Genomic DNA, 44,826 nt, shown 5'->3' on the forward strand with positions numbered 1-44,826 from the left:
AATGGGCCATGATCATCGTCATGACCCGCCGCCTCGCCCGTCACCAACACACCTGAAACCCTTATTTACCAGGCTCTAAGACGCGCGAGCTGTAGGACCGACCACCGACAAACCGAGCCGATCCGGCCCCAGGAGGCCTGGCGGCTCCGGCCAGCGCCAAGGGCGGGCGCGTGAAGGCGGAGCGATACAACGGCACCTCGTCTACACCTAGGGTCACCGACGGCAGTTGGATCGATACGGCTGACATCATGCCGGACCTCCACGACAAGAGGCAGCCCCGAGATGGATCACAGCCTCTAGATCAATATCAGTCGCGTCACCCGAGCGAGCTGGGAGCCGCATGACCCAGCATCACCGTTCGTCATCGCGCTGTAGGGCTCTGACCAGGCGATATCCATAAACTTTGTTGCTTACGGCCCCCGGCGATTGCTATCACCTTGATGTGCACTTTCTGTAACGGAAGCCCCCATCGGTTCGTACGAGCCAGCTGGAAGAGAAGATCTGTCGGGGTTCCGACAGGGCCGCGCAGGGAAAGCGGATCCGGCTGCGCCAGCTGCCAGGGGCACCGCTAAGAGTCGCTACGGGTGAAGGATCCGGTATCGGTCAGACTCTGGTAAGGAGTCGAAGTTCGTAACCAGCAGTTCGTCCTTGACGGTACGTTTCTCTGACCCTGCGGCTGTATACCGATGGGAAACATGTAGCGTGGCCTGCCCCGGCCGTGCTCTGTATAGGTCGCGGATCGTTTGGTTGTCGTCGTATGACAGCAGCCAACGGTAGGGAACGTCAGAGCAAAGGCTGTTCGCCAGGTCGGTGTGCTCGGAGTTGTCGAAGGACCACTCGTACAGCCACTGGGCCTTGTCGACATACGGTGGGTCGAGGTACACGACAACCTCGCTGGGTTCTAGCATCCCGAACTGGGTGGGGATACGGGCAACCGCTGTCCGCCAGTCGGTTTCCCAGACGTCGAGTAGACGACCCGAGGCGGCCAGCTCTGCGACTCCCTTGATTCGGCGAGCTAGCCCCTCCAATCCGAATCGGCAGTCGATCTTGTAGGCGGAAGTCTGGGCGCGGCCGCCGATCGGACCGGCACGCCCGTGCAAGATGCCCGAGAACGTGGTGCGGTTGAGGAAGAGACACTTGAGCGCCCGCTCACGACGCCCCCGGGGAGTGCTAGCACGCCACCAATCCCATCGGGCGACAGTGACCGGCTCTGCGCGCATCGCGTCAATGAGCCAGTGTGCGTCGAAGGCAGCCGTCTTCCAGAAGGCAGCGACCAAAGGATCGATGTCGGCAAGCACGCCATGCTCGACGACACCTGCCCCGAGGAGTCGAAGCGTTGTTGTGGCACCGCCGCAGAAGGGTTCCACCATTAGCCGCGGTGGGGGGACGTTCGCTCGTATCAGTGACTCGATGACAGGGACAAGCTGGCGCTTCGCGCCCGGGTACCGCAGCGGGCTGATGACGGAGTGCCGAAAGAGGGCCTCATCCACCAGTGGTGATGGCTTGTCCAGGACTGCCTCAGGCGGCCACGGCGTGCGACGCGTCGCGGCCTGCTGCTGGCTGCCCATGGACTGTCCCTCCTGCGCCCCGGCTGGGTCGCGGTCGGTGCGCCTGATCATAGCTGGCTCACCAACAGTCCGTAGAGATCAGTACCCGACCAAGAGCACGCCCTGGAAGGGCAGCCGCAGTCGCTGGCTTGCGTAGATGGCGTCGAACTGGTCGCGAGCGTCTCGGAACGCAGCCACGGTGACCTCCCGTCCACTGCTCTGATGGCGGTACGCGATGGGCAGCAGAAGCGCCAAGTAGCGCGCGTCGAGGATGAGGCTCGTTCGCACGATGTCGCGGTACACCGCATTGCCCCTTGCGCCCCGTCCAGCCTCGACCTCGACAACGATGCCCTCCGTGTCGTGAAAGGCATCGATGTCGTACGACACCGCGGGTCGGCCGTTGTCACCGAACAGTACTGGACGCGGCTCTTCGAGACGGCAAGCGGGTTTCGAGAGTGGACACCAGTGCGAGCGTGGAGTGCGGTGCGGGCAACAAGTCGGCCCAGATGGCCGACCCCGGATGTCACCCGGGGCCGTTACCGTGATCATCCCGCTGTCAACTATTGAGTACATGCAGGGAGCTTCGGCGTGGAGGCATCCGAGAACGAGCTGGCCATACCGGTCGACTACGTGCCCGGCGCGCGGGGCCACGGAGTTCTGGCCGTTGGTCCCGATAGCGACGGCGGCGAGGCCTTGGCCGTATGGCGCCTCAGCCCGACCGGTCGCGCAGGTGGAGCCTGGGTGGTCCGCTTCGACGAAATCGAACGGGACCCCGAGCAGCTGCGCCGGATCATGTGGATGTTGCAGGATCGATGCCTGATCGACTGGGACAGAGACGGTCCTTCCGCGGTCCTGGCTAGGATTGCGGATGTCCTGCCAGCCGAGCTGCTCACCGCCCTGCGGGGCAACATACTCACCATCCCCGAGCTGCTGACGGAGATCAGCGAACATCGGTCTACCTACATAGCCGCAGTTGAGCAGCACAGGGCGAAGACCAACTCGAAGATTGCTCCGCTCGGGTGGCCCACCCAGATGCCAGACCAACAGGACCTCGCCGCGTGGGCTGCCCAGGCCCCGTCCGCGTCTGCGTCACCGGTCGCGGCGACGGCTCTGGCGCTGACCGCCACCGTCGCCAATACCGCCGGGCTGTGGCAGGACACCGAGCAGACGCGCTACCGCCGCACCTACTTGCGCTCGATGGGTGACCCGCAGCCGCTGCCGCCGCGGTGGTTGGCGCGACTGCGCGCAGCCGTTGGCAGCACCTCCTTGGTGTTGGCGTAGGGGAGCGGCGCATGTACGCAGTCATCGACCTCGAAACCACCGGCCTTCGTACGAGCTGGCACGACCGGATCGTCGAGGTGGCCGTCGTTCACGTCGACGAGAACGGTCGGGTTACGGACGAGTGGTGCAGCCTCGTGAACCCGGACCGCGACCTCGGGCCACAGCTCATCCACGGCATTTCTGCCGCGGAGGCACGGCGGGCGCCTGCCTTCGACCAGGTTGCTAACCACCTCGCCAGCATGCTGCGCGGCCGGGTCCTGGTGGCTCACAACCTGAACTTCGACGGCCCGTTCCTGCACGCCGAGTACCAGCGCGTGGGGATTCACGCGCCGATCGACCAGGTCGCTGGCCTGTGCACGATGCGGCTGGCTTCGCACTTCCTACCCTCGGCCGGTCGCAGTCTGCACGACTGCTGTCGCGCGGCTGGGCTGCCGCCGTACCAGGCGCACTCAGCGCTGCATGACGCCCGCGCCGCCGCCCAACTCCTGAGCTACTACCTCACAGCGGCCGGCAGCCCACCCCCGTGGGCAGCCGCACTAACGGCGGCCGCCGGGCTCTCATGGCCAACGCTTGGCACCAACCCAGCGGTGGCCGTTCAACGGCGTGCACCAGGCCAGCGGGAACAGCACTTCCTAGCCCGGCTGGTCGACCGATTGCCCCGGCTGCACGAGCCGAAGGGCGACGCCTACCTGGACCTGCTCGACCAGGCGCTCCTTGACCGGCACATCTCGGCCACGGAAGCCGACGCACTCGTCGCCACAGCGGAAGCGTTCGGGCTTGCGCGCGTCGACGTGGAGCACCTGCACCGGACCTACGTGGCGAGCCTGGCTGGGATCGCGCTCGAAGACGGAGTCCTGACTTCAGATGAGCGCCACGACCTGGACCAGGTGGCCGGGCTGCTCGGCCTCCAACGATCCGACGTCGACCAGGCTTTGACCGCGGCGGCTACAGACATCCCACGGCAGCGTCGGCCCGACGCGTGGCGGCTACAGCCCGGTGACCTAGTCGTCTTCACCGGTGCTATGGAGCCGCCGCAGTGGGAGTGGGAGGAGGACGCAAGGGCTGCAGGTCTCAACGTGGGCGACAACGTTACGAAGAAGACGCGGCTTCTGGTTGCCGCCGACCCGGACACCATGTCAGGCAAGGCCAAGAAGGCTCACCAGTACGGCATCCCGATCGTCCATCCCACCGCGTACCAGAGCCTGCTGGCCGGACTCACTGCTGCTGCTTTTTAGTCGCCCCGGAGTCCCGTGAGCGGAGGAGGCTTCCATCGTCGGGAGCGAGAAAGCTGGCAGCACAAGCGCTACGTTGTCGTCATACCAAGCCCAGGTTCAGCTCGGCACCTTGCGAGACTGCAACGCGGCCATCCGCGCCGCCAGCGGAGCGGTTGCCGCAACGACATGATCCAAGGTGAAGCGGCAGGCAGAACCGATCGGACGCGACAGGACTGCCAGTGACCTGTACGAAAGGCGCACCCGACGGCGACAAACGGCAACGGCTGCCAGGGCGTCACGGCGTTCGGGACGAAGCGAGCTATGAGCTTCGGGCACCCCTCTGAAACCAGCGCGCTTGCGCCCGCGGCCGGGTACGGATAGCAAGATCATGGGGCGCAAGCCACGATCGAGGCGTCGCCAGAGGGTTCAGGGTTCCAGTCCCTGGCAGCCCTCGCACGCGCCGGGTCGTCCGCCCGGCGACAAAGGTCGCCTAGTTGATCGAGTCAGGCCGTAGCCAGATGGACCGAGACGGACGGGCCGGGACGTAGGGCACGCTCGTCGTACGAGCACCATTCGAGCACCAACACGCCCCATCAGGACGAACAACAAAAGGCACCTGACCCCTATTCTGGCGGGTCAGGTGCCTTTTGATCTTGTGCGCCCGAAGGGACTCGAACCCCTAACCTTCTGATCCGTAGTCCGATGCTCCGTATCCGCAGGTAGCAGGGGGAGCGGGCAACGACGTGTTGCTGAACCAGCGCACCGGTTGCCGGTGTGTCAGATGATCTCTGCTTTGCTCGGAATGCGCTCGGTGAGTCGTGGGTACCGATGGGCGGCCGCGGTCACGGCCGGGCGGCGGTTGGTGCGGGTCGGTCCGGTGGGCATCGGCGTGCTCCATGTGTGCTCCGCTGGTCGGAGCAGCGGGCGGTTGGCATCCGTGAGCACGCGCGGGTACTCCTGGGTACTGCTGGGCAGCCGCTGGCAGGTAGGCTGGGCCCTCGCGCCCTCGTAGCTCAGGGGATAGAGCATCGGTTTCCTAAGCCGTGTGTCGCAGGGGCAAGTCAGCCGAGACCGAGCCGGTGCAATGCGAGGGCCACGAACCCGCGCCCCGACCGGTCCCAGCCGGGTACTTCGGCATCGAAGTCCGAGCTGCGGGCGTCGGTGAGGACGTCGAGCGCCAGGTCGGGTAGCTGGTCGCCGAGCCGGTAGGCCAGCCCGACCGCCGCCGTGACCCGGACGACCGCAGCGTTCGCGGACAGCAGCTCGCGGAGGCAGGCGTCGATCCGCTCCGAGTCGACCGGACAGTGGCCGAGGGTCAGGTTGGCGCTGGCTCGGGTGGCGGCGCGCGCCTCGTCATCCGGGACCGCGATGAGGCCGGCCAACGCGGCCTCGTCGGGTGCGAACCAGGCGAGTAGTTCGGCGGCGTACCCGGCCAGCTGAGGGTCTGGATCGGTGAGCCAGCGGACGTACAGGCCGGTGTGACGGGCTCCAGCATGGAAGGCGTCGGCCTCCCAGCGGATCGCCACGTTGTCAGCCAGTTCCGCGGCCTCCTCGTGCTCGAACAGGTCTTCGGCCTCCAGATGCCGCTCCACCAGCGCCGCCTGCTCGTCGGTGATCCCCTCGGCGGCGGCGAAGGTCCGCCGCGGATCGAACGGCAGCTCGTCGTCGCGCCGGTCGCCGAGCACCACCGAACGGAGCAGGTCGGCCACCGCTGCCCGGTCCGGGGTATCCGGGTCGTCGGCGAGCGCTACCAGGAACGGCACCACGTGACAGCTCGCCCCCCATCGCGTGCCCTGGTGGTAGACGTTGCCGAACAGCTTGGACAACGCACGGCGCCGGACCGGCACCTCCGCCGAGCGCAACGCCCGCAACTGGTCCGGTACGTCGACGGCTGGGCCGTAGGCGTGGTGCAGCAACTCCCACGGGACTTCGTCGAGCCCGGCCAGCGGGTCGGTCAGTTGATCCATGCGGCGGTTCTACCAGCAGCGGGCAGGGAGCCGACAGCGGCGGATGACATCACTCGTTGACATCAACGATGGCGGTCGAGCCGGATGAGTGCGAACGGGTGTCGCCTCCGGCCCGAACCCGGCGGACGTCAGCGGACGCTACGACTCTTGACGAAAGCGCCTTGTAGGCGAGACGTCGCGGCTCGATCTCGGCTGGCTCAACTGGCGGCCAGTGGCGCGAGCAGCGGGCGACGCGGCCAGCCAGGCGCAAGATGAGGCCGGCCAGCTGCCAACGTGTCTAGTCGAGGAGCCAGCTGAACAACGCCTTGACCGGTGGAGTCAACGAGGAGGCGGCAACGAGGGCCGCGAGAACCGTGCTAACGATCAGGCTTTGCCGGCGCACGGAGGCCCGCATCCCGGCCGTCAGGAGCCGGGTGACGGCGACGAGCGCTGTCACTGCAGCGACGTACGGTACTACGCCGATCACGACGATCATCGCCAGCGCCGCCGGCGCCCAGAGGCCCGGCCAGAGATTAGCGCTGCTGGTGTACTCGTCGCCCTGATGAGGCAGGTAGAGGTACCCGGAGAAGGACGCGGCCCGGCCGAGGGCGACGCCGATGGCGCCGACGTAGACAGCGGCCAAGGCGAATTGCGCACGTGCCAAGGTCCGGCCGGACGAACCCGATGCAGGGGTCGGATCGACATCGGCGGTCGTCATGAAGCGCATGCTAGACCCGAACAGCCGGGCCAGTGTGCCCGACGACCTCTGCCGGTGCCGAGCAGCCAAGCGAGCAGCCAAACCGGCGAGCAACAGCGGACGAGCGCGGACGCCGACACCACGTCGAACAGGGCGACCAAACGGCGGACCAGCGCCCCGGGACTGACTCGTAATGCGTAGGTCACTGGCGAGGTATCGAGGGCCCAGCCTTCTGCGGACGGCTTCTGCTGGTGGTCGGGTCTGTCGGGGCGGCTGGGACCGGAAGATCCGCATCACTCATCCAGTAGCAGACCTCCAAAGTCTTGGCTGCCGCCCAGCTTCGGAGCCCTTGCCCGCGTTGCTTACCAACTACACCCAAGGTGGCCAGCAGGACGGCTGTTACCGCCGCGAAGGTGGGATTGCCGCCCAGCAGCGTTTCGCTCGCCGCGACTGGTGAGGCTACGAACATTGCCGCAGCGCAGCTCCGCAGCATGAGGCCCATCGCGCGAAGCCGGTTGATCTCGGCCACAGCCTCAGGGTGGCGGATCTCCGCAGCGGCTTGGATCAGGAACAGGTCCGTGCGGGAGAGGGCTTCCGCCCGCTCGCTTGGCGCGCGCTCGACAAAGGCCCGCCGTACCGCAGCCATGGCCGCGTCACCACGGCCCCGGGGGAGGTGATCGAGCGTGCTGGCCAGGGGATACGTCAAGTGCCCGAGAACGTAGCTAAGGACCAGGCCAGCCGCTATCAGTAGCGGCATCGGAAGATTGACCAACCCCTCGGCGTTGAGCCAGCTCTGCTGGTCGGATACGTAGATCAGCAGGGCTAGATAGAGCGAGCCCGGGATCGCGTACGCGAAAAGGTCATAGATCCCAACGCTGAAGTTCATTTCTGGAGTCCTCTGGGCGGCACCCCTCGATAGGCGCAGGCAGTGCACAGCATCCCCGAGCGCTGTGCCTACGTGGGTCGTCAAGGCGACAGTGGCGATGTGCCGCTATCCAGATTCGATAGCGAGGCAGCAAGAAGGCAGCGGGAGCCTCGATATGGGTTGGTCCGGAACGGCAACCGACGAGGCATCGCACCTGCTCGTCGCCGCAGGCCGCTACCAGCTGGCAGCAGCCGACAGCTTGAAACCGCATCCCCCCGACGGGGGTCGGGCTTAGCTGGACGTGCCAGCAGCGGCGCTGTCGACAACAACGCTGACAGCAACCGCCCCGGACGCCGACGCACGAACGAGCCCAGGGACGGACGCTGCTCCGAGCTGACGGCCGCTCCCAGACGGGGACGGACGCCCTGCACACCAGCTTGCAAGCGAGGCGTCACGCGGGCGCGCAGGGCGTGCCGCGCAGGCAGGATCATCAAGACTCGGCCGCCGCGCTCATCCACATCGGAAGCCGACTTGCGCTGAGCACGCCCTACTCCTCGGGCGCCGGAAGCTCGGGCGCCGGAATCTCGTGGACCGTCTCCCCTTCCACCCATCCCCGCTCGTCGCGCGTGAGCCAATCAGGGTCCTGCTGATGCGCTTCGGCGGCAGCCAGACGCAGCGCCGCCGTGACAACGAACTCGAGGCAGAACGAGAATTCATCGTCAGTCGGCGCGTAGCCCTTCGGCGCCGTGTAGGTCCGCGTCCCGTCGGAGTACGTGTTCACCTCAGGCACCAGCAGGTCGAACCTTAGGTACGTCGGAAAGTCCAGACCGAGCGTCACCATCCGCAGCGCCGGGCGCATCAACCTGGCAGACTCGACCGCGGACGCCACTTGCCGAGCCACTGCGCGAGCCTTCGGGCTGGAGCGGGCCGGGCCGCCCAGCACCCTCTCGATCACCTCGTTGATGGTAGGCGCGGACGCCCCGCCGTACCACTCCTGCCCGAAGGCGAACGGGGAGCCGCGCCGGGTGACCCACGAGATGTCGGGCTGGCCCAGGTGAGGCTCGAACAACTCGTTAAAGGCGTCCCGCAGCTTGACCATCGCCAGGCGGGTGTTCCCACCCGCATGCTCAAGCTCGGCGGCGCGCAACACGGCACGCACCGTGGCCTGGCTCACGACGTCCACCATCGACACGTCCGTGTAGTCCACGCCGAAGACCGCCTGCACGGTCGCCGCCATGAACGTCGCCGCATCGGTGCCAGCAAGCGCGATGGTCGCCGACGACGGAACGACGCCGTTGTGCTTGAAGTCGTTCCGAGAGCGGTGAAGCCGCTGCATGCCCCGGAACCCAGTCAGACCACCTGGCACCCGGGGGCCAAGTACCTTCCAGTAGTCCTCGAACTTCGGCGACGCAAGGCCGTAGTGATCGGCGACCAAGAGAAGCAAGCTCTCGACCGCGTCGTGCAGCATCAGCAGCGAGACCGCGGACTGCGGATCAGGGAGATGTGCCTGGGTGTCGCCAAGCCGGTGTAAGTACCGGATGAACGCAAGGCGGCGCACCGTCGTCGGATCAAGAGTCACCCTGCGACTTTGCCACCCTGCGGATACTCCGCTCAACGCCGTTTGGTCTGGAGCGTGGGCGCAGGGATGACGAGCAGGTCGCTGTAATGGCGGCCTGCCCGCACCTCACCGAGACGGTTGCGCCCGCCACCTAACCTGATCCGGTGCCCCTACCGCCTGCCCTGCACGGCGTGGACGGTCTACGCGGGTGCCGAGCCAGCCGACCCGTACGACGACGATGAGTGACACATGGCCCTAATCGTCCTCCGCGCGGTTGTGGTGCGGGGCGATCCGTGGCAGGTGTGCACCCTAAAACTGCCCACGAAAGCCCTCCGCCGGCACCGCATCACCGCCGACCAGTATCGGCAGATCCGCAACAGCCAACACGGGTGTGCGGCATCTGCCAGAAGGCGAACCTGCGCGGCGCCGAGGCCATCCCTCTATATATCGACCACGACCATCTCTGCTGCCCCGACCATCACAACACCTGCGGCCGTTGCATCCGGGGCATGCTGTGCTCCGGGTGCAACGGCTGGCTCGGCGAGTTGGAGCTGTGGGGCAAAGATCCCCGACTCAACGACGACGGGGTGTGGCTGCGGGCTGCCGTCGCCTACCTGGACCGGGCCGGTTGCGCATTCACCGAGGAGCGGAAGACGGCCACGGTGGCATTGCATCACCGAAAGGTGGCGGGGTGGGGCGTACCGTGCCGGTGCCGGGTATGTGATCCGGATTGGGAGCAACGGCGGATTGCCGGCCGAGTGCGCCGACCTGGCCCCCACCCGCGTGCCGGCTAAGGCCAAATCTTGTGCTTCGGGTCCCAGCGGAGCCAGGCGACAGTGCCGCCGACGACGACCATGCCAGATTCGTGCCAGATCAAACGGTCAGAGCCGGGGAATGAGGGGGAACCAGAGTTGCCTTCGCGAACCCTGCGTCGTTCAAGCCCCCACCGGCCAGGCCACATCCGCGAGAGCCCTCTGGCAGTGTGGGAGTTACTGGCAGAGGCCTCGACAGCAACGGCGACAGCAACGGGCCGAGACGGGGACGACCAGGGCGAGCGGCCTACGGACGATGATTCCAGGTCAGCGACGCGGACGGACGCCGCCGGACGGAGCGCGCAGAGCTTGTAAGCGAGTCGTCAGGGTTCGGTGCTGTGCTAGTGTTCTGTCTCAGTTTTGACTAGCCGCTTGCTGGAGGGCGACTCGTCCACGTCGGACTTTGGCCAGGATCGATTCAGCTGTGGCGGTCCACACGAACGGTTTCGGGTCGTCGTTGTGTACGCGCAGGTACTCCTCGATCGCGGCGACGAGGTCGTTGACGCTGCGGAACACGCCACGGCGGATCATCTTGTCGGTCAGCTCGGCGAACCAGCGCTCGACCAGGTTGAGCCAGGATGAGCTGGTCGGGGTGAAATGCCGGTGGAAACGCGGATGCTTGGCCAGCCACGCCTTGACGTTGGGGTGGGTGTGGGTGCCGTAGTTGTCGACGATCATGTGGATCTGCAGCTTGCGGGGCACCGATGTGTCGATGGTGCGCAGGAACCGCAGGAACTCGTCATGGCGGTGCCGGTCGAAGCACTTGCCGATCACCTTGCCGGTCAGCACATCCAACGCGGCGAACAGTGTCGTGGTGCCATGCCGCTTGTAGTCGTGGGTCATCGTGCCGGCCCGGCCGGGCTTGAGCGGCAGGCTCGGCTGTGTACGATCCAGGGCCTGGATTTGCGACTTCTCGTCCATGCACAACACGACGGCCTGGTCCGGCGGGTTCAGGTACAGGCCCACCACGTCGACAAGCTTCTCCTCGAACCGCTTGTCATTGGACAGCTTGAACGTCTCCACCAGATGCGGCTTGAGACCGCGGGCGTCCCACACCCGCTGCACCGTCGCCGGGCTCACACCGACCTTGTCCGCCATCGATCGGCACGACCAGTGCGTGGCCCCCTCCGGCCTGGCATGCAGCGTCAACTCCACAATCTGGTCGATCGTGGCCTGCGGGATCGACGCCTTACGGCCGCGGCCCGGCGCGACCTTGCCCAGATCGACCAACCCACGCTCGGCGAACTCGGACCGCCATGCCCGCACCGTCATCCGGGTCACCCCCGCCAGCACCGCGTTGTCGGCGTTGGACATCCCGTCCGCGGCGCGCAGCAGCACCTGCGCCCGCTGCACCAACCGATGCCCGGCCGCACGCGACTTGGCAAGAGACTCCAGCAGTTCCCGCTGGCCGGGTTCGAGCACCAGTGGTGCGGCAGCGCGTGTCACGTCCAGAGTCTACTAAAACGGCTAGCTAATTGCGAGACAGAACACTAGTGCTCTGACCAGAAGCGTTCACGGTGTTGGATGACACGCCGCTCGACCTGCCGGTCGGGTGGCGTGGCTGGGCTCAGGCTGGGCGGGTGGCAGAACCCGTGCGTGTGCGGCGGCTGTCTAACCAGGAGCGTCGGCAGTGTCCGCTGCGTGCTGGTGTCAACAGCTGGAGCGCTGCGCCTACTTTCGCACGCGGAAGCGGAGCATTGTGACGGCGCCCGACTGGGTGTTGCTGAAAGGTTCCAGGTCGATCCTGTCGAGGCTTGGGGGCGAGAAGCGGACACCGTCGCCGAGCAGCACCGGTAGGACATACACCAGGATCTCGTCGACGAGCCCGCGTTGCAGGCACTGGGCGGCCACGTCAGCACCTAGGATCTCCAGGTTCTTGCCGCCCGCGGCGCTGCGTGCCGTGGCAACGGCTTCCTCAATGTCACAGGTGAGGAACGTGACGGTAGGGTCCGGCTCGTCGGGAGGCTCGTGGGTGAGGACGAACTGTCCTCCCCCGTCGTAGGGGGTGTCCTGGTCGGCCATACGCTTGGCGACCTCGTACGTGCCCCGGCCGATGAGCATGGCACCCGTGGCCGCCATAACCTCCGGGAACGTATCCGCAGTCAGGTACTCGAAGATCCAGTCCATCGCGTGGCCAGGACCGGCGATGAACCCGTCCAGCGACATCGCCCTGTTCACGACCACTTTGCCGGTGCCGATGCTCACATCGCTCATGCGTCTTCTCCAAGGATTTTGGGGGCCCGGGGCCGAATCATCGTTCGGCCGGCGGGGAGGGCGACGGCGGAAGTTGCACGCGTATCTGCGGTGGCCCAGCGCGAACAACCGGCATCCGGATGTGCTGGTCGCGCAGCGTCGGGAACGTGCCCGGATACGGAGTGAACGACACGTGGGTCGTCCCCAGTCCCGGGCTGCGTGACCAACCCGGTGATCGTTTGTGGTCACCGCACTAGCGAGAGTTCTCCAGCCTGCGGCGAGCCTTACTGCTTGGCCCAGTGGCGAAAGACCTCCTGCACCTCGGTGTGCCAGGGGACCCCGCCGTCCTCGTAACCCTTGCCCGGGGCCCCGGTGGTCGAGTTGACAACGAGGGCTGCGAGCGACGGTTCGCCGGCCTCGATACACAGGTCCGAAAGCTTGTCCAGCACTCGACCCATGTGGGAGCTGAGGGCCGGGCCAGCCATGCCGATCGCTAGACCCAGCTCCTTGTACGTCACCAGCGAGCGGCGGCGAGCTGCCAAGATTAGAGCCGCTCGCGCTTGAAGGGCCTGCTGTTCTCTCTCTGTCGATGCCACACGGACATACTGCCGCCGTGACCTTTGCATCGGAAGGGGTGGTCAGGGGATCCATGGCCAAGATCCGGACTATGCGCGGAATGATCTAGGGTGCCAGGGAATGGATGGTTGGCCTTTGTGCTGTTCAGGGCAACTTTGCTCAACGCAGCGCAAGTGGCTTCCTAAACCGTCTGTCCCGCCGCGCGCTGGGACGGGGCGCTGCTATTGCTGCAATGCCCGTCAGCGGTGCGCCAGCACGACACCGGCGGCGAGCGCGGCCCAGAGGACGTGCCAGGCCGCGGGTGGGCACAGGCGCAAACCGTACAGTTTGCCTGCGCTACTCCTCGTCGGGCTCGCCCAAGTGCGGACGATGCTCCGCGATCCACGCCTCCACCTCGCGTTTCAGCCACACCGCGCCCATCCCGAGCCGGTCATACGGCTCAGGGAAGTCCGGGCGGTCGATGATCTGCCGCGCCCGCTGTCGGCTGACGCCGAGGCGCGTAGCGATCTCCCCCGCTCCGTACAGGTGCCGTGGCATGGCCGCAGGGTAGCCACGCAGTAACTGGTCAAACCGCAGCTCGCCTGATAGCAACTGGTCATGTTGCAGGATGCGCCTTGACAAGGGATAGCCATCGACGAACGATGAGCAAATGCCGGTGACTAGGACACCCCGCTCCGTACCCGCAGGCCCGCGACACCGCCGGGATTGGCGAACGGGATGGCGGCGATGCACCTGCGGGCTGCCCTGGCCATGCCCCGATCGCGGCCCCGTACCTCCGGCGGAGCCGTCGCCGACGTACCGGGGTGCCGCCGCGGTACCGCCGCCACGATGGGGACGGGAGGTGACGGCGCTGCACCCGCTGATTGGGCGGGCGGGGCACCTGACGCCCGCGCAGTCGCGCCGGGCAGGCATCCGGTGGTGAGCGGGGCAGCGCGCCCCCACACGCCGATGCGCCCTCTCTGGCGGTGCCGCCGCTGTGGCTGCCCCTGGCCCTGCTCCCCCGCCCGACTGGCGCTGCTGGCGGAGTACCGGGACGCCCGGACGTCGCTGGCCGTCTACCTCGCCGTCGCTCTCGCTGACGCCCTAGATGATCTACACTGCCTCGGCCTCGACAACCGTGGAGTGCACGCCCGGTTCCTCGGCTGGCTGCGCACGGAGCCTCCGGGCGAAGGTGGCGACCTACCCTCGCGCGGTGTTCGCCGCTGAACTTCCCCAGTCACCGACTGGATGCAGGCGTGGGAAGACCTCAGGGACGTCCTCGTCGCAGCCCTCGCCGTCGTCATCAGAGGGCTGATGCCGCCCCGCACCTGCAAGCCCACCGCCAGCTCACGAAGGTTGGCCAGGTCGACGTCAACGAGACTCCGCGCCAGGCACAAGCCTGAGGCCGTCGTCGACCCTGGCGACAGCGACGATCTACAAGCGACCCCGGCAAGTGGATGTTGAAGAATGTACGAGTGCACTCGGCTGGCGGCCCACCAGCACCAGTCCGTGGTGCTGGCCCGAGTGAAGGGCGGTCAGCTTGTCACCCCGTCAACGGGTTCTCCGCGCTGTTCGCTTGCGTGGCAGGTTCAGCAGCTCCGCGATCGTCGCAATCGCCTCGGCACCAGCCGGTAATACGCCCAGACACCGCGCTCTTCCCGCTCCAGCAAGCCGGCCTCGGTGAGGATGCGCAGGTGGTGGCCGACCGTCGGCTGCGAGAGCCCGAGCGGCGCAGTCAGGTCAGAGGCGGACACCTCGCCGTCGGGGGCCGACTGGATCAGGCTGAGCAGCCGCAGCCGGGCGGGGACGGCCCGTCCGGTGAGGACGGATCCTCCGGACACTGGCAAGGCGATGAGCGCCGCACCCAAATGAGCCTGGGGCGCAGGACTTTGGCTGCTCACGCTCGCGGGATCGGTGGGCGCCAACACAATTAGATCGATCACAGTGAGCCGAAACAGCTTCCCAATGATGGGTGTGAGAGACCACCTAGCCTTCGGCACGCTGCCCACTCGCCGGGTTCGTCCGAGTTCCGAGCTGCTCCGGCGGCGGGTTGTTGCGCTGGCGCCCGGCTGCGGCCGCTACGCACCGCAGGAGACAGCGGACGGTCCCGACGCCCCTGCTCCCAAATTGCTCCCAATTAAGGGGCAACAGCCAGAAAGCCCGTTACCGGCGAGTCCGGCGGCGGGCTTCCTACCTGCATATATCGATGGTGGGCGATACTGGGATCGAACCAGTGACCTCTTCGGTGTGAACGAAGCGCTCTCCCGCTGAGCTAATCGCCCTCAGCGCGCATGACTCTACCTGATCGCGTGACCGGACCGTAAATCCGGGGTCCGCGTGCCGCAAGTCAGTCGCCGACACCGCCGCAAGCCGGCCGCCGAAGACGCTGAGGAAGCGCCGTGAGCAGGCCGATCAGTGCGTCGCGAGGTAGTGCAGCAGTCGCGCCACGAGGTCGATCCCCAGGCTGTATTTGAGCGACAGCCAGACCCCCACGGCGAGGAAGACCAGCCCGACGGCCCCCAGGACGAACCGCACCGGCAGCGACCGGGAGGTGACCCACCTGGTCCAGGCCTGGACGTGGCGGCGGGTGAAGGCGAGCAGCCGGCGGGCCCAGTGGAACTCGACGGCCCAGATGGCGAGGCCGCCGATCACGATCAGCCAGCCGGGGCCGGGCAGCGGGATGAGCGCGATGCCGACAGTTACGACGAGGGCCCCGGCGATGGCGATGAAGATCTTGAGGGTGACCCGGCCGGTGGGGTTGGACCGGATCAGGTCGAGGGTGGCCCGGATCCGCTCCCGCCATCCGGACCGCGGCCGCTCGGCGATGGCCACCCTGGCCCGGCCGCCGGCGCCCGTGGCCCGCGAGCCGCCCTCGCCGACACCGTCCGCGACGGAACCAGCGGGGGCGCGACTCTCCGTGACGGGACCACCTGAGGGAAGGCCACCCGCGACGGGACCGTGGGAGGCGCGGCCACCGGAGGCGCGACCGCCCGGGGCGGGACCACCGGAATCACGACCGCGGGAACGGTCGGCGGCCCCCCGGGAGCCGCCATGGCGACCCTCGGCGGACGTCGACCGTCCGTCCCGGTCGGGCTGATCCATCGGCACGCCGTACCCCCGCCTTTCGGCTGCTCGGGCCCCTACTTTCGGTGAGTCGGCCGCGGGCGCCGCATCCATTGAGGATCGGTTCGTGGCCATTTCACCTCCCAGTGTCGCTCCGGCCCGTCACTTGCGCAGACCACTGGACGTTACCGGAGTAAGTCGACGACCGAGCCATCCGACTTCGGGCGGAACCAAGCACTGGGCAAGACCGGAAATCCTACAAGAATCTTCACATTCTCGAGGCATTTCCGACCCCCTTCCCACCACTGGGTGAAGTCGGCGTATGGCGGAGCGTAGCCAGGGGTAGCACCTGAGTATGGGAAAAGCGGGACACGCGCGTTCCGCAGCGGTGCCGGGGGGAGAACGTCCATGAGTGTCATCCGACCGACGACCGTAGAGGTCGAGACGTCGCTAAGGCTCGTCGCGCCTGACGCCACCGCCTTGCCGGTGCGTGCCAGCCTGCGTTACGACCCTGCTGACCCGTATGCGGTCCATGTCCTGTTCCACGCCGAATCCGCCGGTGGCGAGGCGGTGAGCTGGTCCTTCGCCCGCGAGCTGCTGGTCACCGGCCTGGACGAGCCAGCCGGCATCGGGGACGTCCGGGTCTGGCCCTGGGCCACCCCGCGGGGCGACTTCGTCGCGCTGGCCCTGTCGTCACCCGACGGCAACGCCCTGTTCGAGGTGCCGCGCAGCGTACTGGTGCGCTTCCTGCGGCGGACCTACGTCGTCGTCCCACGCGGCCGCGAGGCCGAGCACCTCGACGTCGACACGGCGGTGACCCGGCTGCTCGCCGGTCGCTGAGACCCACACCCGAAGCCGCGCGGATCTGCCGAGTCCGCGCGGCTCCGGCTACCCGGCCGGGGTACGCCCTCAGCCGTGCGTGGTCATGCCGCCGTCGACCGGGATCACCGCGCCGGTGAGGTACGCCCCCGCCCGGGACGACAGGTAGATCGCCGTGCCGGCCATGTCCTCCGGCCGGCCGATCCGGCCCAGCGGCACCTGCTGCTCGATCGCCGACCGGGACGCCGGGTCGTCCAGCGCGAACGCCATCATCTTGCTCTCGAACGGGCCCGGCGCGATCGCGTTGACCGTGATCTGCTCGCCGGCCAGCTGGTGGGCCAGGCTGCGGGTCAACATGTGCACGGCCGCCTTGGTGGCGGAGTACGCGTACACCTCCATGAACGGCACCCGGATGCCGTCGACCGAGCCGATGTTGACCACCCGGGCCGGGTCGTCGGCGCTGGCCGCGGCGCGCAGCGCCGGCAGCAGCGCGGTGGTGAGCCGGAAGACCGCCTTGACGTTGACCGCCCAGAGCTTGTCGAACGCGCTCTCCGGGTACGACTCCAGCGGCGCACCCCAGGTCGCGCCGGCGTTGTTGACCAGCACGTCGAGCCGGTCGGTGCGCTCCCGCACGGCCGCGGCGAGCCCCTCGGCGCCGGCGTCGTCGCCCAGGTCCGCCGGGATCGCCTCGCAGCGCCCCTCGGCCGACAGCTCCTTGGCCACCGACTCGCAGACGTCGGCCTTCCGGGACGAGATGATCACGTTGGCGCCGGCCCGGACGAAGCCCCGGGCGATCATCAGCCCGATGCCCCGGGAACCTCCGGTGACCAGGACCGTCTTGCCGTCGACCGAGAACAGATCCGTCATGCCCATCCCATCACCCGCCGCAGGCCCTACCGCTCGGTAACGTAGCCCGGCCCCCGGACCCGGACAACCCCACCGGCGAGACTCCGGGTCCCGTAGCCGGGATGCGACCAACCGGACGGCCAGTTACCGTCGCAGGTGATGGTCCCTTCCGGTCAGCTCTCCCCGGCAACCCGTCCCCACCTGCCCGCAGCCGAGATCGACATCCTGGAACTCGGCGACCTGGCCCCCGAGGCCGGGTGGCGCCGACCCGTCCTGCTCGACGCGGACCTGCTCGTGCTGGTCACCGGCGGTCACGGCACCGCGGAACTGGACTTCCGCCCGCTGCCCTGCCGGCCCGGCACGCTGCTACGCGTCGGCCCCGGGCAGGTGCTGCGCTGCACCGCGCAGCTCGACGCGACGGTGGTGCGCTGGCACGGCGAGACGCTGCGCGGCCTGGACGTCGACCCGGACGCCGTCCCGACCCACCACCAGCTCGCCGGCGAGGACGAGGACGCGGTGATCAACGAGGTCAGCCAGCTGGTGGTGGACATCCGTCGGCACCGGGGCGACCCGGCCGCCCGCAGCCTGCTCCGCCACCAGCTCGCCGTGCTGCTGCTCCGGCTGGCCCTGCTGCCGTCCGGCCCGACGGAGGGCACCGGCGACGCGTCGGCGGACGGCGCCGCGCAACGGGCCGAGGTCGACACCTTCCGCCGGCTCTGCCGGGAGATCGAGCACGACTACCAGCACACCCGCCGGGTGGAGGACTACGCGGACCGGTTGGGCTGCTCGGTGCGTACCCTGACCCGGGCCTGCCTGGCGGTCACCGGGCGCAGCGCCAAGCAGGTGGTCGACGAGCGGGTCGCGCTGCAGGCCAGCCGGCTGCTGGCGGCCACCGACGAGCCGGTGGCCCGGATCGGTCGCCGGCTCGGCTTCCCGGAGCCGACCAACTTCGGCCGGTTCTTCGCCCGGGAGGTCGGGGTGAGCCCCGGGGCCTTCCGGGCCGCCCGCGAGCAACCACCACCGAGAGTGGTCAGGCCACGCCGGCCCGCCGACCCGCTGACCGACCCCGGCCGGGCATGATGACGGAGTGCAGATCTCCGCGCGCGGTGACTACGCGGTCCGGGCGGCACTGAGCCTCGCCGCCGCGTACCCCTCGCTGCTCTCCACCCAGGCGATCGCCACCGAGCAGGACATGCCCCGCAAGTTCCTCGAGGCCGTCCTGGCCGACCTGCGCCGGGCCGGCGTGATCCGGGCCCAACGCGGCGCCGAGGGCGGCTACGCCCTGACCCGGCCGCCGCGCGAGGTCACCGTCGGCGCCATCCTGCGCGCCGTCGAGGGCCCGCTGGCCGGGGTACGCGGGCTGCGCCCGGAGGAGACCCGGTACGAGGGCACGGCGGAGAACCTGCCCCGGCTCTGGGTCGCCGTCCGGGCGGCCGTGCGGCAGGTGCTCGACGAGGTCAGCCTCGCCGAGATACTCAGTGGCCGGATGCCCGCCCACGTCCGTAGGTTGACGGCTCTGCCCGACGCCTGGGAGCCGCGCTGATGCAAGGAACGCGCTCGCGTGCCGGACCAGGTCGGCGTGGACGCGAGCGGTGAGGAGAAGCTCGCCCGCTGCGACATGAGCCCATGCTGCCGGCCGGGCACGAGGCCGATCAACGCCCTTCCAGAACATGAAATGTGTATCGCTGGCTTGGTTGCATCCCTTGCTGAGCTGGGTTTTTCGCTCGGCAACGCCTACCGGCTCGATGGGGATTGCCGGCACCGTCCAGAGCGGAGGGGAAGCAGGTTTCGCAATTCCTCGATCCGGGCATGTTCGATCGCGACAGAGCAGGGCAGTACAGGGAAGGCGAAGGGAGCCCCACGATGGGTCTGATGTTCCGCAAGCGCAAGAAGTACGGGCCGATCATCCTGAACTTCACCGAGAACGGCTTCTCCTCCTGGAGCATCAAGATCGGTCGCTGGTCCTGGAACTCCAAGGCCAGGGCGCACCGTGTCGACCTGCCGGGGCCGCTTTCCTGGAAGCAGGACAAGTGAAGCAGGACAAGACCCGGGCGTGACGTCCCGAGGTCGAGCGGGGTGCCGGTGAATCACCGGCACCCCGCTCGACGTTTCGGCGCCGGCGGGCCGGCTTCGGCGTTCCGACCGGGCGGGGCGGTCGCCCCACGCAGAATCGCGGTATGACCGACGACGGGCCGTACCGGCGGGAGCGGCTGCGGGCACTGGGCGCCTGCGTGCTGCTGGTGCTCGCCTACTTCCTGGTGCCGGTGGAGCCCGACCCCAACGGAGCCCGGCTGGTGCTGCGGTCCGTGGCCACCCTGGTCCTCGTCGTCGCCGTCGTCCTGCTGGTCACCGGCCAGGTACGCCGGCAGCTCACGGCCAGCGCGGCCGCCGGCACCGCGGAGATCCGCTCGCTGATCCGCCTCGTGGTCGCCCTCGTCGCCGGGCTGCTCACCTTCGCGCTCGCCGACCACGTGGTGGCGAACACCCGGCCCGGCCAGTTCACGGACATGGAGACCAGGGTGGACGCGCTCTACTTCTCCCTGGCCACCCTCACCACCATCGGCTACGGCGACGTGCACGCGCAGGGGCAGATCGCCCGGGTGGTGGTCAGCGTGCAGATGGTCTTCAGCATCGGGGTGATCGCCACCGGGGCGTCCATCGTGGTCAGGCAGTTGACGGATCGGCAGCGGGGGCCGCGCTGATCACCACGTCGCCGCCGAGCCGGCCCCCCTCCGGATCCCGGGTCACCGCGCCGGAGTGCAGCAGGGTGCTCAGCGTACGGACGGTGTCGGCGGCCCGGTAGACGGTCGCGGTCATGGTGTGCCGGCGCAGCTCGGTGACCGTACGCGGGCCGGAGCGGGCCAGCTCGGCCAGCAGCTCGCGGCGCAGCGGCCCGGGGTCCGGGTGCAGGGCGATGTCGAGCAGTCCGCCGGCCGGGTCGGCCGGGTCGCGGTAGCGCACCCCGGCGAACTCGTCGGCGTCCCAGAGCGCGTCCTTGAACGCCTCCAGGCTCCGGTCCAGGCCGGTGCCGAAGGCGACCACCCGGGTCGCCGAGCCGTCGGCGGGGACCAGTTCGACCTCGGTGACCAGCGGGAAACCGGCCGCGGTCAGCGCCGGACGCGGCGCCGCCGGCGCCGGGGCGACGACCAGCACCTCGGCCGGGCGGCCGGCCGCCGCGGCGGCCAGCACCGCCGGGTCGGGGTCGGCGCCGTCCACCACGGTCAGCAGCGGCGCCCCGGCCGCTCCGGCGGCCTTCAGCGCGACCGGCAGCCGGGCCGGGTCGCCGGGCATCAGGTGCACCGCGACGTCGGCGGGGAGGGTCGCCTCGACCGCGCCGAGCCGGGCCGGCAGGTCGGCACCGGCGCCGGCCAGCACCAGCACGGTCAGCCGCCGCCCGCGCAGCCGATCGGCGAACTCGGCCACCACCCGCAGGGCCGCCTCGGCGGTGCCGGGCTCCCCGGCGTACGACAGGGCGAGGGTGGCCCGCCGGGAGCGGTGCAACGCCCCCGGCAACCAGTGGTCGAGCTGCCGGACGAGCAGCTCACGCAGGACGGCGTCGGTCGACATCCTGCCGTTGTACCGTACGGACGCTCAGGCCGGAACGGAGATCCCCACCCCGCCGCGGGTCTGGCCGCCGTAGCGCTGCCGCTCCCGGTCGAGGTCGAGCCGGCCGATCCGCTTGCGCGCGGCGATCGCGGTCTCGTCGAGCAGGTCGGCCGGGATCAGCCAGACCACCTCGAACTCCAGCCCGTCCGGGTCCTGCCCGTAGAGGCTCTTGGTGGTGCCGTGGTCGGAGCTGCCGACCAGGGCGCCGGCGGCGGCCAGCCGCTCGGCGGTGGCGGCCAGCTCGTCGAGGGTGTCGACCTCCCAGGCCAGGTGGTAGAGGCCGACGGTGCTGCGGCCCGCGGACGAGCGGCCGGCGGCGGCGCCGATCTCGAAGAGGCCGAGGTCGTGATCGTTGGTCGAGTCGGGCGCGTGGAGGAAGGCGGCGCCGCGGAATCCGTCCGGGGTCATCGCCACCGGGCGGAAGCCCAGCACGTCACGGTAGAAGGCGACGCTGCGCTCGAGGTTGCTGACGTAGAGGACGGCGTGGTTCAGGCGGTGAATTCCCATGGCCACACGGTAGCGCGGTTTAGTTGAGCACTCAACTACTGATCGGTATGATGGGCATCATGACCCGCTGGCTGGACCCCGACGAGCAGCAGACCTGGCGGTCCTTCCTGGCCGCCTCCCGGGCGCTGATGGAGACCCTCGACCGCGAGCTGCAACGCGACGCGGGCATGCCGCACGCCTACTACGAGATCCTGGTCCGGCTCTCCGAGGCCCCCGAGCGGCGGCTGCGGATGAGCGACCTGGCCGAGAGCACCGGCTCCTCCCGCAGCCGGCTCTCGCACGCCGCCACCCGGCTCGAGGCCGCCGGCTGGATCCGCCGCGAGGACTGCCCCACCGACCGGCGGGGCCAGGTCGCCGTCCTCACCGACACCGGCTTCGAGGTGCTCGGCGCCGCCGCGACCGGCCACGTCGAGGGGGTACGCCAGCACCTGTTCGACGCGCTCAGCCCGACCCAGGTCGATCAGCTGCGCCGGATCAGCCAAACGCTGGTGAAGCACCTGACCGGTTCTTGACCAACTTGCTCCCAGGCGTGGGTTGTACATACCGTCGCCGGACGAGCACGATGGGGCGTGCCCTCCGGCTTCGGTGAACTGACTGTCCAGGCGCACCACCTGGTGTCCGCCGGTGACCTGGCCGGCGCGCAGCGGCTGCTCTCCGACGCGCTGACCGACGCCGATCCCCGCCCTGACCACGCCTCCCCCGAGCTGGCCGACGCCGCCGGGCTCCAGGCGCGGGTGCTGGTCGCACTCGGCGAACCGCACTCCGCGCGGGGCTGGGCGGCCTTCGCGTACGCGGCGGCCAGCCGGTTGTACGGCCGCTCCGACGAGCGGACCATCTCGGCGGCGGCCACCCTGGCGGCGGTGCTGCACCGGGTCGGCAGCGACGCCCGGGCGGCCCGGCTCTATTCCGAGGTGATCCTGGAGCTGACCGCCCGGGACGGGCCCGAGTCGCTGCGGGTGCTCGCCGCGCACGCCGACCTGGCCACCGTGGAATACGCCCGGGGCCAGTGCGCGCAGGCCCGGGAACGCCTCCAGGACGCCTGGGAGCTGCACCGGGAGGTCTACGGCGACGGGCACGCCAGCGGCATCAAGATGCTGGCCCGGCTCGGCGCGATGCAGCGCGACTGCGGCCGGTTCACCGAGGCGCACGACAACCTCGCCCTTGCCCGCGAGCTGGCCAGGGAGCACCTGGCCGCCGACGACCCGCTGGCCCGGCAGGTCGCCACGCTGGCCCGGGCCGCCGCCGACCCCGACCACGTCTGCGACGACGAGCCGGTCGAGGAGCGGGACGTGCCGGTGGTCCCGGCCGCGCGGACCCCGCCGCCGGCTGAGGGCCCGCCCGTGCCGCCGACCTGGCCGATCGGGGCGCCGGCCGCCGAGGAGACGTACCCGCCGACGGTGCCCGGGCAGCGGCTCCCGCCCGACGACGCGGCGTACCCCGAGGACGCCGACTGGTGGCCGCCGGAGCCCGCCCCCGAGCCGGAACCCACCCCGCACGACCCGGTGCCGCCGCCCGTGGTCGGCCTGGCTGGCGGGTACGTCGACGAGGCCGAGGGGGTCCGCCGGGTCGGCCAATCGGACCCGTCGCGGGTGCAGCCCGTCGTGGTGCCGCTGCACCACGCGCCGCCGTCGCGCCGGATCAGGGCGGCACCGGCCGCGGTCGCCGGGGTGGTCGTGGTGCTGCTCGGCGCGGTCGCGGTGATCGCCGGGGTGTCGCAGGTGGACGGCACCGGCGACCGGCCGGCCGCGCCCGCGTCCCCGACGTCGTCCGCCGCGCCGACCGGCTCCCCCGCCGGTCCCGGGGCGAGCGCCACCTCACCCGCGGCGGCACCCGCGTCGCCCGGGACGCCACCCGGGGCGGTGAGCCTGCGCGACCGGCGGGACAACATCGCCCTGGACTGGACGTACCCGTCCGGCGCCGAGGGGCCGGTGGTCATCTCGGGCGGCCGGGCCGACCAGGACCCGCGCGCCTTCCAGGAACTGCCGGCCGGGACGACCGGCTTCGTCGTCTACGGCCTGGACCGCACCACCGACTACTGCTTCACCGTCGCGGTGGTCTGGTCCACCGACACCGTCGCCCGAGCCGGCCGGGTCTGCACCGACCGCCGCTGAGCCGGCCGGTCGGCAGAGGAGCCAGCCGACGTCAGTCCGGGTCGGACAGCGCCGGCAGTCGCAGCCGGACGGTCAGGCCGGGCCCGGCGTCGGCCAGCTCGACCGTTCCGCCGGCCCGGCGGACCAGCTCCCGGACGATGGCCAGCCCCAGACCGGCGCCGCCCGCGTCCCGGGCCCGCCCCTCGTCCAGCCGGGTGAACCGGTCGAACACCCGCTCCCGGTCCGCGGCCGGGATGCCCGGCCCGTCGTCGGTCACCGTCACCAGGTGGTACGCCGGCGTCGCTGTCCCGTCCCCCGGCCGGTCGGCGGTACCCGCCGCCGCCCGCGGCGTCCCGGCGTCCACCGCGCCCGGGCGCGGCCACGGTGTCCCGTCGTCCGGGTGGACCGCCAGGACGACCCGGGACCGGGCGTGCCGGACGGCGTTGTCGACCAGGTTGGCCAGCACCCGACGCAGCTCGTCCGGGTCACCGACCGTCCACACCGGGCCGGGCGGCGGCGTCAGCTGCACCGGCGGCGACGGGTACCAGCCGGCGACCTCGGCCAGCAGCCCGCCCAGCTCCACCGGCTCCCCCGCCCGGCCGGCCCGCGCGACGGGCTGCTCGTCGAGGCGGGCCAGCAGCAGCAGGTCGTTGACGAGCCGGCCCAGCCGCTCGGTGTCGGTGAGCAGGTCCGTCGCCACCGCCGGCCAGTCGGTCCGGTCCGCCAGGCGCTGGGCCACCTCCAACTCGGTACGCATGTTGGCCAGCGGGCTGCGCAGCTCGTGCGCGGCGTCGGCGAGGAACGCCCGCTGCCGGGCACGGGCGGCGTCCAGCCGGTCCAGCATGTCGTTGAGGGTGACCGCCAGCCGGTGGATCTCGTCCCGGGAGGCCGGCACCGGCAGCCGGGCGTCCGCGCCCCGGCCGGTGATCTCCGCCGCGCCGCTGCGCAGCGACTCCACCGGGCGCAGGGTGGCCCCGACCACCCGCCAGGCGACCGCCGCGAGCACCGCCACCAGCAGCGGGAAGGCGATCAGCAGCACGGTCCGGGCGGCACCTACGGCGTGCCGGACGTCCTCCGTCGATCGGCCCACCAGGACGGTCAGCGGCTCCGCCGCCGTACCCGCCGGCACGGCCACCACCCGCACCGGGCCGGGCAGGCCGAGCCGCTGCCCTGGTACGACGGTGCGCTGCCGGCCCGAGCCGTCGAGCTGGTCGGGGCCGACCATCGGCACCAGCCGGTCGGCGTCGATCGAGGCGGCCCGGATCCGCCCGTCGGCGTCGACCACCTGGACCCGCAACTGCCCACCGGCCACCGGCAGCGGATCCGGCAGGGCGTCCTCGGCGGCCAGCCGGGCAACCGCGTCGGCGGTGCGGAACGCCTCCGCGTCGACCGTGCGCTGCAGGGTCCAGCCGAGCGCCACCAGCAGCACCACCCCGCCCAGCACCAGCCCCACGGAGAGCCCGGCCACGCCGATCACCATCAGCCGGGCGCGCAGCGACAGCGACGGCCAGCCCCACCGGCTCATGTCGCCAGCCGGTAGCCGGCGCCCCGGACGGTCTCCAACCGCTCCCGGCCGATCTTGCGACGCAGGTAGCCGACGTACACCTCGACCGCGTTCGGGGCGGTCTCCACGCCGGCGTCCCAGACGTGGTCCAGCAGCTCGATCTTGGAGACCACCTGGCCGGGGCGGCGGATCAGGTAGGCGAGCAGGGCGTACTCGCGGGCGGTCAGGGTGACCTCGACGTCGGCCCGGGTCACCCGCCGGCGGGCCGGGTCCAGGCGCAGGTCGCCGGCGCTGAGCACGGTCGGCCGTTCCGGAGCGCCCCGGCGCAGCAGCGCCCGCAGCCGGGCCAGCAGCACCACGTACGAGAAGGGCTTGGTGAGGTAGTCGTCCGCCCCGCAGTCCAGCCCGTCGGCCTGGTCGTACTCGCCGTCCTTGGCGGACAGCATCAGCACCGGCAGCCAGTGCTCCTCGGCGCGCAGCCGGCGGACCACCTCGTACCCGGAGAGGCCGGGCAGCATCACGTCGAGGATCATCGCGTCGTACCCGCCGTGCCGGGCGGCGTCCAGCCCCGACGGACCGGTGGCCGCGGTGTCCACCACGAAGCCCTCCGCCGCCAGGCCACGCTGCAGGGCCGCCGCCAACCGGGCCTCGTCCTCCACCACCAGCACTCGCACGCCCTCCAGCGTGCCACCCCGGCGCCGCCGTCCGGTTCCGGCGTCCTCAGCACCCTCACAGCACCGGCGGGGCAGGATGGGCGCAGGAGGTGCGCCATGTCCGTACTGAACAGCCGTCCCGCCCTGCGCTGGCTGGTGCCGCTGGCCGCGGCGGTGACCGTCGTCGGCGGAGGCGCCGCGGTCGGCACGTTCGCCGCCAACGCCGATCCCGCGCTGCCGCCGCGCAGCGCCGCCCAGCTCCTGGTCGACCTGCAGACCGCCCGCCTGGACGGGCTCTCCGGCACCGTGGTGCAGCGCGCCGACCTGGGGCTGCCGCCGCTGGCCGGCCTGGTCGGGGGCGACGACCTGACCGGGGTGCTCACCGGCACGCACACCCTGCGGGTCTGGTACTCCGGGCCGGACAAGCAGCGGGTCGCGATGCTCGACACGCTCGGCGAGCGGGACGTCATCCGCTCTGGCCGGGACGTCTGGACCTGGGACAGCCGGGCCAACACGGCGGTGCACCGCACCCTGCCCGAGTCGGCGGACCGGGCCCCCGACGCGTCGCTGCCGGCCACCCCCAAGGAGGCCGCCGACCGGGCGCTCGCCGCGGTCGACCCGAGCACCGCGGTCACCATCGGCCGCTCCGCCACGGTCGCCGGGCGGGACGCGTACGAGCTGGTGCTCTCCCCGCGCGACGAGGCGTCCCTGGTGCACCAGGTGCGGATCGCCATCGACGCGAAGGAACACGTCCCGCTGCGCTTCGAGGTCTTCGCCGACGGCACCGACCAGCCCGCCTTCGAGCTGGCCTTCACCCAGGTCGACTACCGCCGCCCGGACGCCGACCAGTTCGCCTTCAACCCGCCGCCCGGGGTCAAGATCACCGAGGCGCCGGCCGGCCCGCCGGCGGACGCCGAGCGCCGGGCCGCGCCGCGCCGGCCGGACGGCACGGACGTGCGTACCGTCGGCACGGGCTGGACCACCGTGGTGGTGGCGCGGACGGACGCGGCCGGCCTGGGCGACCCGAAGCGGACGGCGGCCGACCCGCCGCGGCCCGGGGCCGCCGCGGGCCCGGCGATCGACCTGCTGAACGGGCTGCCGAAGGTCAGCGGGGACTGGGGCAGCGGTCGGCTGCTGACCGGGAAGCTGTTCAGCGTGCTGCTCACCGACGACGGGCGGCTGCTGGCCGGCGCGGTGACGCCGGAGCGGCTCTACCAGGCCGCGCGGGGCTGACCACGGAATCGACGCTCGGGGGTCCGGGCCGGCGGGAGCCGGTGCGGGCCCCCGTTCGCGCGTGCGTCGGCGCGGCGGTGTGACGTGATCGTGGGAGGACCGGCACGCTTGGTACCGCGGCTCGCCGCGCGGTATCTTCAACAGTTCCCAGACGCAAAAAAGGAATGGCCTCGACGCCATTCCTCGCGGAATTCTAACTGACGAGGAGACGGCTTGTCAACGCACTCCGGCGGTTCCGGCGAGCTGCAGCAGCACGACGACGAGATCGGCCGCGAGCAGGAGTACGTCTCGGTGCTCTACGGCCAGCTGGACGGCATGCGTGAGCAGGCCGCCCGACGGCTCACCGAGGAACTGCGGACCACCGGCGGCACCCTGCAGGCGCGGTCCCAGCGCGACAGCGCCGTCCGGATGTACGCCGACCAGGTCGAGCAGTTCTCCGCCGTGGAGAACGGCCTCTGCTTCGGCCGCCTCGACGGCTCCGACGGCGCCCAGCACTACATCGGCCGGATCGGCATCTTCGACACCAGCGGCGACTACGACCCGCTGCTGATGGACTGGCGCGCCCCGGCCGCCCGCCCGTTCTACCTCGCCACCGCCGCCAGCCCCCAGGGTGTCCGTCGCCGACGGCACCTGCGGACCCGGCAGCGCAAGGTCACCGGCCTCAACGACGAGGTGCTGGACATCGCCACCGCCTCCCCCACCGCCCACGAGGAGCTGACCGGCGAGGCATCCCTGCTCGCCGCGCTCAACGCCGGGCGGACCGGCCGGATGCGCGACATCGTGGAGACCATCCAGGCCGAGCAGGACCGGATCATCCGCGCCGACCTGCCGGGCGTGCTGGTGGTCCAGGGTGGCCCGGGCACCGGCAAGACCGCGGTGGCGCTGCACCGGGCGGCGTACCTGCTCTACACGCACCGCCAGCAGCTCTCCACCCGCGGCGTGCTGCTGGTCGGGCCGAACGCCACCTTCCTGCGCTACATCTCGCAGGTGCTGCCGGCGCTGGCCGAGACGGGCGTGCTGCTGCGTACCCCCGGCGACCTCTTCCCCGGCGTCAGCGCCGGGCGGGACGAGCCGGCGGAGACCGCCGCGCTCAAGGGGCGGGCGGTGATGGCCGAGGTGCTCGCCGCCGCGGTGCGCGACCGGCAGTGGGTGCCGGCGGAGCCGGTGGAGATCGAACTGCCCCAGGGGGAGATGCTGCGGCTGAACCCGGAGACCGTCCGGGAGGCCCGCGACCGGGTCCGCCGCGCCGACCGGCCACACAACCTGGCCCGCGCGCTCTTCGACATCGAGATCGTGCACGCCCTCGCCGCGCAGGTCGCCGAGCGGATCGGCGCCGACCCGCTGGGCGGGGAGAACCTACTGGAGGAGGCGGACCGCGCCGAGATCCGCCGGGAGCTGCGCGAGGAGCCCGAGATCCACGCCGTGCTCGACCGGCTCTGGCCGGTGCTCACCCCGCAACGGCTGCTCGCCGACCTGTACGCCTCGCCGGACCGGATCGCCACCGCCGCGCCGATGCTCACCGGCGCCGAGCGGGCGCTGCTGCACCGCGAACCGGACGGTGGCTGGAGCCCGGCCGACGTGCCGCTGCTCGACGAGGCCGCCGAGCTGCTCGGCGAGGACGAGCGGGCCGCCGCCGCCCGCCGGGAACGGGTCCGCTCCTTCCAGCGCGAGTACGCCGAGGGCGTGCTGGAGATCGCCCGCGGTTCCCGCTCGATCGACGTCGAGGACGAGGCCGACGGCGGCGAGATCCTCGGCGTCACCGACCTGCTCGACGCCGACCGGCTGCTGGAGCGGCAGGAGGAGGCCGACCACCTGACCACCGCCCAGCGGGCCGCGGCCGACCGGAGCTGGGCGTTCGGCCACGTCATCGTCGACGAGGCGCAGGAGCTGACCCCGATGGCCTGGCGGCTGCTGATGCGCCGCTGCCCGAGCCGGTCGATGACCATCGTCGGGGACGTCGCGCAGACCGGTGCCCTGGCCGGCACCCCGTCCTGGGCCGAGGCGCTGGAGCCGTACGTGTCGCAGCGGTGGCGGCTGGAGGAGCTGACCGTCAGCTACCGCACCCCCGCCGAGATCATGGCGGTCGCCGCCGAGGTGCTCGCCGAGATCGACCCGGCGCTGCGCCCGCCCCGCTCGGTACGCGAGAGCGGGATGCCGCCGTGGGACCGGACGGTCGCGAGCGACCGGCTCGCCGCCGAAGTGGTCGAGGCGACCACCCGGGAGGCCGCCGGGCTGGAGGACGGCCGGCTCGGGGTGATCGTGCCGGCGGGTCGGGCCGACGAGCTGGCCGCCGCCGTGGTCGCCGCGCTGCCCGAGGTTGCCGTCGGTGAGCAGCCCGAGCTGGAGAGCCGGGTGGTGGTGCTCACCGTCGGCCAGGCCAAGGGCCTCGAGTTCGACTCGGTGCTGGTGGTCGACCCCGACCGCATGGTGGCGGAGTCCCCCCGCGGCCGCAGCGACCTCTACGTCGCCCTCACCCGCGCCACCCAACGCCTCGGCATCCTCCGACCCACCCCCGCCTGACCCACGTCCGGCCCGGCGGGGCGTCCCGGCCGGGGCGTCGCGCCGGTCGGCGTCTCTTCAAGATCGTGCCGGATCCGGGAAGTAGTGGCCTCCCACACAGGCGAGGCCACTACTTCCATGCTCGAGCGCGATCATCGCGGGAGCGGGTCAGCCGGGATTCGCCCGATCGTTGGTGAAGTTGCCCACCTGGCTGCCGCTGGCGGACTTGTCGCTGGTGGGGCCGCCGGCCGGGGTGCTCAGGCCACCGGTGGTGGCGTCGCCCGTGGTGGTCGGAGCCACCACGCCCCGGTGGCGTTCCGGCTGGCGGGCCAGCCGGCGGGCGCTCGCCGGGCCGGCGGTGCCGCCGGTCGTGGTGATCGCGCCCTGGCCCCGGGTCGGGCCGCCGTCGCGCAGCACGTTTGCATCGATCGGCACGTCGGCCGGGTCGTCCGGGTCCTCCTCCTGGATGACCCGGGTCTCGTCGGTGCGCGGCACGGTCACCTCGTCGAGCGCCCCCTCGCCGTACACGCCGGCGGTGAGCCGCTCCTCGGCCTTGCGGGCGGACTGTCGCTTCGGGTTCTCACGCACGCTCATCACCTCGCAGAACTAGCGGTAATCCACTGCCTGCCCGTGCAGGCCCCCAGCAAACCCGCAGGCCGTGGCCGATCAGGACGTCCACACCGGTTCACCGCGGCGCCTCCCCGGTGCCCGCCTGCCCGCCGCCGAGGCTGCCGAGGCTGACCGTTGGGTTGGCGGGCGACTCCGGCGCGACCACGGTCTCCGCCAATTGGCAGTTCCTCGGCGTGGACGGGATCATCACCGGCGACCCGGACCCGCTGATCGGCGTGGCCATCCGCAAACGGCCTGCGCTGACGTACCCCGCCGGTGGCACTCCCCCCGCCGGGTGCCACCAGCGGCGGCTCATCCGGCGGCGGGTCGGTGTTACCTCCCCCGGGCCCTCGGGTAGGCGCAGGGTCCCCCGCCGCACCAGGCGAACCGTGCCGCGGCCGACCCGCGGTAGCGGGGCGAGGGAATGGCAGTACTCATCAAATCCTGAGGAGGACCAGATGAGCACGCAGGCTGCATCCACCAGGTCGATGAACCGACCTCAGGAGGCGCCGAACCGGGCGACGATGGAGGAGACCACCCGTCCGATGGCGGTCATGCCCGACGGGCGCCGGCAGGACATCCAGGCACCGGGCACGGAGACCAAGCCGTCGTTCGCGACGACCGAATTCTGGGTCTACGTCGCCGGTGTGATCGGCGTGCTGGTCGCGTCGTATCTGGTCGGCAAGAACGCGGTCGGGGTGGACATCTTCCGCGCCCCGCAGGCCTGGTTCTTCATCACCGTGCTGACCATCGGATACCTGGGTAGCCGGGGTCTGGCCAAGGCCGGCAGCAACTTCCGCAGCGGTGCCGAGCGCACGGCCCGGCACTGACCCGACGAGATCAACTCCTGAGAACGGTGGCCCCCGGGACGCCTCCCGGGGGCCACCGCCGTCGCTGGGTCAGCGGCTCACTCGAAGTCGCCGCCGAAGTCGCCGCCACCGAAGTCGCCCTCGAAGGCGTCCCCGATCATCTCGCCGGCCACCAGGCCACCGGCCACACCGAGCGCCGCCCCGGCGACCGCCCCGCCCATGCCGTGACCGCGGCGCCCGTGGCCGTACCCGTGCGGGGCGCCGAAGCCGGAGGCGCGCAGGCCGCCGTAGCGGGAGGTGGTCTCGCGCAGCCAGCCGTCGACGACCTGGGCCCAGTCGACCCGGTCGGCGTCGGCGTGCGAGACGGCGTAGCGGCCGAACGCGTCGTGGCCGGGGCTGAGGAAGCCGCCGCGCTTGTCGCATTCGAGGATCACCTCGACGCCGTGCGGGCTGGTCACGAAGGTCAGCTCGACCTCCCGCACGGTCTGCGCGTACTGCGGCGCGGCGAAGAACTCGATCTCCTGGTAGAACGGCAGCGTCTGCTGGGTGCCACGGATGTGGCCGCGCTCCAGGTCGGCGTGCTTGAACCGGAAGCCGAGCCGCTGGAAGGCCTCCAGGATCCGCTCGTGCACCGGCAGCGGGTGCACGTTGACCTGGTCCAGGTCGCTCTTGTCCACCGCCCGGGCGATCGCCAGCTCGGTCCGCAGACCCATCGTCATGCCGCGCAGGCGCTGCCCGTAGACGTCGGTGATCGGGGTCTCCCACGGCACCGGCAGCTGGAACGGGATGGCGAGCTGCTGCTTCGGCGCCAGCTGGAGCGGGCCGCTGACCGCCATCCGCTGGAACTCCATGATGCCGGCGTACTCGGTGTCGCCGCCCTCGATCTCGACCCGGGTGACCAGGGCGACGGTGATCTGCTCGATGTTGGCCAGGGCGTCCCCGCCGACGATGTTGACCTGGCCGTCGAGGGCCAGGCCGGGCCGGGTGTTCGGGTTGGCCAGGACGGTGTCGACGCTGGGCCCGCCCACGCCGAACGCGCTCAGCATCTTCTTGAAGACCATCGGCACTCCCGTTTCACCATCGGCGTGCTACACCCTGAAGCACACACGGCACGCAGAGCACCCTAACCGGTACGGCTGTGAAGTGCCTGGGACACCAGCAGGCCCCACCGGGTGTCAGTCGACCTCGACCACGACCAGTTCGCCGACCTGCTCGCCGATCTGGCGGCGCCCCTCCGCCGGCAGCTTCCCGTCGGTGATCAGCACGTCGGCCTCGTTCAGCGGCGCGATGGTGGCGATCCCGATGGTCTCCCACTTGGTGTGGTCGGCCAGCACGACGAGCCGCCGGGCGGCGCCGATCAGCCGCCGGTTGACCGCCGCCTCCAGCAGGTTCGGCGTGGTGAAGCCGATCCGCGGACTTATCCCGTGCACGCCGAGAAAGAGCAGGTCGACGTTGAGGGCGGCGATCGCCGCCTCGGCCACCGGCCCGGTCAGCGCGTCCGACGGGGTACGGATGCCGCCGGTCAGCACCACCGTCTGGTCGGCCCGGGGGTTCTGATAGAGCGCGTCGGCGACCGGGATCGAGTTGGTCACCACGGTCAGCCCACAGACGTCGGCCAGGAGGGTGGCCAGCGCGGCGGTGGTGGTGCCTGCGGACAGCGCGATCGCCATGCCCGGTTCGACCAGGCTCGCCGCGCGCTCGGCGATGGCCCGCTTCTCGTCCTGCTGGCGGATCGACTTTGCCGCGAAGCCAGGCTCCTCGGCGGAGCCGGAACCGGCGAGGGTCGCGCCGCCGTGCACCTTGTCGACCAGGCCCCGCTCGGCGAGCACCTCGAGGTCCCGCCGGATCGTCATGTCGGAGACGCCGAACCGGCTGACCAGGTGACTGACCCGGACACCACCACGCTGCCGGATCAGCTCCAGGATGGCGCTCTGCCGTTGCTGGGCCAGCATCGGACCTCCTTCTCCGCGCGACGGACGGCGAAACGGTACGCGGCTCAGGCCGCCGCCGGGGCCCATGGCCCGGCGTCCGGGACCGGCCGGACGGCGGCACGCTCCTCCCGGACCACCGCCACCTCACCGGCCGGGACGACCAGGTCGCCCGCGCAGCGCGCCCCGTCGAGCAGTTCGGTGCCGGTGACGTCGAGGCGTACCTCGGTGTCGGTGTGGTTGACCACGAAGAGCCAGGACCGGTCGTCGCGGCGGCGCCGGACCACCTCCACCCCGGCCGGGGCGTCCACCGGCGGTCGGGCGCCGGATCCGGCCAGCAACCGGGCCACCAGGCGGTCGGTGGCCGCCTCGTCGAGCCGGGTGCCGACGTACCAGGCGGTGCCCGCGCCGACCCGGTGCCGGGTCACGGCGGGGACGCCGGGCAGCGGCCCGTCGGCGTACGAGGCGAGCACCTCGGCGCCCTCCGGGTGCAGCCACTCGGTCCACACGTCGGCGGTGGCGCCGTCGTCGAGGTGGACCCGCTCGCCGGCGCGCAGCGGGAAGAACTCCTCGGTACGGATGCCGAGCAGGTCCCGGAAGGCGCCCGGGTAGCCGCCGAGCCGGATGTGGTCGTGCTCGTCGACGATGCCGCTGAAATAGGTCACCAGCGCCGTGCCGCCGCCCTCGACGTACCGGCGCAGGGCCTCGGCGTCGGCGTCCCGGACCAGGTAGAGGGTGGGCACCAGGACGAGCCGGTAGCCGGTGAGGTCGGTCGAGGGGTGCACCACGTCGGTGGTGACGCCGGCTCGCCAGAGCGCGTCGTAGAGCGCCTTCACCCGGTCGGCGTACGTGACGCCGGCGCTGGGGTGGGAGTCCAGCTCGACTCCCCACCAGGCCTCGAAGTCGAAGAGGATCGACACCTCCGCCTCGACCCGGCTGCCGCGTACCTCGGCGATGGCCTTCAGGTCGGCGCCGAGCCGGCAGACCTCGCGGAACACCTTGGTGTCGGTGCCGGCGTGCGGGACCAGCGCGGAGTGGAACTTCTCCGCGCCGGCCCGGGAGGCCCGCCACTGGAAGAAGAGCACCCCGTCGGCGCCCCGGGCCACGTGGGCCAGGCTGTTGCGGCGCAGCTGGCCGGGGGTCTTGGCGACGTTGCGCGGCTGCCAGTTGACCGCGCTGGTGGAGTGCTCCATCAGCAGCCACGGGTCGCCGCCGGCGACGCCCCGGGTGTGGTCGGCGGCGAGCGCCAGCCCGAGGTACGACCGCGGGTCGGCGGCGATCAGGTAGTGGTCGTTGGCGACCACGTCCACGTCGGGCGCCCAGGAGTGGTAGTCCAGGTACTTGGTCCCGGTGCCGATCATGAAGTTCGTGGTGACCGGCTGGTGGACCCGCCGCTTCAGCACCTCGCGCTCGGCGCGCAGCTGGGCGCGCTGCTCGTCCGAGGAGAAGCGCAGGAAGTCCAGCTGCTGGGTGGGGTTGGCGAAGGTCGGCGCGGAGCGCGGCGGGTTGATCTCGGCCCAGTCGCCGTAGCGCTGGCTCCAGAAGGTGGTGCCCCAGGCGTCGTTGAGCGTGGCCAGGTCGCCGTAGCGGTCGCGCAGCCAGCGGCGGAACGCCTCGGCGCTGACGTCGCAGTAGCAATGCACGTTGTGGCAGCCGAGCTCGTTGGAGACGTGCCACAGCACCACGGCCGGGTGGTCGGCGTACCGGTCGGCGACGGCCTCGACCAGGGCGAGCGACCGTTCGCGGAAGATCGGCGAACTGGGGCAGTACGCCTGCCGGCCGCCGGGCCAGAGCATCGTGCCGTCGGCCCGGCGGGGCAGCGTCTCCGGGTGCCGGTGGGCCAGCCACGGCGGTGGGCTGGCGGTGGCGGTGGCCAGGTCGACGGCGATGCCGCCCTGGTGCAGCACGTCAAGGGCCCGGTCCAGCCAGCCGAAGTCGTACCGGTCGGGAGCCGGTTCGAGCAGGGCCCAGGAGAAGATCCCGACGGAGACTAGGTCGACCCCGGCCTGGTCCATCAGAGCCACGTCCTCGGCCCAGACCTCCTCGGGCCACTGCTCCGGGTTGTAGTCGGCGCCGTAGAAGATCCCGTCGCCCTGCCAGGTGCCGTCCTGTCGCATGACAGCAGAGCGTGCTCCTCCGGATGGACCACGTCAACACTTTCCAACATCGACAAGGTTGCTAATGTTGGTTCTCGGTGGATCTAGGTGGCATTCGCGGACGCCGACGCCCACCATCCCTGACGGCCCTTGGGCGCAGCGCAGGCGCTGCTGCTGGAGGTCACCGCGGTCGGCTGAGATTTCTCGGAATTTCTTCCCAACGGATGTCGAGAACCGGGGCGGCGGCTTCTACCGGAGGGTGAAAGCATCGAGAATCGGTGCGACACCGTGAGGAGCGAGCCGTGAAGTACATGCTGCTGATGCAGTTCAGCGCCGCCGGGACCGACTTCCCGTCGATCGAGACGTGGAGCCCCGAGGAGATCCAGGCGCACATCGGGTTCATGATCGAGACCAACGGCAAGCTCGCCGCCGACGGCGAACTGGTCCAGGCGGAGGGCCTGGCCGGGCCGCAGCAGGCGCGGATCGTCCGGGCCGGCGAGGGCGGCGCCCCGGTGGTCACCGAGGGGCCGTTCGCCGAGACCAAGGAGTTCCTCGCCGGCTGGTGGATCGTCGACTGCGAAACCCCCGAGCGGGCCGTCGAGATCGCCGCGCACGTCTCCGCCGCGCCCGGCCCCGGCGGCCGGCCGCTCAACATGCCGATCGAGGTGCACCCGATCATGTCGGCGCCGCCGCAGGAGCTGTAACGCCTGGACACCCCGGACCGCACCGTCGAGGACCTGCTGCGCGAGCTGGCGCCGCAGGTCCTCGGCGTGCTCGCCCGGCGGTTCGGTGACTTCGCCACCGCCGAGGAGGCGGTGCAGGAGGCGCTGCTGGCGGCGGCGACGCAGTGGCCGGTCGAAGGGCTGCCCGACAACCCGCGCGGCTGGCTGATCCAGGTCGGCCACCGGCGGATGATCGAACTGGTCCGCGCGGAGGTGGCCCGGCGCAACCGGGAGGACCTCGCCGCCCGCCGGGATCCGGCCGGCCGCGCCACCGCTCCGGGTGCGGACGAGCAGCTCGACGCGGACCGGGACGACACGCTGGTCCTGCTCTTCCTCTGCTGCCACCCCACGCTGTCGACCGGGTCCGCGATCGCGTTGACGCTGCGGGCGGTGGGTGGCCTCAGCACGGCCGAGATCGCCTGCGCCTTCCTGGTGCCCGAGGCCACCATGGCCCAGCGGATCAGCCGCGCCAAGCAGCGGATCCGCGATTCCGACGTGCCGTTCCGGATGCCCGACGTGCGGGAACGGCAGGCCCGGCTGGCCGCGGTGCTGCACGTGCTCTACCTGACCTTCACCGAGGGGCACACCGCCAGCCTCGGCACCGACCTGCGCCGGGTGGACCTCTCCGAGGAGGCGATCCGGCTGACCCGGGCCATCCACGCACTGCTGCCCGACGACAGCGAGGTGGCCGGGCTGCTCGCGCTGATGCTGCTCACCGACGCCCGCGCCGGGGCACGCACCGGCCCGTCCGGCGAGCTGATCTCGCTCGCCGACCAGGACCGGAGCCGGTGGGGCGCCACCTTCATCGCCGAGGGGACCGCGCTGGTCACCCGGGCGATGGCCCGCGGGCCGGTCGGGTCGTACCAGCTCCAGGCCGCGATCGCCGCGCTGCACGACGAGGCGCCCACCGCCGAGGCCACCGACTGGCCGCAGATCCTCGCCCTCTACGAGGTGCTGGAACGGCTCGCCGCCAGCCCGGTGGTCTCGCTCAACCGGGCGGTGGCCACGGCGATGGTGCACGGCCCCACCGCCGGGCTCGACGCGCTCGCCGCGCTGGCGGCCGACCCGCGCCTGGCCGGCCACCACCGGCTGCACGCGGCCCGCGCGCACCTGCTCGAGATGACCGGCGACCGGCAGGGCGCCATCGCGCACTACCGGGTGGCGGCCGGCGGGACGACCAGCCTGCCCGAGCAGCGCTACCTGATGATGCGGGCCGCCCGGCTGGCGAACGGGACGGTCGACACCGCGCCCTGACCGGCGCACGTGGACCGCGGCGGCCGGACGGTGGTCGTACCGGAAGGAGGTGGCCGGGTCCGCACGGACCCGGCCACCCGTGCCGTTCCAGCTGGCGATGAAGCCGAAGGTGGTGCTGGCACCAGCGCCGAGCCGGCCGTTGTGGTCGAGCCGGACACCGGAGGTTGACCGGCGCGGGCCCGGGTATCGGGGGACGATAGGTCGGACGGAAGGAGAAACCAGGATGGTCACCGTCGGCTACACCCTGATGTGCGAGCAGGCCGGCCCGAAGCAGCTGGTCGACTATGCGGTGCGGGCGGAGGCGGCGGGCTTCGACCAGCTGGTGATGTCCGACCACTACTACCCGTGGCTGGACTCCCAGGGCCACTCCCCGTACGCCTGGTCCGTGCTCGGCGCGGTCGCCCACGCCACCACCCGGGCCGAGCTGATGTCCTTCGTGACCTGCCCGATCCGCCGGTACCACCCGGCCGTGGTCGCGCAGAAGGCCAGCACCGTCGGGGCGCTCTCGGACGGCCGGTTCACCCTCGGCCTCGGCGCCGGGGAGAACCTCAACGAACACGTGGTCGGCGGCTGGCCCCACGTGCAGCAGCGGCACGAGATGTTCGAGGAGGCGCTGCAGATCATCCGGCCGCTGCTCAACGGCGAGACGCTGACCTTCTCCGGCAACCACTACGACGTCCCCGAGGCGTACGTCTGGGACCGGCCGGACCTGCCCGTCCCGATGGCCGTCGCGGCCTCCGGGCCGTCGTCGGCCGCGCTCGCCGCCGAGTACGCCGACGGCCTGGTCTCCACCGAGCCGGACCCCCGGATCATCCAGCTGTACGACGACGCGGGCGGCGCCGGCCAGCCCCGCTACGGACAGGTGGCGATCTGCTACGGCCCCGACGAGGCCGAGTGTCGCAAGCTCGTGCACGACCAGTTCCGCTGGTTCGGCATGGGCTGGAAGGTCAACGCCGACCTGCCCGGCCCGGAGGCGTTCGCCGCGGCCACCCAGTACGTCCGCGAGGACGACGTCGCCGAGGGCATCTCCTGCGGTCCGGACGTCGACCGGCACGTCGAGGCGTTCCGGAAGTTCGTCGACGCGGGCTTCACCCACGTGGCGATCGTGCAGGTCGGCGGCGAGACCCAGCCGATGTTCCTGGACTGGGCACAGGAGGAGCTGCTGCCCCGGCTCCGAGAACTGTGAGGTGAACCGGTGCGCATCGGCAACATGGAGATCCGCCCTGCCGGCGGCGGCCTCGGCTGCCTCCTGATGATCCTCTTCTCGATCCTCGCCTCGGTGGTGCTGACCGTGCTGCTCAACCTCGTCCTCTGACCGCCGGCCCGACCGGGTCCCGACGAACCGCCCGCCACGCCCGGGCCGGCTGCGCACCGCACGCAGCCGGCCCGGGCGCCGGCGTCAGAGCGGACGCCAGCCGCCCGGCGTGTCCGGCTCCGGGACCAGGCGGATCGAGGCGGCGAAGGCCAGGGCGGCGTCGCGGCCGCCGAGCAGGGCCAGGCCGCCCGCCGAGATGACCCGGACCTCGGCGAAGCAGGGCGAACAGGAGTCCGCCAGCCGCGCCACCTGGTAGACGCCCATGCTGTGCGGGGACTCGTCCACCACCCAGGCGGGGCGTCCCGCGACGGTGACGCGGGTGCCCCGAACTCCCGGCTCCTCCCGGCTCACCTCGACGGTGACACCGTCCGGATCCTCTCTCTCCGCGGGGCCGGGGTGATAACTGAGCTGCGCCCACTGCCAGCGGCCGTCCCTGACGCTGACCGCCACGCTGTACAGCCCGACCCCGGCGGGGATCCTGATCGGCGCCACCGGCACGGTGACCCGTTCCGGTTCCCAGACCAGCCCCTCCGCCACCCGCCGGAGCACCTCGGCGGGCCGCTCCAGGTTCTGCGCCCAGAGGACGGCCCAGGCATCGGGGGCGTACTCCCAGGAGAGCGTGACGTCCCGGCCGTCCCGGCTGGTGTACAACCAGGCCTTCCGCCCCCGCACCGGGTCCACCGGAGTCCCCGGCGCGCCCTGCTCCGGCACCGGCACGGACGTCCGCCCGTCCCAGACGACGAGGAACCTGCTCCTGTCCTGCCCGCGCACCCCCACCTTCACGTTGAGCATCCGGTGGGCCGACGGGTCGGTGAGCTGGATCCCCTGGCTCGTCGCGCCTCCGCCGAACGTCTCCTCGGGCAGGCCCTCCGGCTGCCAACCGAGGCGGAACAGCCGCTGCGCGGGATCCAACGTCCGCGGCGCCTCGGTCGGCGGACCCGCCGTCGGGCTCGCCGTGGGCGGGCCGCCTCGGTCGGCCGGGGGCGCGGCCGGTCGTACCCCGAGCAGCGCTGTCGCCCCCAGCAACGCCACGGCCGTCACCGCGGCGGCGGCCCCCACCGCGAGGCGTCGGCGCCGCCGCACCGCCCGCTCCCCCGCGGCCAGCAGGTGATCCGGGGTCAACGCCCCCGGGGACAGGTCGTCCGCGGCCCGCACCAGCAACTCCCGGACCTGCGCCTCCTCGCTCATCGGTTCACCTCCGTCGCGTCCCCCAGCGGCAACCGGCGGCGCAGCGCCGCCAGCCCCCGCGCGGTCTGGCTCTTCACGTTGCCGGTCGAGCAGCCCAGCACCTCGGCGGTCTGCTCCACGCTCAGGTCGGCGTAGAACCGCAGCACCAGCACCACCCGCTGACCCGCCGGTACCTGCGCCAACGCCGCCCGCACCGCCACCGAGTCCACCACCGACTCCGCCGGACCCGGCGGCCCGCCGCGAACCTCCGGCTCCGGCGCCCGGTCGAACAACTGGACCCCGAACCAGCGGGAACGACGCTCCTGCCGGAACGCGTTGACCAGCATCCGGTGCACGTACGCCCCGATGTCGTCCGCCGCCCGCACCCGGCTCCACTTCACGTACAGCTTGGTCAGCGTCTGCTGCACCACGTCGTCGGCGCGGTGGGCGTCACCGCCGGTCAGCAGGTACGCCGTCCGCCGCAACTTCGGCGTCATCGCCGTGACGAACTCGACGTAGTCCTGCCGTTGCCCGACCTGCATCGACCACTCCCCGTCCCGGACTCCGGCGGCCCTCACCGTACGGATGGCGCCGGCACCGGCAACGGTTGCACCGCGACTCATCGCGGACCTCGGACCGGCCGCCCACCGGTCGTCTCCCCCAGCTGTCCGACCCGCATCGACCACTCCCCGTCCCGGGGCGGGCGCCCCTCACCGTACGGATGGGGGCGGGGCGGGGCGGGGCGGGGCGGGGCGGGGCGGGAAACGGTTGCACGGTCCCGTCCGGTCCGATCTGGTCAGGCCGGGTCGAGGTCCAGCTCGGCGACGACCGGATAGTGGTCGGAGGCGGTGTCGGCGTCCCCACCGCGGACCACCCGGACCTGCCTGGTCAGCGCGGCCACCGGCGCCGTGCCGAACAGGTAGTCCAGCCGCATTCCGGCGAACTCCGCCCCGCCGAACCGGGTCGGCACGGTGAGCCCGTCCTGCTCCGGCGCGCCGGCGCCGCACGACGGGTAGAGGTCGACCAGGCCGGCCGCCAGCAACCGGGACACCGCGCGGGTGTCGACGGTGCGGCCGTCCCGCCGCAGGTGCCGTCGCCGGTAGAGGGCCGGTAGGCCGGCCAGGCGGTCGGCGTGGTCGACCGCCGGGTCGAGCGTGTTGAGGTCACCGGCGAGCAGCGCCAACGCTCCCCGGCTGGGCCGCACGGCGGCCACCAGCCAGTCGGCCTCCATCCGCCGTCGGCCACCGGAGTACGGGTCGAGGTGGGTGCTGACCATGGTCAGCGGACCCGCCCCGGTGGCCAGCACCACCCGCGCGGCGGCGTGGTGGAACGGCCGACGCACCGGCCCCGCGGCCAGCACCCGCAGCGGCGGGCGGACCAGCACGGCCACCGGCTGCCCGAACCAGGAGCGGGCCAGGTGGGGCGACATGCCCACCCGGCCCGCGACGTCGGCCAGCAGCCCACCCCGGTCGAAGTCCCGCAACTCCTGCAGGGCCAGCACGTCCGGGCGCTGGTCGGTGACGACCCGGACCACCCGGTCCAGCCGGTCGGGTCCGGTGCGGTCCCGACCGCCGGTCCTGATGTTCCAGGTCATCACCCGCAGCATGGGCGGCGCTCAGTCCACCCGGGCGGCCTTCGCCAGCTCATCGTCGAGTTCGCCGACCTGCTCCGACCCGATGGCCGGCTGGTTGCCCTCGTGCACGTCGGCGTTGGGGCGGATCGCCCAGTAGAGCAGCCCGACCCAGGGCGCGCTGAGCAGGATCGCGCCCATGAAGTCGGTCGGGTGGTGCATGCCGCGGTACATCCGGGACACGGCGACCCCGACCGGCATGATCACTGCGATCGCCACCAAGAGCCAGCGCCACCAGCGGTCGGTGCGGACGAACACGATGATGGCGATGGCCGACCAGAGGCAGATGGTCGCCGCGATGTGCCCGGACGGGAAGGACGACGTGGGCATCTGCCCGTCCAGGTTCTCCACCTGCGGACGGGGTCGGTCGACGGCCCGGGCGGAGGCCAGGAAGAGGGTCAGCTCGCCGAACATCGCCAGCGCCACGAAGAGCACCGGCCGCCAGCGCCGCCAGACCGCCAGCACCAGCGGGCAGAAGACCAGCGAGATCAGCAGGATCGCGTGGGTGTCGCCGAACTTGCTCCACCACCAGCTCAGGTCGGTGAGGGTGTCGCTGTGCCGCTCGGCGAACCAGCGCGGCACCTCGGTGTCGAGGGTGTCGAAGAAGGTGCCCTTGGCGTGGTAGCTGACGAACATGCCGAAGCCGTACAGCGCGCCGAAGACGATCACCCAGCCGACCAGCAGCTCCGCCACGGTGGAGCGGGGGTGCTCCAGCAGGTGTTCCTCGGCCGGGGCCGGGGAGATCTCCTCACCGGCCTCCGGCTCCAGGCCCTCGGAGAGCGGCGGCACCGACCGGCCGCGCTCGCGCCGCCAGAGCCGGAAGGCGTACGCGGTGACGCCGAGCCAGGCCGCGCCGAGCAGCCAGCCGGCGAGCACGTCGGAGACGAAGTGCACGCCCAGCGCGATCCGGGTCAGCCCGATCAGCGTCACCAGCACGGCGACGATCGCGATCGCCGGCTTGCGCCACTTCGGCGACATGGCCGGCAGGAAGACCAGCAGCAGCGCCCCGTACGCGACGAAGGAGCCGAGCGCGTGCCCGCTGGGGAAGCTGTTGCCCGGCGCGCTGGCGACCGGCACGTCGACCACCGGGCGCAGCCGCCCGACCAGGGTCTTCAGCGACGGGTCGAGGATGAGACCGCCCACCCCGGTGATGATCAGGTACACGGCCAGCCGGGACTGGCGGCGGATCAGCAGGCCGACCACGGCGATCGTGACCAGCCAGATCAGCACCGGCCGGCCGCCCAGGTCGGTGATCGCCTGGAGCACGGTGACCAGCGCGTGGTGCGGCGCGACGAGCCCGTTGAACCACTCGGCGGCCTCGTGATCGGCGTGCTGCAGCGGACTCCACCTGAACCGCACCAGCATGAGCAGCAGGCCGAACCCGACGCCCCCGCCGGCCACGGCCAGCAGCCCGGCGATGCTCCGTTCGGCGAAATGGCCGAGCGGCCGTCGGGCCGTCTTCTCCTTGACCGCGGTCACTCCGCACCTCCCTTGTCCTCTGGCGAGGCGCTGTACCCGATCGGCGTTCCCGGTACACCGGGTGCCCGCGCGTCGGGTCAGAGGGCGGTCATCTCACCGGTGTCGAGCATCTCCGCCCGCTCGGCCTCGGGCTCCCACAGGTCGGGCTTGGCCGGCTCCTGCACCCCGATCCGCATCGCCTCCAGCTGGGCGGCGAAGGCCAGCCCGCCGAAGAGCGCCATGCCGGTCAGGTTGGCCCAGAGCAGCAGGGCCATCATCCCGGTCAGCGCGCCGTAGGTCTGCCCGAACCCGTCGCTGAGCTTCACGTACCCGGCGAGCAGCAGGCTGGCCAGCCACCACAGCGCGGTGGCGATGCCGGCGCCGAAGAAGAGCCAGGACAGGCCGGGCTGGTTGCGCCGCGGCGCGTGCCGGAAGAGCACCGCCACGGCGACCACGGTCAGCCCGAGGCTCAGCGGCCACCGGACGACGTCCCAGGCGCCGTTGGCGAACTCGCCCCACTCGTAGTGCCGTTGCACCGAGTCGCCCATCGCCCCGCCGCCGACCAGGATCAGGAACCCGGTCAGCGCGGGGACGCCGGCGGTCACCGCGAGGACGGCGGCCCGGACGTACTTCGCCAGGGCCGGGCGGTCCCGTTCGACCCCGTAGATCCGGTTTGCGCCCCGTTCGATCTGGGCCATGGTGGTGGTGAGCGCGACCAGGCCGGTGAGCAGACCGAGGGTCAGCGCCACCTCGCCGGCGCGTTCGGTGCGTTCGCCCCCGCCGAGCAGCTCCCGGACCACCGATTCGCTCTGCCCGGGGGTGAGGGCCAGCACGGTGTCGGCGACCACCTGGCCGCCCTCCGCCACGCCCAGCTCGGTGATCAGACCGGTCAGCGCGATCATGAACGGCACCACGGCGAGGCAGAGCTGGAGGGCGAACGCCCGGGAGTGGCTGAACCCGTCGCCGTAGCGGAACCGGATGAAGGCGTCCCGCAGCAGGCACCAGCCGCCCTGCCGGCGCAGGGTACGCCAGGCGTCGTCGGCGGAGAGTTCGTCCTCCGACATCAGCCGGGTCTCGGGGACGAGCTTGGTGCTACTCACGGCGCGCCTCCTCGACCAGTTTCTCGCCCCGCTTCGCCGCCGCGTCGGCGTTCACCGACAGGTCGGGGTGACGCTCCGGCCGCGGCACGCAGAGCCAGAGCGACTCCGGCCTGATCTCGGCCTTGAGCGAGCGGCCCGGGTCGATCAGGTCGCCGTCGAGCTGGCGGGGCTGCGCCCGGTTGCTGGTGATCTCGACCTTGCGGGCCCGGAACACCTCCATCCGGGGCACGCTGCCGCGCCGGCGTACCAGAGCCCAGCCCATGGCCACCCAGTGCCCGAGCGTGCGCGGGGTGAGCACGGCGACGTCCAGCCAGCCGTCGTCGGGCTCGGCGTCGGTGAGCAGCCGTACGCCGCCCTGCAGCCGGCCGACGTTGGCGATCAGCACCGAGCGGGCCCGGCGGCGCATCGGCGGCCGGTCGTCGATCCTGATCGAGACCCGCATCGGCCGGTCCCGCAGGTGCTTGGCGGCACCCATGATGTACGCCGGCCAGCCGATCCGGGCCTTGGTGGTCTCGGAGGTGGAGTCGAGCATCTGGGCGTCGAAGCCCATTCCGGCCATCACCGCGAAGTACTGGTCGTCGACCGCGCCGACGTCCAGCCGGCGCAGGCCGCGCTCGACCGCGACCTCCAGGCCGGCGGCGAGCTCGTTGGAGAGCCCGAGGTTGGCGGCGAGCAGGTTGCCGGTGCCCTGGGGCAGCACGGCCAGGGCGGCGTCGGTGCCGACCAGCCCGCTGACGCAGGCCATCACGGTGCCGTCGCCACCGCAGGCGAAGACCACCTCGGCGCCGTCGGCGACCGCCCGCTCGGTCTGGCCCCGGCCGGGATCCTCGACCGTGGTCTCGTGCCAGGCCGGCTCGGGCCAGCCGGCCGCCGCGAGAGCGTCGTTCACCGTACGGCGGAACTCGTCGAGATCGGTCACCTTCGCGGGGTTCACCACCACCGCGGAGCGCGGGGCGGCGTCGTCAGCGGTCACCGGGCGCTTGTGCTCTCCACCATCCACGGCGCAAGTGTGCAGCAACAGGGGCCGGGCAGCGAGCCGACAGGGCGGGAGGTTGCGTGTGCCGCAAACAGGTTTCAACGGGCCGCCGCCGGGCCGTGGCCTGCCGGTGGCCGCCTTTCAGCAGTGAATAAGGCGGGAACCCCGGCCGTTTACGGCCGGGAGGAACGCCGTCACGGACCTGGATGCTTCTGGTTCTCGATGTACTCCTTGACCACGCCCAGTGGGGCACCGTCGCACGAGCCGGCGAAGT

At 71.5% G+C, this 44,826-nt stretch carries 43 protein-coding genes, 1 tRNA gene and 2 pseudogenes; 17 read left to right on the forward strand and 29 right to left on the reverse strand.

Annotated elements, in window-relative coordinates; genetic code table 11:
• Positions 1–578 precede the first annotated feature (578 nt).
• On the reverse strand, positions 579–1,568 hold the full coding sequence (locus tag ACLQ2U_RS29390) for a DNA adenine methylase (RefSeq protein ID WP_425754152.1): 990 nt from the start codon (positions 1,566–1,568) through the stop codon (positions 579–581).
• 78 nt (positions 1,569–1,646) lie between these two features.
• Positions 1,647–1,934 carry a hypothetical protein gene (locus ACLQ2U_RS29395; RefSeq protein WP_425754153.1) on the reverse strand — a complete coding sequence of 96 codons (288 nt, stop codon included), beginning with the start codon at positions 1,932–1,934 and terminating at the stop codon, positions 1,647–1,649.
• Positions 1,935–2,135: 201 nt separating this feature from the next.
• Between ACLQ2U_RS29395 and ACLQ2U_RS29400 the strand changes: the two genes are divergently transcribed.
• Both ACLQ2U_RS29400 and ACLQ2U_RS29405 read left to right on the forward strand, forming a co-directional pair.
• Positions 2,136–2,828, forward strand: coding sequence for a DUF6218 family protein (locus ACLQ2U_RS29400; RefSeq protein WP_425754154.1), 693 nt, complete (start codon positions 2,136–2,138; stop codon positions 2,826–2,828).
• An 11-nt stretch (positions 2,829–2,839) separates the two neighbouring features.
• Positions 2,840–4,063 carry an exonuclease domain-containing protein gene (locus ACLQ2U_RS29405; RefSeq protein ID WP_425754155.1) on the forward strand — a complete coding sequence of 408 codons (1,224 nt, stop codon included), beginning with the start codon at positions 2,840–2,842 and terminating at the stop codon, positions 4,061–4,063.
• Between the two features lie 1,040 nt (positions 4,064–5,103).
• Here the strand turns inward: ACLQ2U_RS29405 and ACLQ2U_RS29410 are convergent.
• From ACLQ2U_RS29410 to ACLQ2U_RS29425, 4 genes are all read right to left on the reverse strand, one after another.
• Positions 5,104–6,009: a hypothetical protein gene (locus tag ACLQ2U_RS29410; protein ID WP_425754156.1), complete on the reverse strand. Its 906-nt coding sequence runs from the start codon at positions 6,007–6,009 to the stop codon at positions 5,104–5,106.
• Positions 6,010–6,286: 277 nt separating this feature from the next.
• Positions 6,287–6,706 carry a hypothetical protein gene (locus tag ACLQ2U_RS29415; RefSeq protein ID WP_425754157.1) on the reverse strand — a complete coding sequence of 140 codons (420 nt, stop codon included), beginning with the start codon at positions 6,704–6,706 and terminating at the stop codon, positions 6,287–6,289.
• A gap of 181 nt (positions 6,707–6,887) precedes the next feature.
• Complete coding sequence (locus ACLQ2U_RS29420; RefSeq protein WP_425754158.1) at positions 6,888–7,571, reverse strand: hypothetical protein; 684 nt, start codon at positions 7,569–7,571, stop codon at positions 6,888–6,890.
• Positions 7,572–8,097: 526 nt separating this feature from the next.
• Positions 8,098–9,129, reverse strand: coding sequence for a hypothetical protein (locus ACLQ2U_RS29425; protein WP_425754159.1), 1,032 nt, complete (start codon positions 9,127–9,129; stop codon positions 8,098–8,100).
• A 368-nt stretch (positions 9,130–9,497) separates the two neighbouring features.
• Between ACLQ2U_RS29425 and ACLQ2U_RS29430 the strand changes: the two genes are divergently transcribed.
• Positions 9,498–9,902, forward strand: coding sequence for an endonuclease domain-containing protein (locus tag ACLQ2U_RS29430; protein WP_425754160.1), 405 nt, complete (start codon positions 9,498–9,500; stop codon positions 9,900–9,902).
• A 372-nt stretch (positions 9,903–10,274) separates the two neighbouring features.
• Here the strand turns inward: ACLQ2U_RS29430 and ACLQ2U_RS29435 are convergent, their stop codons facing one another.
• Complete coding sequence (locus ACLQ2U_RS29435; RefSeq protein WP_425754189.1) at positions 10,275–11,372, reverse strand: IS630 family transposase; 1,098 nt, start codon at positions 11,370–11,372, stop codon at positions 10,275–10,277.
• 219 nt (positions 11,373–11,591) lie between these two features.
• On the reverse strand, positions 11,592–12,134 hold the full coding sequence (locus tag ACLQ2U_RS29440) for a dihydrofolate reductase family protein (protein WP_425754161.1): 543 nt from the start codon (positions 12,132–12,134) through the stop codon (positions 11,592–11,594).
• A 67-nt stretch (positions 12,135–12,201) separates the two neighbouring features.
• Here ACLQ2U_RS29440 and ACLQ2U_RS29445 point away from each other — a divergent pair.
• Positions 12,202–12,336, forward strand: a pseudogene (locus ACLQ2U_RS29445) (IS630 family transposase); the annotation flags it as partial.
• A gap of 61 nt (positions 12,337–12,397) precedes the next feature.
• Here the strand turns inward: ACLQ2U_RS29445 and ACLQ2U_RS29450 are convergent.
• The 5 genes and pseudogenes from ACLQ2U_RS29450 to ACLQ2U_RS29470 all read right to left on the reverse strand — a co-directional run bounded on the left by ACLQ2U_RS29450 (position 12,398) and on the right by ACLQ2U_RS29470 (position 15,500).
• Positions 12,398–12,562, reverse strand: coding sequence for a hypothetical protein (locus ACLQ2U_RS29450; RefSeq protein ID WP_425754162.1), 165 nt, complete (start codon positions 12,560–12,562; stop codon positions 12,398–12,400).
• A 463-nt stretch (positions 12,563–13,025) separates the two neighbouring features.
• Positions 13,026–13,226 (reverse strand): helix-turn-helix transcriptional regulator, encoded by a 201-nt coding sequence (locus ACLQ2U_RS29455; protein ID WP_425754163.1) that lies wholly within the window; start codon positions 13,224–13,226, stop codon positions 13,026–13,028.
• A gap of 993 nt (positions 13,227–14,219) precedes the next feature.
• A pseudogene (locus ACLQ2U_RS29460) lies at positions 14,220–14,494 on the reverse strand (ArsR/SmtB family transcription factor); the annotation flags it as partial.
• A gap of 381 nt (positions 14,495–14,875) precedes the next feature.
• Positions 14,876–14,950, reverse strand: a tRNA-Val gene (locus tag ACLQ2U_RS29465).
• Between the two features lie 130 nt (positions 14,951–15,080).
• Positions 15,081–15,500: a TIGR02611 family protein gene (locus ACLQ2U_RS29470; RefSeq protein ID WP_425754164.1), complete on the reverse strand. Its 420-nt coding sequence runs from the start codon at positions 15,498–15,500 to the stop codon at positions 15,081–15,083.
• Positions 15,501–16,139: 639 nt separating this feature from the next.
• Here ACLQ2U_RS29470 and ACLQ2U_RS29475 point away from each other — a divergent pair.
• Positions 16,140–16,571: an SsgA family sporulation/cell division regulator gene (locus ACLQ2U_RS29475; protein WP_053653619.1), complete on the forward strand. Its 432-nt coding sequence runs from the start codon at positions 16,140–16,142 to the stop codon at positions 16,569–16,571.
• A gap of 69 nt (positions 16,572–16,640) precedes the next feature.
• On the opposite strand, the gene ACLQ2U_RS29480 is transcribed toward ACLQ2U_RS29475, so the two are convergent.
• Entirely contained in the window at positions 16,641–17,417 is a 777-nt protein-coding gene (locus tag ACLQ2U_RS29480; RefSeq protein WP_425754165.1) for a glucose 1-dehydrogenase, read from the reverse strand.
• Between the two features lie 138 nt (positions 17,418–17,555).
• Here ACLQ2U_RS29480 and ACLQ2U_RS29485 point away from each other — a divergent pair, with 138 nt between their 5' ends.
• The 4 genes from ACLQ2U_RS29485 to ACLQ2U_RS29500 all read left to right on the forward strand — a co-directional run bounded on the left by ACLQ2U_RS29485 (position 17,556) and on the right by ACLQ2U_RS29500 (position 20,098).
• Positions 17,556–18,476, forward strand: coding sequence for a helix-turn-helix transcriptional regulator (locus tag ACLQ2U_RS29485; RefSeq protein WP_425754166.1), 921 nt, complete (start codon positions 17,556–17,558; stop codon positions 18,474–18,476).
• A 7-nt stretch (positions 18,477–18,483) separates the two neighbouring features.
• A complete protein-coding gene (locus ACLQ2U_RS29490) occupies positions 18,484–18,939 on the forward strand; it encodes an RrF2 family transcriptional regulator (RefSeq protein ID WP_425754167.1) in 456 nt (151 codons plus the stop codon).
• 320 nt (positions 18,940–19,259) lie between these two features.
• Positions 19,260–19,430, forward strand: coding sequence for a DUF4236 domain-containing protein (locus ACLQ2U_RS29495; protein WP_425754168.1), 171 nt, complete (start codon positions 19,260–19,262; stop codon positions 19,428–19,430).
• Positions 19,431–19,573: 143 nt separating this feature from the next.
• Positions 19,574–20,098, forward strand: coding sequence for a potassium channel family protein (locus ACLQ2U_RS29500; RefSeq protein WP_425754169.1), 525 nt, complete (start codon positions 19,574–19,576; stop codon positions 20,096–20,098).
• Here ACLQ2U_RS29500 and ACLQ2U_RS29505 read toward each other — a convergent pair.
• Entirely contained in the window at positions 20,061–20,963 is a 903-nt protein-coding gene (locus ACLQ2U_RS29505; protein ID WP_425754170.1) for a hypothetical protein, read from the reverse strand. The two genes, ACLQ2U_RS29500 and ACLQ2U_RS29505, sit on opposite strands and share 38 nt — an antisense overlap.
• Positions 20,964–20,987: 24 nt before the next feature.
• Positions 20,988–21,509, reverse strand: coding sequence for a VOC family protein (locus tag ACLQ2U_RS29510; RefSeq protein WP_425754171.1), 522 nt, complete (start codon positions 21,507–21,509; stop codon positions 20,988–20,990).
• Between the two features lie 50 nt (positions 21,510–21,559).
• On the opposite strand from ACLQ2U_RS29510, the gene ACLQ2U_RS29515 reads away from it, so the two are divergent.
• Entirely contained in the window at positions 21,560–22,021 is a 462-nt protein-coding gene (locus ACLQ2U_RS29515) for a MarR family winged helix-turn-helix transcriptional regulator (protein ID WP_425754190.1), read from the forward strand.
• Positions 22,022–22,078: 57 nt separating this feature from the next.
• Positions 22,079–23,620: a tetratricopeptide repeat protein gene (locus tag ACLQ2U_RS29520; RefSeq protein ID WP_425754172.1), complete on the forward strand. Its 1,542-nt coding sequence runs from the start codon at positions 22,079–22,081 to the stop codon at positions 23,618–23,620.
• Positions 23,621–23,651: 31 nt separating this feature from the next.
• Here ACLQ2U_RS29520 and ACLQ2U_RS29525 read toward each other — a convergent pair whose 3' ends face one another.
• Both ACLQ2U_RS29525 and ACLQ2U_RS29530 read right to left on the reverse strand, forming a co-directional pair.
• On the reverse strand, positions 23,652–25,079 hold the full coding sequence (locus ACLQ2U_RS29525; RefSeq protein WP_425754191.1) for a sensor histidine kinase: 1,428 nt from the start codon (positions 25,077–25,079) through the stop codon (positions 23,652–23,654).
• Between the two features lie 41 nt (positions 25,080–25,120).
• The gene (locus ACLQ2U_RS29530; protein WP_425754173.1) at positions 25,121–25,777 is read right to left on the reverse strand and encodes a response regulator transcription factor; all 657 of its coding nucleotides are present in this window, start codon (positions 25,775–25,777) and stop codon (positions 25,121–25,123) included.
• Positions 25,778–25,873: 96 nt separating this feature from the next.
• Between ACLQ2U_RS29530 and ACLQ2U_RS29535 the strand changes: the two genes are divergently transcribed.
• Together ACLQ2U_RS29535 and ACLQ2U_RS29540 are read left to right on the forward strand one after the other, a co-directional pair.
• Positions 25,874–26,989 (forward strand): LolA family protein, encoded by a 1,116-nt coding sequence (locus ACLQ2U_RS29535; protein WP_425754174.1) that lies wholly within the window; start codon positions 25,874–25,876, stop codon positions 26,987–26,989.
• Positions 26,990–27,202: 213 nt separating this feature from the next.
• The gene (locus tag ACLQ2U_RS29540; protein ID WP_425754175.1) at positions 27,203–29,509 is read left to right on the forward strand and encodes a HelD family protein; all 2,307 of its coding nucleotides are present in this window, start codon (positions 27,203–27,205) and stop codon (positions 29,507–29,509) included.
• A 147-nt stretch (positions 29,510–29,656) separates the two neighbouring features.
• Here the strand turns inward: ACLQ2U_RS29540 and ACLQ2U_RS29545 are convergent, their stop codons facing one another.
• Positions 29,657–30,076 (reverse strand): hypothetical protein, encoded by a 420-nt coding sequence (locus ACLQ2U_RS29545; RefSeq protein ID WP_425754176.1) that lies wholly within the window; start codon positions 30,074–30,076, stop codon positions 29,657–29,659.
• A gap of 97 nt (positions 30,077–30,173) precedes the next feature.
• On the reverse strand, positions 30,174–30,476 hold the full coding sequence (locus ACLQ2U_RS29550) for a hypothetical protein (RefSeq protein ID WP_425754177.1): 303 nt from the start codon (positions 30,474–30,476) through the stop codon (positions 30,174–30,176).
• Positions 30,477–30,555: 79 nt separating this feature from the next.
• Here ACLQ2U_RS29550 and ACLQ2U_RS29555 point away from each other — a divergent pair, with 79 nt between their 5' ends.
• A complete protein-coding gene (locus tag ACLQ2U_RS29555) occupies positions 30,556–30,927 on the forward strand; it encodes a hypothetical protein (RefSeq protein WP_425754178.1) in 372 nt (123 codons plus the stop codon).
• Between the two features lie 77 nt (positions 30,928–31,004).
• On the opposite strand, the gene ACLQ2U_RS29560 is transcribed toward ACLQ2U_RS29555, so the two are convergent.
• The 3 genes from ACLQ2U_RS29560 to ACLQ2U_RS29570 form a co-directional block, all read right to left on the reverse strand.
• Positions 31,005–31,967 carry a sporulation protein gene (locus ACLQ2U_RS29560; RefSeq protein WP_425754179.1) on the reverse strand — a complete coding sequence of 321 codons (963 nt, stop codon included), beginning with the start codon at positions 31,965–31,967 and terminating at the stop codon, positions 31,005–31,007.
• Positions 31,968–32,081: 114 nt separating this feature from the next.
• A complete protein-coding gene (locus tag ACLQ2U_RS29565; RefSeq protein WP_425754180.1) occupies positions 32,082–32,858 on the reverse strand; it encodes a DeoR/GlpR family DNA-binding transcription regulator in 777 nt (258 codons plus the stop codon).
• A 44-nt stretch (positions 32,859–32,902) separates the two neighbouring features.
• Positions 32,903–34,951 (reverse strand): beta-galactosidase, encoded by a 2,049-nt coding sequence (locus ACLQ2U_RS29570; RefSeq protein ID WP_425754181.1) that lies wholly within the window; start codon positions 34,949–34,951, stop codon positions 32,903–32,905.
• Positions 34,952–35,241: 290 nt separating this feature from the next.
• On the opposite strand from ACLQ2U_RS29570, the gene ACLQ2U_RS29575 reads away from it, so the two are divergent.
• From ACLQ2U_RS29575 to ACLQ2U_RS29585, 3 genes are all read left to right on the forward strand, one after another.
• Positions 35,242–35,634, forward strand: coding sequence for a YciI family protein (locus ACLQ2U_RS29575; RefSeq protein WP_425754192.1), 393 nt, complete (start codon positions 35,242–35,244; stop codon positions 35,632–35,634).
• 3 nt (positions 35,635–35,637) lie between these two features.
• A complete protein-coding gene (locus ACLQ2U_RS29580) occupies positions 35,638–36,906 on the forward strand; it encodes an RNA polymerase sigma factor (RefSeq protein ID WP_425754193.1) in 1,269 nt (422 codons plus the stop codon).
• Between the two features lie 223 nt (positions 36,907–37,129).
• Positions 37,130–38,092, forward strand: a complete 963-nt coding sequence (locus ACLQ2U_RS29585; protein ID WP_425754182.1) for a TIGR03557 family F420-dependent LLM class oxidoreductase — start codon at positions 37,130–37,132, stop codon at positions 38,090–38,092.
• Between the two features lie 213 nt (positions 38,093–38,305).
• Here ACLQ2U_RS29585 and ACLQ2U_RS29590 read toward each other — a convergent pair whose 3' ends face one another.
• The 6 genes from ACLQ2U_RS29590 to ACLQ2U_RS29615 form a co-directional block, all read right to left on the reverse strand.
• Positions 38,306–39,409: a hypothetical protein gene (locus ACLQ2U_RS29590; protein WP_425754183.1), complete on the reverse strand. Its 1,104-nt coding sequence runs from the start codon at positions 39,407–39,409 to the stop codon at positions 38,306–38,308.
• Complete coding sequence (locus tag ACLQ2U_RS29595; protein ID WP_425754184.1) at positions 39,406–39,966, reverse strand: SigE family RNA polymerase sigma factor; 561 nt, start codon at positions 39,964–39,966, stop codon at positions 39,406–39,408. The genes ACLQ2U_RS29590 and ACLQ2U_RS29595 overlap by 4 nt, the downstream gene beginning before the upstream one ends.
• Positions 39,967–40,184: 218 nt before the next feature.
• Positions 40,185–40,994, reverse strand: a complete 810-nt coding sequence (locus ACLQ2U_RS29600) for an endonuclease/exonuclease/phosphatase family protein (protein ID WP_425754185.1) — start codon at positions 40,992–40,994, stop codon at positions 40,185–40,187.
• Between the two features lie 9 nt (positions 40,995–41,003).
• Positions 41,004–42,497, reverse strand: coding sequence for a phosphatase PAP2 family protein (locus tag ACLQ2U_RS29605; RefSeq protein ID WP_425754186.1), 1,494 nt, complete (start codon positions 42,495–42,497; stop codon positions 41,004–41,006).
• Positions 42,498–42,574: 77 nt separating this feature from the next.
• Complete coding sequence (locus ACLQ2U_RS29610; RefSeq protein WP_425754187.1) at positions 42,575–43,576, reverse strand: YihY/virulence factor BrkB family protein; 1,002 nt, start codon at positions 43,574–43,576, stop codon at positions 42,575–42,577.
• Positions 43,569–44,576, reverse strand: coding sequence for a diacylglycerol/lipid kinase family protein (locus tag ACLQ2U_RS29615; protein ID WP_425754188.1), 1,008 nt, complete (start codon positions 44,574–44,576; stop codon positions 43,569–43,571). The genes ACLQ2U_RS29610 and ACLQ2U_RS29615 overlap by 8 nt, the downstream gene beginning before the upstream one ends.
• Between the last annotated feature and the right edge of the window lie 250 nt (positions 44,577–44,826).

This window comes from Micromonospora sp. DT47, assembly GCF_049844475.1.
In the GTDB taxonomy this organism is placed as follows: domain Bacteria; phylum Actinomycetota; class Actinomycetes; order Mycobacteriales; family Micromonosporaceae; genus Micromonospora.

Bases quoted from the DNA above. Each gene is read 5' to 3' on its own strand.
- ACLQ2U_RS29475 (WP_053653619.1), top strand. From the start codon at position 16,140: ATGAGTGTCATCCGACCGACGACCGTAGAGGTCGAGACGTCGCTAAGG.
- ACLQ2U_RS29560 (WP_425754179.1), bottom strand. From the start codon at position 31,967: ATGGTCTTCAAGAAGATGCTGAGCGCGTTCGGCGTGGGCGGGCCCAGC.
- ACLQ2U_RS29410 (WP_425754156.1), bottom strand. From the start codon at position 6,009: ATGGATCAACTGACCGACCCGCTGGCCGGGCTCGACGAAGTCCCGTGG.
- ACLQ2U_RS29575 (WP_425754192.1), top strand. From the start codon at position 35,242: ATGCTGCTGATGCAGTTCAGCGCCGCCGGGACCGACTTCCCGTCGATC.
- ACLQ2U_RS29415 (WP_425754157.1), bottom strand. From the start codon at position 6,706: ATGACGACCGCCGATGTCGATCCGACCCCTGCATCGGGTTCGTCCGGC.
- ACLQ2U_RS29565 (WP_425754180.1), bottom strand. From the start codon at position 32,858: ATGCTGGCCCAGCAACGGCAGAGCGCCATCCTGGAGCTGATCCGGCAG.
- ACLQ2U_RS29555 (WP_425754178.1), top strand. From the start codon at position 30,556: ATGAGCACGCAGGCTGCATCCACCAGGTCGATGAACCGACCTCAGGAG.
- ACLQ2U_RS29480 (WP_425754165.1), bottom strand. From the start codon at position 17,417: ATGACGGATCTGTTCTCGGTCGACGGCAAGACGGTCCTGGTCACCGGA.
- ACLQ2U_RS29500 (WP_425754169.1), top strand. From the start codon at position 19,574: ATGACCGACGACGGGCCGTACCGGCGGGAGCGGCTGCGGGCACTGGGC.
- ACLQ2U_RS29510 (WP_425754171.1), bottom strand. From the start codon at position 21,509: ATGGGAATTCACCGCCTGAACCACGCCGTCCTCTACGTCAGCAACCTC.
- ACLQ2U_RS29590 (WP_425754183.1), bottom strand. From the start codon at position 39,409: ATGAGCGAGGAGGCGCAGGTCCGGGAGTTGCTGGTGCGGGCCGCGGAC.
- ACLQ2U_RS29455 (WP_425754163.1), bottom strand. From the start codon at position 13,226: ATGCCACGGCACCTGTACGGAGCGGGGGAGATCGCTACGCGCCTCGGC.
- ACLQ2U_RS29535 (WP_425754174.1), top strand. From the start codon at position 25,874: ATGTCCGTACTGAACAGCCGTCCCGCCCTGCGCTGGCTGGTGCCGCTG.
- ACLQ2U_RS29525 (WP_425754191.1), bottom strand. From the start codon at position 25,079: ATGGTGATCGGCGTGGCCGGGCTCTCCGTGGGGCTGGTGCTGGGCGGG.
- ACLQ2U_RS29440 (WP_425754161.1), bottom strand. From the start codon at position 12,134: ATGAGCGATGTGAGCATCGGCACCGGCAAAGTGGTCGTGAACAGGGCG.
- ACLQ2U_RS29420 (WP_425754158.1), bottom strand. From the start codon at position 7,571: ATGAACTTCAGCGTTGGGATCTATGACCTTTTCGCGTACGCGATCCCG.
- ACLQ2U_RS29495 (WP_425754168.1), top strand. From the start codon at position 19,260: ATGGGTCTGATGTTCCGCAAGCGCAAGAAGTACGGGCCGATCATCCTG.
- ACLQ2U_RS29585 (WP_425754182.1), top strand. From the start codon at position 37,130: ATGGTCACCGTCGGCTACACCCTGATGTGCGAGCAGGCCGGCCCGAAG.
- ACLQ2U_RS29515 (WP_425754190.1), top strand. From the start codon at position 21,560: ATGGGCATCATGACCCGCTGGCTGGACCCCGACGAGCAGCAGACCTGG.
- ACLQ2U_RS29570 (WP_425754181.1), bottom strand. From the start codon at position 34,951: ATGCGACAGGACGGCACCTGGCAGGGCGACGGGATCTTCTACGGCGCC.
- ACLQ2U_RS29505 (WP_425754170.1), bottom strand. From the start codon at position 20,963: ATGTCGACCGACGCCGTCCTGCGTGAGCTGCTCGTCCGGCAGCTCGAC.
- ACLQ2U_RS29600 (WP_425754185.1), bottom strand. From the start codon at position 40,994: ATGCTGCGGGTGATGACCTGGAACATCAGGACCGGCGGTCGGGACCGC.
- ACLQ2U_RS29485 (WP_425754166.1), top strand. From the start codon at position 17,556: ATGGTCCCTTCCGGTCAGCTCTCCCCGGCAACCCGTCCCCACCTGCCC.
- ACLQ2U_RS29405 (WP_425754155.1), top strand. From the start codon at position 2,840: ATGTACGCAGTCATCGACCTCGAAACCACCGGCCTTCGTACGAGCTGG.
- ACLQ2U_RS29390 (WP_425754152.1), bottom strand. From the start codon at position 1,568: ATGGGCAGCCAGCAGCAGGCCGCGACGCGTCGCACGCCGTGGCCGCCT.